General features: G+C 50.9%; 52 protein-coding genes (2 of these 52 cut by a window edge). 17 read left to right on the top strand and 35 right to left on the bottom strand.

The features are described 5' to 3' along the window. From pgsA to BM231_RS07630, 7 genes are all read right to left on the bottom strand, one after another. A protein-coding gene (pgsA, locus tag BM231_RS07660; protein WP_057463579.1) for a CDP-diacylglycerol--glycerol-3-phosphate 3-phosphatidyltransferase crosses the window boundary here: on the bottom strand, window positions 1-322 show its 5' portion. Its footprint begins 251 nt before the window's first position; the window shows 322 of its 573 coding nt (coding positions 1-322); the start codon lies at window positions 320-322; its stop codon lies beyond the left edge, outside the window. A 117-nt stretch (window positions 323-439) separates the two neighbouring features. Further along, window positions 440-721, bottom strand: coding sequence for an HlyU family transcriptional regulator (locus BM231_RS07655; protein ID WP_063290025.1), 282 nt, complete (start codon window positions 719-721; stop codon window positions 440-442). Between the two features lie 27 nt (window positions 722-748). Then, window positions 749-1,387, bottom strand: coding sequence for a thymidine kinase (locus BM231_RS07650; RefSeq protein ID WP_093518211.1), 639 nt, complete (start codon window positions 1,385-1,387; stop codon window positions 749-751). Window positions 1,388-1,504: 117 nt separating this feature from the next. Further along, window positions 1,505-2,194, bottom strand: coding sequence for an HAD family hydrolase (locus tag BM231_RS07645; RefSeq protein ID WP_093518209.1), 690 nt, complete (start codon window positions 2,192-2,194; stop codon window positions 1,505-1,507). A gap of 49 nt (window positions 2,195-2,243) precedes the next feature. Beyond that, entirely contained in the window at window positions 2,244-3,149 is a 906-nt protein-coding gene (locus BM231_RS07640; RefSeq protein ID WP_208860177.1) for an endonuclease/exonuclease/phosphatase family protein, read from the bottom strand. Between the two features lie 209 nt (window positions 3,150-3,358). Beyond that, window positions 3,359-5,392, bottom strand: coding sequence for an excinuclease ABC subunit UvrC (gene uvrC, locus BM231_RS07635; RefSeq protein ID WP_093518205.1), 2,034 nt, complete (start codon window positions 5,390-5,392; stop codon window positions 3,359-3,361). A gap of 101 nt (window positions 5,393-5,493) precedes the next feature. After that, window positions 5,494-6,480: a calcium/sodium antiporter gene (locus tag BM231_RS07630; protein WP_093518203.1), complete on the bottom strand. Its 987-nt coding sequence runs from the start codon at window positions 6,478-6,480 to the stop codon at window positions 5,494-5,496. A gap of 394 nt (window positions 6,481-6,874) precedes the next feature. Between BM231_RS07630 and BM231_RS07625 the strand changes: the two genes are divergently transcribed. Beyond that, the gene (locus tag BM231_RS07625; protein WP_063312554.1) at window positions 6,875-7,540 is read left to right on the top strand and encodes an outer membrane protein; all 666 of its coding nucleotides are present in this window, start codon (window positions 6,875-6,877) and stop codon (window positions 7,538-7,540) included. Window positions 7,541-7,596: 56 nt separating this feature from the next. Here BM231_RS07625 and BM231_RS07620 read toward each other — a convergent pair whose 3' ends face one another. The 6 genes from BM231_RS07620 to BM231_RS27465 all read right to left on the bottom strand — a co-directional run bounded on the left by BM231_RS07620 (window position 7,597) and on the right by BM231_RS27465 (window position 12,036). Next, window positions 7,597-8,229 (bottom strand): glutathione S-transferase family protein, encoded by a 633-nt coding sequence (locus tag BM231_RS07620; protein WP_093518201.1) that lies wholly within the window; start codon window positions 8,227-8,229, stop codon window positions 7,597-7,599. A 5-nt stretch (window positions 8,230-8,234) separates the two neighbouring features. After that, complete coding sequence (locus BM231_RS07615) at window positions 8,235-8,852, bottom strand: glutathione S-transferase family protein (protein ID WP_063301233.1); 618 nt, start codon at window positions 8,850-8,852, stop codon at window positions 8,235-8,237. A gap of 165 nt (window positions 8,853-9,017) precedes the next feature. Further along, the gene (hemG, locus tag BM231_RS07610) at window positions 9,018-9,425 is read right to left on the bottom strand and encodes a menaquinone-dependent protoporphyrinogen IX dehydrogenase (protein WP_208860176.1); all 408 of its coding nucleotides are present in this window, start codon (window positions 9,423-9,425) and stop codon (window positions 9,018-9,020) included. A 208-nt stretch (window positions 9,426-9,633) separates the two neighbouring features. Continuing rightward, the gene (locus BM231_RS27165; RefSeq protein WP_208860175.1) at window positions 9,634-10,158 is read right to left on the bottom strand and encodes a hypothetical protein; all 525 of its coding nucleotides are present in this window, start codon (window positions 10,156-10,158) and stop codon (window positions 9,634-9,636) included. Between the two features lie 178 nt (window positions 10,159-10,336). Then, the gene (locus BM231_RS07600) at window positions 10,337-11,191 is read right to left on the bottom strand and encodes a 23S rRNA (adenine(2030)-N(6))-methyltransferase RlmJ (protein ID WP_093518197.1); all 855 of its coding nucleotides are present in this window, start codon (window positions 11,189-11,191) and stop codon (window positions 10,337-10,339) included. Between the two features lie 197 nt (window positions 11,192-11,388). After that, on the bottom strand, window positions 11,389-12,036 hold the full coding sequence (locus tag BM231_RS27465) for a cold-shock protein (protein ID WP_093518195.1): 648 nt from the start codon (window positions 12,034-12,036) through the stop codon (window positions 11,389-11,391). A gap of 547 nt (window positions 12,037-12,583) precedes the next feature. Here BM231_RS27465 and BM231_RS07590 point away from each other — a divergent pair. Beyond that, window positions 12,584-13,249 carry an MBL fold metallo-hydrolase gene (locus BM231_RS07590; RefSeq protein WP_093518193.1) on the top strand — a complete coding sequence of 222 codons (666 nt, stop codon included), beginning with the start codon at window positions 12,584-12,586 and terminating at the stop codon, window positions 13,247-13,249. 45 nt (window positions 13,250-13,294) lie between these two features. On the opposite strand, the gene BM231_RS07585 is transcribed toward BM231_RS07590, so the two are convergent. Next, the gene (locus tag BM231_RS07585; RefSeq protein WP_093518191.1) at window positions 13,295-14,272 is read right to left on the bottom strand and encodes a DUF1402 family protein; all 978 of its coding nucleotides are present in this window, start codon (window positions 14,270-14,272) and stop codon (window positions 13,295-13,297) included. Between the two features lie 115 nt (window positions 14,273-14,387). Next, the gene (locus tag BM231_RS07580) at window positions 14,388-14,759 is read right to left on the bottom strand and encodes a septal ring lytic transglycosylase RlpA family protein (RefSeq protein ID WP_244272115.1); all 372 of its coding nucleotides are present in this window, start codon (window positions 14,757-14,759) and stop codon (window positions 14,388-14,390) included. A gap of 244 nt (window positions 14,760-15,003) precedes the next feature. On the opposite strand from BM231_RS07580, the gene BM231_RS07575 reads away from it, so the two are divergent. The 3 genes from BM231_RS07575 (at window position 15,004) to BM231_RS07565 (ending at window position 19,637) form a co-directional block, all read left to right on the top strand. Further along, the gene (locus BM231_RS07575) at window positions 15,004-15,960 is read left to right on the top strand and encodes an acetyltransferase domain-containing protein (RefSeq protein ID WP_093518189.1); all 957 of its coding nucleotides are present in this window, start codon (window positions 15,004-15,006) and stop codon (window positions 15,958-15,960) included. Window positions 15,961-16,599: 639 nt separating this feature from the next. After that, window positions 16,600-17,766: an OmpP1/FadL family transporter gene (locus BM231_RS07570; protein ID WP_093518187.1), complete on the top strand. Its 1,167-nt coding sequence runs from the start codon at window positions 16,600-16,602 to the stop codon at window positions 17,764-17,766. A 614-nt stretch (window positions 17,767-18,380) separates the two neighbouring features. Next, a complete protein-coding gene (locus BM231_RS07565; RefSeq protein ID WP_093518179.1) occupies window positions 18,381-19,637 on the top strand; it encodes an OmpP1/FadL family transporter in 1,257 nt (418 codons plus the stop codon). Between the two features lie 19 nt (window positions 19,638-19,656). Here the strand turns inward: BM231_RS07565 and BM231_RS07560 are convergent, their stop codons facing one another. Then, window positions 19,657-20,193: a hypothetical protein gene (locus tag BM231_RS07560; RefSeq protein WP_093518177.1), complete on the bottom strand. Its 537-nt coding sequence runs from the start codon at window positions 20,191-20,193 to the stop codon at window positions 19,657-19,659. A 5-nt stretch (window positions 20,194-20,198) separates the two neighbouring features. Next, complete coding sequence (locus BM231_RS07555) at window positions 20,199-20,684, bottom strand: hypothetical protein (protein ID WP_093518175.1); 486 nt, start codon at window positions 20,682-20,684, stop codon at window positions 20,199-20,201. Between the two features lie 218 nt (window positions 20,685-20,902). Here BM231_RS07555 and uvrB point away from each other — a divergent pair, with 218 nt between their 5' ends. From uvrB to BM231_RS07540, 3 genes are all read left to right on the top strand, one after another. Next, window positions 20,903-23,800, top strand: a complete 2,898-nt coding sequence (gene uvrB / locus BM231_RS07550) for an excinuclease ABC subunit UvrB (protein WP_208860174.1) — start codon at window positions 20,903-20,905, stop codon at window positions 23,798-23,800. 21 nt (window positions 23,801-23,821) lie between these two features. Continuing rightward, on the top strand, window positions 23,822-24,460 hold the full coding sequence (locus BM231_RS07545) for a Dps family protein (RefSeq protein WP_139226342.1): 639 nt from the start codon (window positions 23,822-23,824) through the stop codon (window positions 24,458-24,460). A 185-nt stretch (window positions 24,461-24,645) separates the two neighbouring features. Next, window positions 24,646-25,287 (top strand): HAD family hydrolase, encoded by a 642-nt coding sequence (locus BM231_RS07540; protein ID WP_093518171.1) that lies wholly within the window; start codon window positions 24,646-24,648, stop codon window positions 25,285-25,287. A 9-nt stretch (window positions 25,288-25,296) separates the two neighbouring features. On the opposite strand, the gene BM231_RS07535 is transcribed toward BM231_RS07540, so the two are convergent. Beyond that, entirely contained in the window at window positions 25,297-27,213 is a 1,917-nt protein-coding gene (locus tag BM231_RS07535; RefSeq protein ID WP_093518169.1) for a S9 family peptidase, read from the bottom strand. A gap of 289 nt (window positions 27,214-27,502) precedes the next feature. Here BM231_RS07535 and BM231_RS07530 point away from each other — a divergent pair, with 289 nt between their 5' ends. Further along, window positions 27,503-27,967, top strand: a complete 465-nt coding sequence (locus tag BM231_RS07530; protein WP_208860173.1) for a plastocyanin/azurin family copper-binding protein — start codon at window positions 27,503-27,505, stop codon at window positions 27,965-27,967. Window positions 27,968-28,052: 85 nt separating this feature from the next. On the opposite strand, the gene BM231_RS07525 is transcribed toward BM231_RS07530, so the two are convergent. The 4 genes from BM231_RS07525 to BM231_RS07510 all read right to left on the bottom strand — a co-directional run bounded on the left by BM231_RS07525 (window position 28,053) and on the right by BM231_RS07510 (window position 30,698). Beyond that, window positions 28,053-28,919 carry a DMT family transporter gene (locus BM231_RS07525; protein ID WP_425287812.1) on the bottom strand — a complete coding sequence of 289 codons (867 nt, stop codon included), beginning with the start codon at window positions 28,917-28,919 and terminating at the stop codon, window positions 28,053-28,055. A 230-nt stretch (window positions 28,920-29,149) separates the two neighbouring features. Further along, entirely contained in the window at window positions 29,150-29,278 is a 129-nt protein-coding gene (locus BM231_RS27460; protein ID WP_280142329.1) for a hypothetical protein, read from the bottom strand. A gap of 168 nt (window positions 29,279-29,446) precedes the next feature. Further along, window positions 29,447-29,857 (bottom strand): DUF3775 domain-containing protein, encoded by a 411-nt coding sequence (locus tag BM231_RS07515; protein ID WP_093518163.1) that lies wholly within the window; start codon window positions 29,855-29,857, stop codon window positions 29,447-29,449. A gap of 442 nt (window positions 29,858-30,299) precedes the next feature. Next, on the bottom strand, window positions 30,300-30,698 hold the full coding sequence (locus BM231_RS07510; RefSeq protein WP_093518161.1) for a GtrA family protein: 399 nt from the start codon (window positions 30,696-30,698) through the stop codon (window positions 30,300-30,302). A 274-nt stretch (window positions 30,699-30,972) separates the two neighbouring features. Here BM231_RS07510 and BM231_RS07500 point away from each other — a divergent pair, with 274 nt between their 5' ends. Next, window positions 30,973-32,172 (top strand): pyridoxal phosphate-dependent aminotransferase, encoded by a 1,200-nt coding sequence (locus tag BM231_RS07500; protein WP_093518156.1) that lies wholly within the window; start codon window positions 30,973-30,975, stop codon window positions 32,170-32,172. Between the two features lie 114 nt (window positions 32,173-32,286). On the opposite strand, the gene BM231_RS07495 is transcribed toward BM231_RS07500, so the two are convergent. Further along, window positions 32,287-33,000: a hypothetical protein gene (locus tag BM231_RS07495; RefSeq protein ID WP_093518154.1), complete on the bottom strand. Its 714-nt coding sequence runs from the start codon at window positions 32,998-33,000 to the stop codon at window positions 32,287-32,289. A 447-nt stretch (window positions 33,001-33,447) separates the two neighbouring features. Between BM231_RS07495 and BM231_RS07490 the strand changes: the two genes are divergently transcribed. Together BM231_RS07490 and BM231_RS07485 are read left to right on the top strand one after the other, a co-directional pair. Further along, entirely contained in the window at window positions 33,448-33,957 is a 510-nt protein-coding gene (locus BM231_RS07490) for a DUF992 domain-containing protein (protein WP_063298258.1), read from the top strand. 245 nt (window positions 33,958-34,202) lie between these two features. Then, entirely contained in the window at window positions 34,203-36,263 is a 2,061-nt protein-coding gene (locus BM231_RS07485) for an elongation factor G (RefSeq protein WP_093518152.1), read from the top strand. Window positions 36,264-36,386: 123 nt separating this feature from the next. Here BM231_RS07485 and BM231_RS07480 read toward each other — a convergent pair whose 3' ends face one another. Both BM231_RS07480 and BM231_RS07475 read right to left on the bottom strand, forming a co-directional pair. Continuing rightward, window positions 36,387-36,842 carry an HIT family protein gene (locus BM231_RS07480; protein ID WP_093518149.1) on the bottom strand — a complete coding sequence of 152 codons (456 nt, stop codon included), beginning with the start codon at window positions 36,840-36,842 and terminating at the stop codon, window positions 36,387-36,389. A 68-nt stretch (window positions 36,843-36,910) separates the two neighbouring features. Further along, window positions 36,911-37,801, bottom strand: a complete 891-nt coding sequence (locus BM231_RS07475) for an NAD(P)-dependent oxidoreductase (protein WP_093518147.1) — start codon at window positions 37,799-37,801, stop codon at window positions 36,911-36,913. 265 nt (window positions 37,802-38,066) lie between these two features. Between BM231_RS07475 and msrP the strand changes: the two genes are divergently transcribed. Next, window positions 38,067-39,041, top strand: coding sequence for a protein-methionine-sulfoxide reductase catalytic subunit MsrP (gene msrP / locus BM231_RS07470; RefSeq protein ID WP_093518145.1), 975 nt, complete (start codon window positions 38,067-38,069; stop codon window positions 39,039-39,041). Between the two features lie 244 nt (window positions 39,042-39,285). Here msrP and BM231_RS27055 read toward each other — a convergent pair whose 3' ends face one another. The 4 genes from BM231_RS27055 to BM231_RS07455 form a co-directional block, all read right to left on the bottom strand. Continuing rightward, window positions 39,286-39,429 carry a hypothetical protein gene (locus BM231_RS27055; protein WP_167550275.1) on the bottom strand — a complete coding sequence of 48 codons (144 nt, stop codon included), beginning with the start codon at window positions 39,427-39,429 and terminating at the stop codon, window positions 39,286-39,288. A gap of 946 nt (window positions 39,430-40,375) precedes the next feature. Continuing rightward, on the bottom strand, window positions 40,376-41,287 hold the full coding sequence (locus tag BM231_RS07465) for a LysR family transcriptional regulator (protein WP_057461129.1): 912 nt from the start codon (window positions 41,285-41,287) through the stop codon (window positions 40,376-40,378). Window positions 41,288-41,315: 28 nt separating this feature from the next. Continuing rightward, on the bottom strand, window positions 41,316-42,278 hold the full coding sequence (gene trxB, locus BM231_RS07460; protein ID WP_063301252.1) for a thioredoxin-disulfide reductase: 963 nt from the start codon (window positions 42,276-42,278) through the stop codon (window positions 41,316-41,318). A 63-nt stretch (window positions 42,279-42,341) separates the two neighbouring features. Beyond that, window positions 42,342-43,301 (bottom strand): mitochondrial fission ELM1 family protein, encoded by a 960-nt coding sequence (locus BM231_RS07455; protein WP_093518143.1) that lies wholly within the window; start codon window positions 43,299-43,301, stop codon window positions 42,342-42,344. A 161-nt stretch (window positions 43,302-43,462) separates the two neighbouring features. On the opposite strand from BM231_RS07455, the gene BM231_RS07450 reads away from it, so the two are divergent. Further along, window positions 43,463-43,945 (top strand): Lrp/AsnC family transcriptional regulator, encoded by a 483-nt coding sequence (locus BM231_RS07450; RefSeq protein ID WP_008547806.1) that lies wholly within the window; start codon window positions 43,463-43,465, stop codon window positions 43,943-43,945. 85 nt (window positions 43,946-44,030) lie between these two features. On the opposite strand, the gene BM231_RS07445 is transcribed toward BM231_RS07450, so the two are convergent. From BM231_RS07445 to BM231_RS07425, 5 genes are all read right to left on the bottom strand, one after another. After that, window positions 44,031-45,365 (bottom strand): glycoside hydrolase 64/thaumatin family protein, encoded by a 1,335-nt coding sequence (locus tag BM231_RS07445; protein WP_139226341.1) that lies wholly within the window; start codon window positions 45,363-45,365, stop codon window positions 44,031-44,033. A 142-nt stretch (window positions 45,366-45,507) separates the two neighbouring features. Beyond that, a complete protein-coding gene (locus BM231_RS07440) occupies window positions 45,508-46,848 on the bottom strand; it encodes a globin-coupled sensor protein (RefSeq protein ID WP_063312532.1) in 1,341 nt (446 codons plus the stop codon). A gap of 388 nt (window positions 46,849-47,236) precedes the next feature. Next, window positions 47,237-47,710: a transcription elongation factor GreA gene (gene greA / locus BM231_RS07435; protein WP_093518139.1), complete on the bottom strand. Its 474-nt coding sequence runs from the start codon at window positions 47,708-47,710 to the stop codon at window positions 47,237-47,239. 95 nt (window positions 47,711-47,805) lie between these two features. Further along, window positions 47,806-51,168 (bottom strand): carbamoyl-phosphate synthase large subunit, encoded by a 3,363-nt coding sequence (gene carB, locus BM231_RS07430; protein ID WP_093518137.1) that lies wholly within the window; start codon window positions 51,166-51,168, stop codon window positions 47,806-47,808. 179 nt (window positions 51,169-51,347) lie between these two features. Continuing rightward, entirely contained in the window at window positions 51,348-51,581 is a 234-nt protein-coding gene (locus BM231_RS07425; RefSeq protein WP_093518135.1) for a helix-turn-helix domain-containing protein, read from the bottom strand. Window positions 51,582-52,865: 1,284 nt separating this feature from the next. Between BM231_RS07425 and BM231_RS07420 the strand changes: the two genes are divergently transcribed. Further along, window positions 52,866-53,315, top strand: a complete 450-nt coding sequence (locus BM231_RS07420) for a MerR family transcriptional regulator (RefSeq protein ID WP_208860172.1) — start codon at window positions 52,866-52,868, stop codon at window positions 53,313-53,315. Between the two features lie 179 nt (window positions 53,316-53,494). Here BM231_RS07420 and carA read toward each other — a convergent pair whose 3' ends face one another. Then, window positions 53,495-54,685: a glutamine-hydrolyzing carbamoyl-phosphate synthase small subunit gene (carA, locus tag BM231_RS07415; RefSeq protein ID WP_063312530.1), complete on the bottom strand. Its 1,191-nt coding sequence runs from the start codon at window positions 54,683-54,685 to the stop codon at window positions 53,495-53,497. 250 nt (window positions 54,686-54,935) lie between these two features. Between carA and BM231_RS07410 the strand changes: the two genes are divergently transcribed. Together BM231_RS07410 and dnaG are read left to right on the top strand one after the other, a co-directional pair. After that, window positions 54,936-55,397: a GatB/YqeY domain-containing protein gene (locus BM231_RS07410; RefSeq protein ID WP_057461119.1), complete on the top strand. Its 462-nt coding sequence runs from the start codon at window positions 54,936-54,938 to the stop codon at window positions 55,395-55,397. Window positions 55,398-55,579: 182 nt separating this feature from the next. After that, window positions 55,580-57,108 carry the 5' portion of a DNA primase gene (dnaG, locus tag BM231_RS07405; protein WP_093518127.1) on the top strand. 442 nt of this gene lie beyond the right edge of the window, so 1,529 of the gene's 1,971 nt are visible here — the first part of the coding sequence; it begins with the start codon at window positions 55,580-55,582; its stop codon lies off the right edge, out of view.

Below are 57,108 nucleotides of genomic sequence, written 5' to 3'. Positions count from 1 at the left end.
TTTCCCGGCAAAGAATGATGATAGCGGCAAAGATAGACCAGTTTCCGATTGTTTGATCCCATGCCAATATAAGGAGGCAAACAGAAACGAGAAGTTTGTCGGCAATTGGGTCCAGCATACGGCCAAGAGCGGACTGTTGCTGCCAAATTCTGGCGAGGTAGCCGTCAAAGAAATCTGTGATTGCAGCTATGAAGAAGATACTTAATGCAATCCAACGGGCGGTGTGGGTTGGGAAGTAGAAACACACAGCCAGAGCTGGCACAGCAGCAATGCGGCCGTAAGTAAGAATATTTGGAAGCGAAAATATAAGCTTACGGGACATATGAACCTTCAAGTTTACGCGGCTAACAAGCGCTCATAGGCAGGGTGTGCACATCCAAGTGCGTCCTGTCAATTGTAGCACGCTTATTTGTGCAGGACTTCAGGGGAGTATACGGGATTATGTAAACATCCCGTCACCCATTTCCTTAATGATCTGCTTTGCCTTGCGTGAAGAGAACTCTTTTGCTTCATCCTCAGAGCCATGTGTGTCTGCGCGGATAAAGGTGTGCTCTTTGGTTTCTTCACCAAATTGCTTGGTGATGCGACCTGCAGTTTGCCACTGTCCTCCACGGCGAGAAGGTTCAGAGTAAATCAGGTAGCCTTCAAATTCTTCTGCCTTCGCAGCTGGCGTAGATTTTTCATCTTTGTTGCCGCCAAACAGATTTGAGAAAAAGCCCATGTTTGTTCTCCCAGACTAAACGTAGTTTTAGTGGTCTACAAGTTCGCACATCATGTCGGCGAGTGCATCCTTGTTTTCACCCGTTGGTTCCCCAAGTTTGCGCATGGACCAGTGTTTTCTGCAAAGCGAGATGTAGGATTCCTCACCGCCGATGACAACCTGATCACCTTCTTCGACAATGTTTCCGCTTTCGTCCACGCGGGCCACCATTGTTGCTTTGGATCCGCACCAGCAGATGGTTCTCACTTCGCGGAGGATATCTGCAATGGCGAGGAGTGCGGCACTGCCTGGAAACATCTTGCCCTGAAAGTCGGTTCTCAAACCGTAAGCCATTACAGGAATTCGAAGATGGTCCGCAACATGGGCCAGCTGCCAGACCTGTTCTTCTGTCAGGAATTGTGCTTCATCGATGAAGACCGCGTTGAACTGGTGCTCTTTGAGTTGTTCCTCAATACAAGCGAACAGATCAAGCTTTGTGTCGTAGATGAGGGCTTCTGATTTCAAACCTATACGCGATGAAATTTCTCCGACCTTGGTGCGATTGTCGAGGGCTGCTGTGAACAGCAAACTGCGCATGCCGCGCTCCTGATAGTTATAGGAGGCCTGCAGCAGCAGAGTGGATTTACCAGCATTCATTGCGGAGAAATTGAAATATAGTTTTGCCATTGGCCCTTCGCGGCGCGGCGCGCCTCATCGCGTTCAATCTGATTAGGTCTTCATACATGGATTCGTGAGAGAGGCCAGAACCCTGGGAGGTTACTCACAAGGTTCCACGGCAAACTTTTAGCGTGAGGCGTATCCAGCAACCAAACTTGGCAATTCACGCATGCAGGCTATGGAATGATCCGGCAGAACAGGGGATCGATTGGCATGCTGCAGAGGGTTAAACCAGACAGAAGTGGCGCCGATATTGTTTGCGCCTGCGATGTCGTGCTCCAAAGAGTCGCCGACATGGATGAGTTTGTCGGGGCTTATGCCAGCCATTGAAAGCATAGCATCAAAGAGGCGGGGATCCGGTTTTTTGTAGGGATACTCTTCTGCCATTACCACGAAGTCGAAGAGGTGGGCGATGCCAGCGCTTTTAGGGCAAGAGTTGCCATTGGTGATGAGTGCTGTCTTGTAGTTTCGCTTCAGTGTTGCGAGCGTTTCTTTGACATGAGGGTAAAAATAAGGGTCTCCGAAGCGGACTTTCTTGAAGATTTCCAGCGCCTGCTCGGACAAATCCTTAGCATTGCTCAGTGGATTAAGTGCTTGTTCAAATGAAGCTCTTCGAGTTTCCAGTAAGCGAATGTTGTTGGGGCCTGCGTCTTCAATGAGGGATTTATGTATCTTTTTGAGGCGTTTGGGGGTGATGGGTTTGTCGGAGTAATGGCTTAAAAAACTTGCGGTGGTGATGAGGGCTTCGTCCAGAATTCGTTGAAAATCAAAGAGGGTTTGGTCTGCATCGAAGGATATGAGTAATTCTCGTGGCATTCCAAATTTCCCTCCGGACTAATCCTTAGAAAGTTATTATATGCTTACTTTAGGGTAATATGTGAAGTGTTGCGAAGATTGGAAAATGGTCTGAGCCGACGTCTTCGTCAATTAAGAGGTCTTTGATTATTATTTCTTCGGAAGAGGTGATGTGATCGACTTTTGATCCCAACACTTTTCCAAGAAATGGATTGATAAAATATCGAGTTGTCTGCGGAATGAGGCTGGTAAATGTTGTTTTCAGCTTCAAATCTGAGAGTAATTTCTGGAAGGTATCTGACCAGACAGGTGTGTTCCAGTCCCCTAAAACCATAATGGGTGAATCTGTCTGCTTTTCCCGGATGTAATTTGACACGTAATTCATGTAGGTCGTCCGTCCGTCGAGGCGACGCTGACTACGTGGGCTTGCCGGGTGGATCGCATAGAGCTGGATCAGGGTGCCGTTGATGTCGAGATCTGCGCTCAAGAACTCGCGCGGAATGTACCCGTTTTGCCCGAGGCCAGGTATATGAACCCGTTTTGAGTTTTTAAGCGGAAATTTGCTGAAGACCGTGAGATCCGTGTCACGCTTCGCTGGCGGTAGGATAGCGTATTGATAATTCTCAGTCAGGAACGTTTTCAGACGAGGAGTTGCGCTTGCGGTTTCCTGAAACACGATCAGGTCTGGTTGTCGTTTTTCGATGAGCTCCTGTAGGGCCTCCTTTTCAAACTGCATATGCAGGAGGTTGAGACTCATGACGTTGAACGACTTGCTCTTGGGGTGGTTCTCCAGAATTGCGACAGGCTGGGTGACGAGTCGGATGCTGGTGACCATCCAGAAACTAGAGATGATTAAGCCTAAGAGGCATAGTAAATGGAGCCAGTGTAGCTTTCTAGCCATTACGAGCCAGAGTAGGAGACTGACGAAACCCAATGCGATAAGTTGCGGGATGAAGAAAGCTACCGCTTCGCTCAACAGATTTCCTGGAGCGAATAATGAGGCAAGGAGCAGGAAGGTGACAGCGAGTGTTCCTGCGCGCACCAGATGAAGCAAGATCGGGGTATTTCGCTTTTTCTTTGATAATACCCTGTCTGAATGCACTGCTCTCACCTTTGGTTGTTAAGTTTTGATGAGAATAGCGCAGAGTCGTTTTCTATTTGTGAAAACAATGCGTTATCCCGTGATTATTCGTGGAAGTGGTTGTAGATCAGTTTTGCAATGCTTTCGGAGATGCCCGAGACAGCGCGTAAGTCATCGATACCTGCTTTTGAAACTGCTTTTGCAGTGCCAAAGTGACGAAGCAGAACGCGCTTTCTTGTTGGACCAATACCCGCGATTTCATCTAGCGGATTTGCCACGATCGCTTTTTTGCGGCGGGCCCTGTGGGAGCCGATCGCGAAGCGGTGGGCCTCATCTCGCATGCGTTGCACAAAGTAGAGGACAGGATCCCGTTCAGGTAGCATGAAACTTTGTTTGCCTGTGACAAAGAACTTCTCGCGCCCTGCATCGCGGTCGGGGCCTTTTGCGATACCGACCAATGGGATGTCCGTGATACCCATCTCTTCGAGTGTTTCGCGGACAGCGCTGAGTTGGCCTTTACCACCATCGATCAGAACCAAATCAGGCCATGCAGGGATGTCAGTGTTGGATGGCGCGACATCCTGCTCATCTTCACCAGCTTTTTGCTCAGTTTTTGATTGTGCGGTGAACCGGGCGGCTTGTTCGTAACCTTCTGGGTTCTCTTTTATCAAGCGAGCAAAACGGCGTGAGAGTACTTCTCGCATCATGCCGTAGTCGTCGCCCGGGATCAGGTCTTCTGACTTGATGTTGAACTTTCTGTACTGGCCTTTCGCAAAACCATCAGAGCCTGCAACGATCATTCCACCAACTGCGTTGGTGCCTGAGATGTGGGAGTTGTCGAAAACATCGATGCGACGTGGTGTGCGGTCCAGGTCAAAGGCTTCAGCGACGCCCTTCAAGAGTTTCAGCTGGCTGGATGTCTCGGCAAGTCTCCGGCCAAGAGCGCCCTTGGCATTCGTGAGTGCGTGCTCCACCAACTCGCGTTTTTCGCCGCGCTTTGGAATTGCAACTTCGACCTTGCGATTGGCCCTTGCTGAGAGGGCTTCTGCCAGTAGTTCTTGCTCTTCCAGTTCATGAGAGAGCAGCACCATACGTGGCGGCGGTTTATCCTCGTAGAACTGGGAGAGGAAGCTCTCCAGAATTTCTGAGGGTTCGTAGCTTTTATCCGCTTTTGGAAAGTATGCGCGGTTGCCCCAGTTTTGTCCCGTGCGGAAGAAGAAGACCTGCACGCATGTCTGACCGCCTTCCTGATAAGTGGCGAAGACATCTGCTTCATCAATGCTCTGAGGGTTGATGCCCTGGTGACTCTGAACATGTGAGAGTGCGGCGATGCGGTCGCGGTAGACGGCTGCTTGTTCAAAATCGAGGTTCTCTGAGGCTTTTTCCATAGCCACTGCCAGATCTTGCTTGATGAGCTGGCTTTTGCCCGAGAGGAAAGACTTTGCCTCTGCGACAAGTCCTTTGTAGTCCTCGATGGAGATCTCACCGGTGCACGGTGCAGCGCAGCGCTTGATTTGGTAGAGCAGACAAGGGCGTGAGCGGTTGGAGTAGTAGCTGTCGGAGCAGTTGCGAATGAGAAACGCCTTTTGCATGGCATTGATGGTGTCATTGACAGCACCAGCGGATGCAAACGGTCCGAAGTAGTCGCCTTTGCGGGCACGGGCACCGCGGTGTTTGATTAGGGCAGGGGCTTCATGATCTGCACTGATCAGGATGTACGGAAAAGACTTGTCATCACGCAGGAGCACGTTGAAGCGTGGGCGTAAACGCTTGATCAGGTTTGCTTCCAGTAGCAGGGCTTCTGGTTCTGTGCGTGTTTCAACGAACTCCATAGCAGCGGTTGCCATGATCATTCGCATGATGCGGTTGGATTGGCCCTGAAGCCGCGTATAGCTGGTGACACGCTTCTTGAGTGAGCGGGCCTTGCCGACATAGAGGACTTCTCCGTCCTCATCAAACATGCGGTAGACGCCGGGCCCAAGGGGCAAGCGTTTTACGAAGTCTGCAATGACTTCAACACCCTTTACGCCAGGTTTGCGCGGGGCGGCGTTGCTTTCAAACTGGATGTCTGGATTGCTTTGGGGCACATCGACATTGTCTTCTGCTTGAGCAGGCATGTCAGATGTGTCTTTGGCCATGATCCAATTACTCTCGGTGTATGCTGAAATAAAATATGGAAACGCACCTTATCCGATTCAACGGCAGGTGCGGTCTCTCAGAAGTGTTTTAGTTGTGTGTCCTAGATGAAATCCAGAGCAAATACGCCGTAGATGTAAGCGACATAGGCAACGCTAAGGAATATGCCCCATGCTTTGCCAAGGCATAGACGCTTGGCGGCAAAGATATAAAGGAGTACGGCACAGGCTAGCATGACCCAGATATCGTAGACGAGGATCTGTTCTGGGATCGGGATTGGAATGATTGTGACCGTGATGCCCATGATCGCCAGCAGATTAAATACATTTGAGCCAATGACGTTGCCGAGAGCCACTGCTGAATGCTGACGGAGGGCTGCCATGACGGTTGTCGCAAGCTCTGGCAGCGAGGTGCCAAGTGCAACGACGGTCAGACCGATAACAGCATCGGACACGCCCCAGGATGATGCCACATCAGTTGCCCCGGAGATCGTCAGCTGGGCTCCAAGCGGCAGGCCGATCAGGCCCAGAACGAGAAAGAGTGCTGCAATTGCCTTGTTTTCTGGAACGGAATCGACGTCGAGATCATCTTCTTCATCTCCATCAGAAGCCGTTACACAGCAAGAGCCGTTCTCTTTTTTATGCTTCTTGGTTGCGCGTACTGAATCCCCCAGAAAGATCAGAAGCAAAACAAGAAGGCCGATACCTGCATAATGGGTTAGCGTGCCCATGAAGCAGAGTGCTGAAAAAATGACGGAGACCACAAGCATGAACAGAGCGTTTCTGTGAGCTCCATTTTCATCGCATGGCGTTGTTGCGATCAGAGCAGGTACACCAAGAACCAGTAGCACGTTTGCGATGTTGGAGCCGACAACATTACCGATTGCAACGCCGCTGACTCCGTCGAGGGCAGCTTTCAGAGAGATAAAGAGTTCTGGTGCAGAGGTACCAAAGGCGACAATGGTCAAACCGATGATGAGAGTTGGAATTCCCAGAGCCTGAGCAATTGACACAGCGCCGCGTACAAGCAAGTCACCGGCAAAAATCAATAGTGCGAGACCTCCGAGGAGGGCAGCATATGAGAAAAGCATAGGCTGAAATTCCAATTATGTAAGGTTATTTGCTACACCAAAGGGGGCATACAGGAGTCTGACCGGGTATATAGACAGGTTTGCAGCGTTCTTGAAGTGTCTCAGATCACTTTTGACAGCAGATCTCTGCAAAAATTTCAGTTGGTAGAATTGATCACAGCCTGTGTGTAGTAAAAAGGCCACTCAAATAGTGTATATTACCTAGCGTAAACAATAGGTTGTCAAATGCGCCATATTCTTTCTGTAGTTTGCCTTGAATTAACCAGAATTCGTGTCAGATCCAGCCACAAAGTCAAATCATACCTTTCTCCATCCCGGGGCGGTCTCATTTGATCGCCTTCCCCCAGCGGATGCGTTTCATGCGCTCCGTTTATAATTTGTTGGAGAATGATACATGCTGCGTATTGCGTCTTGTACCGCTATTGCTTTCGGTCTGATGGCCGGCACTTCCCTTGCTGCTGACCTCCCTCAGCCAGTACAGCCAGTTCAGCCAGAAATTTCTTATGAAACACCAGCGACCTTTTCTGCGTATGACTGGTCTGGTGCTTACATCGGTGCCAACGCTGGTTGGGGATTCCTCGGCGCTGATGGCAAAAGCGGTGCATCCGGTGCATTGGATGACGACCAGAATGGTGTAACTGCGGGCGTTCATGCCGGTTACAACTTCATGGTTGCTCCAAGTGTTGTCCTGGGTGCTGAAGCTGACATTCAGTACAATGACCTTGAAGAGAAAAGCGCTGGCGTAGAGCTGCAGTCCGACTGGAACGCAACTGTTCGCGCTCGTGCAGGTTACGCTCTCGACCGTACGCTTGTATACGGTACAGGTGGTGCTGCATTCAAAGACCTGACTGCAAAATCCTCTTCAGGCAAGGATGAGAAAACCGCTATTGGTTACGTTGTAGGTGCTGGTGTTGAACACGCTGTAACCGACACTCTGACTGCTCGCCTTGAATACCTGTATCAGGACTTCGGCGATCAGAAGTTTGACTTCGGTGGCGACACTGAGAAAACTAAGATTGATGAAAATCTGGTACGCGCAGGCGTTTCCATGAAGTTCTAATTGAACTGATTTTCTGCTTTAAAGGCGCATGCTTCCGGCATGCGCCTTTTTTGCTTTCAGCTTCTTTCAAGCATTTCTGGTGCCTGTGTTTCGTTGTAGGCCGGAACCTGCGCAACGAAAGCTTCATGCCAACGAACCAGTTGCGGGTTGTTCTGCCGCCAATCCCCATTCGCTCGTAAATCGAGATAACCTAATGAACAAGCAAGAGCGATCTGGGCACAGTCCGGAATGCCATTGGTTTCGGCTGGAGTTGGCAAAGGATGGTCATTGAAGGCTTTCAAAGTGCGATCAACTTTTCCTTGTTGCCGGTCGATCCAGGTCCGGTTCCAGTGTTCCTCTGGATGGTTCCTTGTTTCAATCTGAGCCTGAATGGCGGCATCAGTGATGCCATCCGCCATTGCTTGTTTTGTCAGGGCTGAGATGCGGGTGTCGTCTGTCGGGATGATTTTGCCTCCGCCAGCCAGAGTGTCGAGCAGCTCCAGTGCGACGCGGCTATCATAGACGATGTCGCCGTTTTCCAGCAAAAGTGTCGGGACTTTTGCAAGTGGATTCTGCTCGTACAAAGAGCCCTCGGATGCTCTTGTGTCAGCCCAATCGACTTTCACCAGTTCCTGAAGTCCCAGAACAGCAGCAGCGATACGCGCTTTTCGTCCATAAGGGGAGGTTGGTGATGTGCGGAGGATGACCATTTTGCCTAAACTCCCGGCTCAGCTTTGGTTTTGTCAAATGACGGTACGCTTGAAGCGAAGTCATCCAGCCATGCAACGAGTGTTGGATATGATTTTCGCCATTCACCAGCGAAACGAAGATCAAGATACCCAAGAGCACATGCGAGTGCGATCTGAGCTGCATCAGGTGAGTTGTGTTGGACTTTTGGCAATGGGTTGTTTTCGAAGGCTGTCAGCGCACGATCAACCTTGGCCTGTTGGTAATCCACCCAGTCCTGATGCTTCTTCTCTTCAGGACGCATACGGCTTTCATAAACGATCTGGATTGCTGCATCGCAGATACCATCTGCAAGAGCTTGTTTGGTCAGAATTTCAAATCGTTCAGCACCTGCTGGAAACAGCTTTTCGCCACCAGCTGTATAGTCCAGATATTCAGTGATGACGCGGCTGTCGTAGAGTACGTTGCCGTCTTCAAGGACAAGACATGGGATTTTACCGAGTGGGTTTTGCTGGCGGAGCGTGTCATTGGGATCGAGTGTCTGTGCGACTTCAACATTCACTTTGTCTGCGAAGCCTAGCACGTACAGTGCGAGCTTGATTTTGCGACCAAATGGAGAAGCGCTGGAGGAACGGAGAGTTTGCATGGCAGCCACCTGTAAAACACTAGATCATGTTGCAACGCGCATCCTTATCCGAAACCCGGAGGTGCATTCGGTGATACGCTCTAGGAGAATTGAGTGGTCTGCACGATATCCGTGTTTCTTCCAATAATGCAAGGGACTTCGATTTGATTGTGTCAGAGCTTGCGGTTACTGGGTGAGCTCCTTCGCAAAATGCTCGACAGCAATCCAATCTGTAAATTCGACGGTGAGTTTGGGGTCTGTCGGGCCATTGGTCATCTTCATGATGAGTTGGATCATTACCCGATCCCACGGCTTGTAGTCAGGATAGTTGAGAGCACCTGCAAAGACAGCAGCCTTCTTTGGCTCAAACTTCGATTTCTCCAAGTATTTCCTGAGGTATGCGTTGGTTTGCGGGGTGCTCTTCTCCGGCTTTCGGGCTGTCAGGTTGACTGAAAAGAAAGCTGTATGTGCCTGATTCAGTTCGGCCAAATTGCGGCTGACAAACTGGCGAACCGGACGTAAATGGAAGCCATAGCGGATAGGGGCTCCAATGAGAATTCGGTTGTTCTTCAAATCAGTTGGGAGCTGTTCCACCCCTGTTACAAGAGGGAGGAAGACGATCTTTTCTCCATTCTTTTCAAGAAACTCTGAGATCTTGCCAATTATTTTTTAGTTTGGCCATCATGACTGGCGTAGGCGAGATAGTATTTCATCAGTTGTGAACCCGTAGGACTGTGCTGAGATCGAATATAAATCTCATGTGCACACAGTCCTAGGAGGCATGATGTAGCAAGGCGTTGCGTTAGCGGGGTATGATTTCCTGCTCTGGCCTAACTGTCCGGCATTCGCCATCGTAGACCCTGAACTTGTCGAGGCCGTCAAGGCAAGCTTTGACGCCCCATGAAAGGCCAAGGAAGCCATCATACTGCACCAGTGCATAATAGATGCGGTGGCGGGTGTCGTCGCTTAGTGTTGCTACGCCATTGCAATAGCGGCGACCCACTGGGCTTGGCCGCCTGATCGTGAAATCCGACTCGCGAATTTCTTCGATCAGTTTGATCTCTAATCCGTCATAATAACTTGGAACAGCACGTGCGATTTGTCGTGCGACGGCTCTTTGTGCCGAACCGGAGTCACAAGCTGGCAGATAATCGCCGGACCATCCGAAATAGACTTTCTCATTTGGATCAATGAAATCCTCTTCGTCTATCTGCGGGATGGTTGTGTCATAGCTCCCCGGAGGAACCAGATCAGCAGCAAACGTCGTTCCGGTGGCAACACTTAGTACAGTTGTAGTCAACAGAGTTAGGATTGATCTCGCGCGCATTAACACTCTCCACGGAAAGGCTGGCTGGTCTGAAGCAGCGGATAGCTGCCTGCAGGAAGCGTTTATGCACCAGCCTCTTTGTGAGGCGCGACGAGATACTAAAAGCGCATGAGCTTTGGCCCTGCGCTTCTAGCAATCAGTGATTTGCTGTTTTGGGTCAATCAAAGGTTCTGAGGGGTTACTCAGGAATAACCTGCTCCACGTTCCATGACGGGTTGATGCCTTGCGTCAGAGTTTTGCAGAGCCATGGCAGGGCGGCGTTCATGTCTTTTGTGAGTGTCCAAGGAGGATTGATGACCAACATCCCGCTGGCCTTCATTGGCGCGTCCTTGCTGACTTTACCAGCCGACAATTCGATTTTCATAGTGTTGCGGATGCCAGCTTCGTCAAGTGTAGCAATGAGTTGGCGAACTGCACTGAAGTTTTTGACTGGATACCAAATAGCAAATGTTCCAGTTGGCCATCTCTTCCAACCACGGATAACACCATCTGCAACGCGTGCGAATTCATCTTCCACTTCGAACGCCGGATCGATCAAGACGACACCGCGTCTTTCTTTTGGGGGGAGGAAGCTACCCAATGCGAGCCAGGCATCCAGTGCAATGACCTTGACCTTTTTGTCCCCGCCGTAATTGTTTTTCAGCTCTTCAAAATCTTCTGGATGAAGTTCTGTGAGCGTCAGGCGGTCCTGCTTTCTGGCTAGCATGCAAGCAATTTCAGGGGAGCCAGGGTAAAATTGTACACCACCGCCCGGGTTGAGATTCTCGACTGTTTCCAGCCAGGGCGCGAGAACTTCCTTCACTGGATCTGGCGCATTGCCAAGGTTTTCCAGCACTTTGCCGACGCCTTGCTGCCACTCTCCGGTTTTCTGGGCTTCTTCAGAGGTCAGATCATACAGGCCAATTCCCGCATGCGTGTCCAGTACTCTGTAGGCTCCATCTTTTTTCTGGAGGTACTTCAAGATGTTGGCGAGGACGATATGTTTGAGTACATCGCCAATGTTGCCTGCGTGGTAAATGTGCCGATAGTTCATGGTGGGCGCCTGTTGGCCTTTATCGTGCGCTGCTGCCAGGGTGGAGTTCTCTAGAGGCGCTCTTGTTAATAGGTTTGTTGTCGGCCTTATAGTCTGATGGTGGGCAGGGACACAAGGCGCAAAGCACTCTACTGAGCCCAAAACTAAAGGCAGCAAAGTGCTGCCTTTAGTAAATCAACAGTGCAGGTCCTAGGCGGTTAGTCCTGGCCTATGCTGTCAAAGTCGTCGCGCATCTCTGGCTGAGATTCAGCTGTGTCAGATGAAGCTGTGCCGTCTTCCAGTCGCAGTTCAACTGCCTTTGGACCTTTGCCCCGGCGATCAGGTTCTGTCTCAAAGGAAATCCGCTGCCCGCTATCAAGCGTCGTCAGACCGGAGCGCTCAACAGCTGAGATATGGACGAATACATCGCTTTCGCCATCATCTGGTGTGATGAAGCCGAAGCCCTTATCCAGCTTGAAGAACTTGACAGTGCCAGATTGGCGAGGTCCCCGTTCAACTGGTGGGTAGCTGCGACGTCCGCCGCCTCCACCGTTTGGTCCGTCCCGGAAGCCACCGCCTCCGCCGCTACCACCACGGTTGCCATACCCGCCGCCACGGTCATTGTCGCCATGCCCGCTCGCGCGATAGTCGTTATTCCGGTCTCCGCCGTATCCTCCCGGACTGCGGTTACCGTAGGGACCTCTGCGTTCATTTTCCACCACAGGAGGCGCGTAGGCGCCGCGCTCGGAATCTCCTGGAAAATATGCTGGTGCCCCAAACTCCGGGCCGAAATTCTGCGAATCCCCAAATTCGCGCTTGCCGCCTCGCTTGCTGCGTGGACGACGACCCGAATTCCCATTATGCATTACAATATCGCCTTTCCTGCGGATTTAAACCTGCCAGTATCCGCATGTACTCGCTTTCTCAAAGCCAATTGCCCGTCCGAAAACACACAAAAAATAAATCAAATGTCTTATTGGGGCTTTGGTTAAGAGCTCCTACCTGCCTTGCATCGCAAATACTCCCTAATTGCTTGGCCGGTTAATAATAGTGGCCAGTTCAACATAGGCAGTCTTTACGTATGCGCGGCATATCATAGGGTTCAGTTTGGTAATAGGGCAAGCTTTTCCTAGGGAAGGTGGAGGTAAAACCCTATGAAATTGGGGGTGTAGCCAGAAATGGGAGGATAAAATCACATTATTTACATCTAAAATATCGAATAATTTTGCGAAGATAAATGATATTTGCATGTTTGACTATCGCTGCAATCATAAATGGTATTTGCAGAGGCTTGGTTTTGGGGTTGTATTTGAAAGTCGTAATATTAGCAGGTTTCTGAAAGGGCTGAGAGTAGCCCAGCATATCTGATTACTGTATGGTGCGAAGAATTCGGAATTTGGAGATGAAGCACTTATGAGTGATGCCAGCAATAAAGCAGATCTGACGGGAATTCAGATAACTGTTGTACCGGTCACTGCCTTCCAGCAGAACTGTAGCATCGTCTGGAACAAGAATACGCGTAAAGCTGTTGTTGTTGATCCTGGTGGGGATGTGGATCACATTCTTGCTGCACTTAAAGAGCTGGATGTGACGGTAGAGCATATTCTCATCACTCATGGGCATATCGACCATATTGGCGGTGCTGCTGAATTGGCAGAAACGTTGAATGTTAAAGTGATTGGCCCTCATGAAGATGATCGCCCACTGATTGATCGTGTTGAAGATCAGGCCAAACAGTTTGGTTTGGATGCCGTCAAGAAAGTGGAGCCAGATCAATGGCTTGTTGAGGGTGATGTGGTTACTGCTGCGGGTGCTGAGTTTCAGGTTCTACACTGCCCAGGTCATGCTCCTGGGCATGTGGTGTTTTACAACAAGGACCTGAAACTGGCGATTTCGGGCGATGTGCTGTTTGCAGGATCGATTGGGCGAACTGATCTGCCGGGTGGTGATCATGATACGCTCATCGCCTCAATCAAGGAAAAGCTTTTGCCGCTGGGTGATGACATTACTTTCCTGCCTGGGCATGGGCCAGCTTCTTCGCTTGGCCACGAAAGGCTGAACAACCCATATCTAAAATAACCAATGGTTATCTGAGAGCGTGAAGGGGAGTTTGTGCTCCCCTTTTTAACGAAGGATTGCCTGGAGTTCGTCGATGCGCTCGTTGATGAGCCAGCCGTAGTAATTTTCTCGGGGCAAATGAGCGGGTGTTATTCTGCGTTTGTTTCGGTAAGAAATGGCACGTTCCCAAGGGTTTCCGAGATTATATAGGGTAGACGTGAGGCCTGGGTTTTCGGAGATATCGACGTTAGCGACTTTTTTGTAGGCGTTTATGGCGTCTCTAAGTACTGCAGCGGTGTAGTGAATTGATTTGTTTGGATCCATCACCGTTTTGTAAAGGCCAGACGCATCTTTGGAGCTGAGTTTTGGCAGACCGCTGATGCTGCTGACCATGTCATTCATCTTTAATGCGGTGAGCGGCGTTATCTGGCCCAATCCAAAGCTTTGCCCTGCGAACATTGGTCTGAAAAAGGCTCTGTGAAAGGGCTCTCGTGGGTAGCGGACTGCGCCGATTGTCTTGCCCATGAAACTTGTGTTCCAGACGAGTTCGTAGCATCTCCAGCGACTGTTGCTGGTTTCCTCTCTGCGGCATGTGTTGAACTGCGGGCGCTTTACAAAACTCCAAACTTTCTCTCCATCATGTTGGAAAGAAATAGGAATTCTCGCGTATTGCAGGGCCTTCATGTAATAGCCCTGAGCGCTGTCGAGGCTATCGTAATTGTAGGTATGCTCTCCGACGATCGCTCCCAGGATATGGACCGGGTCTATGTTGTAAAGGCTGGCGACCTTCTTGATGTTCTTGATCAGGCGGCCTTCTCGTTTAAGCACTTTGAGAATGCGTTGAAACTTTTTTTCATAGGTTCGTTTGAAGGCTTTGGTACGCGTTGCAGATGCGCTGGGGATGGTCGGCTGGCTTTGAAGGCGATTGCCAGAGGGAACCACAAGCGGAACATTTGCCTGTGCTGAGCTTAGCAAGAAGTCAGGTGAAGATAATATTATGGCTGTTGCTAGAATAAATGCACTTGCTTTTCGGTGTAATGTCATAGCAATCGAACTCTGCACTATTAATTGCTGTTGGTTTTGATTGCTTTATGTCTAGATGAATTGTCCTAAAAATCTATTCAGAAGCTAGTTTTTGCTTACACTCATAAGTGTGGTGCTATTTTTTACAATTATGTCCATTCAGGTATTTCTTAAATTCATTCGCAACTGAAATGCGCACGTGTGTTACGCCGCTTTGAATAAAGCCCAGTTCCGAGGCTGCTGCTTTGGAAAGATCAATCAAGCGGTTTTGAGCATATGGGCCGCGATCATTTATCCGTACTGTCAGAGATTTGCCGTTTGACAGGTTGGTTACAAGAACTCTTGTGCCCATTGGCAGCGTTAGGTGAGCTGCCGTGAGCTTGGCCGGATCCATCATTTCCCCGCTCGCCGTTTGGGACGTGAGGGCATACCAGGAGGCTTCTCCGCATTGAGATGTTCTTTTAATTTCCACCTGATGAGGGCGCAGGATGAAGGCGACAGACACAATCAAAATGGCGATGATGAACAGGAGGAGATCGTAAATGCGACCATTGCGATGAGCCAAGCTTTTGTTGTTACAAGACATTCTGAGGCCTATTGGCAATTTAGCTACGCCAATTATACAGGGTTTCCCTTGTTTTAGGGACCAGAGAGATTTTCTGTGTTGGTGAGTTGGTTTATGTAGATTGAAAAAAATGATCACGTTTGTAGCGGTGCGTACCGCGCGAACATATTCCGGATAGGGGAATAAAGTGCAGCAAAAGCCATTGACTGGAAGACTTATCCTCGCGGATGTCGCCCGCGGCCTCGCGCTCCTGACAATGGCAATCTATCATTTCTCCTGGGATCTTTCTTGGTTTGGTGTTGTCGACTGGGATGTTTCCGGTTCGCCGGGGTGGCGGTTGTTTGCGCAGTTGATCGCGGGCAGTTTTCTGTTTCTGGTTGGGTTCAGTCTGGTGCTGGCGCATAAAAGCGGTATCCGGTGGGAAAGTTTCTGGCGCCGGGAGATAAAGGTGGCAGTTGCTGCACTTGCGGTTTCTGTTGCGACTTACTTTATCTTTCAGGATCAATGGGTTCGTTTTGGAATTTTGCATTCCATTGTTGTGTCCAGTCTTCTTGCCCTGCCGTTTTTGCGCGTTCATTACGTGTTTGCGTTGTTATGTGGGGCAGGGGTGATCCTTCTCTACCACTGGCTCGGGGATTATGTGCTGCCATATCGCCAGTTTTTCTGGCTTGGGCTCAACTCTCTGCCCGAAGTTTCCGTTGATTATGTGCCACTTATTCCTTGGTTTGGACCTGTGCTACTGGGCATCGGGTGCGGGGATATCCTGCATCGCTATGACCTTTTGCGGCTTTTGCGCGGTTCTGCGTCGCCAAGCGTTATTTCGCGTTGTTTTGCGTGGTTCGGTCGACATTCCCTTGCGACTTACCTTCTGCACCAACCGATCCTGTTCGGGGTTGTTTGGGCTGGCGTGACTGCTGGGGTGCTTAGTACCAATGCGGGGGATGTTCAGGTCAGAAGCTTTCAGCAATCTTGCGTGATGGCTTGTAGTCAGACCGTGGATGCTGGCGTGTGTGAGCAGGCGTGTCGTTGTACCTCCTCTGAAATGATGAACCGGGGTGTTTGGGAGGATCTGTTGACCAGACCGAATGATGCGGATGTGCGTGAAATTGCACAGCAGGTCTTTCAGGTGTGTCTGCGGCGCTAGGTTCGATGTTCCCTTTGCGGTAAGATTTGTCCCCTAGCCTCCAGGTGGATATGCCCGTGCGTAGCTGATTGGACTGATCTGTTTGTGAATCAGTCAGGCAAAGCTCTCTGTAATTTCGGAGTGTTGAGCAGTAACTATTCTGTTGCGCACCTGCTCCTCTGAAAAAATATACATTTTCTGGTAGCTGAAATCTCAGGGAGGCATTCCTGAGGTCTTCTGTTCCTAAAAGATACCTCCTTTTACATTGTTACCTAAACGTAAGCTTTGGAATTGAATGAGTTTTTCAAGATCCAGGTTGAGATATCGTTTCTATGAGTAAGTCATAGTTTGCTCAATTGTGCAGCTAACATAAAGTTAGATTCAGAAGAAAAACACTCAAAACTACAGATAGATGGTATTGACCACGATAAATGTACGGATAATATATCACTCGGTAAATATACGCAGTTATTATGAAGTGATGTTGAGATTTTCGTACTTGTGGGGGAAGTATAGTCGCAATCTATGCTCAAATAATGTTTTAAACATAGCATCACCTCTAAGAGGTGGGCTCTTCTTTCACGACATATCTTCGCATCCCTTCAGGAGTGAGCTCGGTTTTGGGGAATTACCAGAAGCTCACGAGTATGGGGGAAGAGAATGCGGGTTTTGAAGAACGCAGGCCGTGGCCTTGCAGCAGGCTGCTTCGTGCTGGCCGGATCAAGTATCGCCTTAGCGGGGGCATGGGATACGCTTGGCATCGGCTCGTCTGAGCTGCTTTTTGCGCCTGAAGATTTTGTGGTTGAAGGTTCCGTGACTTATGTTGATCGTAACGTTGACTATGTGAGCACGAATGCAACTGCTCCAGATGGTCCGGTTAAGACGCGTGCGACTCCAAATATCTGGAATTATCAAGGTGCAATGAAGTTTGCCATTACCGATAGTGCTGACTGTTTAGCGCGCTTTAATAACCCACTTTCGATTGAGGAGGATATGGATCCTAATTGGAGGGGGCGCTTTTCTGGTTATGAAACGCAGGCGAAGGCGTTTGCTTTTGATGCTACATGTTCTTACAAGTTTCAGGTCGGTGAGGGACGGTTCATTCGTGCGATCGCAGGGGCAAAGGCTCAGCATCTGAGTTACTATTCTAAGGGCGCCCATTCGTCCGGCGCACCTGCTGAAGTGGATCTGACTGCTGATGGATTGGATTATGGCTGGCGTGTTGGTGTTGCTTACGAGATTCCCGCTTATGCGATGCGAGCCAGCTTGATCTACGATTCACAGATTGAATCGAAGCTTGATGGAGATACCTCCGTTGGTGGGAGCAAGGTCTATGATAGCGTCGCATCTCTGACACTGCCACAATCTGTCGAGTTAAATGTGCAGTCAGGTATAGCTCCAGGGTGGTTGGTTAGCGCCGGAGTGAAGTGGGTTGATTGGTCGGTTATTGATGTACTCTCTGTAGACAGTGCTCATCCTGCTACAGGTACGTCTGTTGGAGAAACAGTGCATCGTAAACTCAATTTTAAGGACGGTTGGACTGTGAAAGCTGGCATTGGACATGCTTTGACCGAGCAGTTGAGTGTTGGTAGTTCCTTGCAATGGGACCGTGGGGTCGGAGGCAGTTATTCTGATACCTATACGCTTGGTCTGGGCGGGTCGTATGCGGCCAACAAACATGTGAAGTTCACTCTGGGAACCGCTGCAATCTACAAGACGAGTGGGACTGGAGATGCGAACAACACAGCTTCTGGTACTGTTAGTGAATACGATTATGACAGTTCTTGGGCCTTTGCGGTGAATACTAAGGTACGTTTAGCATTTTGATATCTGCTTATATTTGAACTTTCAGAAAGCCGGAGGCATTGTCTCCGGTTTTTTTGTTTTGGAGGCTCGTGCCGCGATTTGAGGGGAAACCCTCACTGTGGGTGATTTGTGCAAGGCGCGGCTCAATTTGTGCTGTTTGTGCAACAGTTTTGTGGAGAAATGAGCATGTTGGATTGTTGGAAAACCTATCCCAAAACTCTTAAGTAACTTACGTATAGGTAAGTTTGACTATCGTCTAATGCTTGGTCGCTCTTTACGATTAACTGATCTTTGTTTGAGATTAGTAAATATAACATCCTAATTTACCTTAGGTTATATTAAAGTCTAGAAAAGCTTACCCAAACGAAATGGTGTAGTATTTATACTATGGGAGGGGTGATTATTTCTCTCAATGCGCTATGCATGCAGTCAGAACTATATCAGTTTGCTCTGCAAATTGGTGGGAATGCACTGGCGCGAGACACGTTGATGCTCGTTAAGTGCGGATAGCATGTGTGTCGCATTGGGGCGAAACGCGTTGCAATTTCCGTATCTTAAGCAAGTGCTCCCAACTGAATGAACCTAAAATCGGTGTTTTAAACACTGTGTACGGGGAAACATAAGGGGGAGAGGGCATGCGTGTTCTCAAGACATTGGCTCAGACAACTGTTCTGGGCTGCGCGGTATCCATGATTCCTGCTGCTGCATTCGCTGGCGGCTGGTCGACTGAAGGTATCGCAGACTACGATCTACTGTTTGCAAAAGAGCGCTTCGCGTTTGAGGCTCAGTCAACAGTAGCGCTTCGCAATGTTGACTTTAAAAATGCAAATACAACAGTGAATGGTTCGCCAATTGTGGGTATTGCTGCAAATCCAGGTGATGATAGCGCTGATGATATTGCGCCAAATGTCTGGTTTAACTCTGGTTCTGTAAAGTTTGGGCTTACCGATAACCTTGATCTTTTCGCACGCATCAATCAGCCATATGTGATTAGCGAGCAGCCGGGCTTTGATTGGAGTGGTCAATACGCTATCGGTGAAACTAATGCCGATGCTCTCGGTATTGATGCGATGTTGAGCTACAAGCACGAAGTTTCTGAGGGTAAGTTTGTTCGCGTTTTCGGCGGTGTTCGTTCTGTGACTGTTGATTATGAACAGCTATCTAACACTCTGATCGTCCCACCTTTAACGCCTCCGCCATTTGGTGCAGCAGGTGTTGCTGTGAACGTTGAAACTGAACGTGAGTATGGTTTCCGTTTGGGTGCGGCATTTGAGGTGCCAGAGATTGCTCTTCGCGCATTAGTGTCCTATGAGTCCGAGATTGATTTGGACCTCAATGGCGATTTTGTTGTTGCTCTTCCGGCTGCTGCCGGTGGGCCGGTCAATGCTGAGGCAGCTGCTAGCGCAACGCTCCCGCAATCCATTGAAGCAAAAATTCAGACTGGTGTAGCTCCAGGTTGGCTTGTCTCTCTCGGTGTTAAGTGGACTGATTGGAGCGTGTTGAACGAACTGGCAGTTAATCTGGATAGTGCAGATCCAAGAGCTCCTTCCAATCTAGTCCGTTCTTTGAATTATAAAGATGGTTGGATTGTTGAGGCCGGTGTTGGTCACCAGCTTACCGAAAAACTAAGTGTGGGTGGTAACCTGACTTGGGACAAAGGTATTGGCGGTCCTTACTCTGACTACTATGCAGTAGGTCTTGGTGGTTCTTACGATTTGACAGAGAACCTCAAGTTCACTCTTGGTGGTAAGGCAATTTACAAAACTGCTGGTGAAGGCTCTTACGACATCACCAGAACAACAGCTGGTACGCCTTCAGAAGTTAATGCTGAATACGAGTACGACTCCTCCTGGAACTTCGCGGTTTCTTCCAAGATCCGCGTAGCGTTCTAAGCTTTTGTATTTTTGAGAATTATGGGGCCGGGGATGGTGATCTCTGGCCCTTTTTTATTTTTGGGGTTGAGGCGATGAGGTGGCATTCGTAGCGGTTGTTGTGGCTGAAGCGGATTTCGACGGATGGTTGTTTGAACTTATTGTTGATCCGGAAGATCACTGCTTGTGCGCCGAGACTTGAAAGATGGTCGGGCAGTTTGTTGCTGAAGAACTTGTAGTGAGCTTTGATTGGGTGTGCCGTCATTTTGATGACCTCACCGGCGACAGCGATTTCAGCAAAGGCATAGGTTGAGCTGGTGTCGATTTCATAGTCGACGAACACCGCCGTTCCACGAAACTCATCATAGATTTCCTGACAATGGTCGGTCATGGTTGAGGAGGCAGAGCCGGTGCTCACTGCTGTTCCAAAATGTGCAATGGGCAACATGAGTTCTTCTGTGACCAGTCGTGCGTTTGCGTGTCCGATTGAGCTCAAATGGACTGTGGCAGCAATGCACAGCACTGTCGCTTTTGCACAAAATGGTCTGTTTTGACGGGCAACTGCTCGGCGAGGCATTTGCCTTACTGTCTCAGCTTAAAGGCTTCAGTGCTCAAAAAGCATTTGTCTGTTGGTTGGTCTCCAGCTGCAATGATGTGCACCACTTCATCGTCGAAGTCGTCTTCCATTGTAAAGATGACCCTTAGAAACCCTTTGCTTTTCAAGATATCTGGCATCTTGTCTGAGGTGAAGGAATAGGTTTCCGGTATGCCGAGAGGGGTGAGCCTGACTTCAGTGCTTTCCACCAGTGCCACAGCTCTGTTTTGGGTTGGGCTGATCTGATATTCGACGAAAACTTCCTTACCCATGCCGAACTCGTACTTTTTCTCGCAGGCTTCTGTCACAGCTGGGTCTGATGAGCCGTCTTCCTTTAGGCCAATGATGAAATTGAGCGGGACGAGGACTTCGCCGCTGACGTTTTTGGAAGGCGCGGCCTGGGGTGCTGTGGTGAGGAAGAGGGACGTGGCAATGAGGGCGATTGTACCAAGTCCGAAATGTAGCTTTGTCATTCTTATTATTCCTGCTCGGTATGAGAGATGAGCGTCAAGCTGGTGTGAGAGCGATTTTGCGGTTGGTTTCATTGAATGGAACACGCTCTGGCTGTTGTGGTGCAGTCTGCGGCAACCTCAGGCATCACTCAATTCAATGCAGTCAGTCTGGTTAAGAGAGGGCAACGGGTTCTTTCAAATCTTTGCTGAGAAATTAAGAGGATGATTACACGAGAGTGATGGAACGAACTAAGAACATACTTTCTTTTCCAAATGACTCACGGCATAGTGCACCCATGACTAAGCGCCCTACAAAATCTTCCAATTCTTCTTCATTGCCTGAAGCTGAGGGATCCACCTCTGGCTTTGGTGAAGCTCCGCAGCCTGCTCTTTCTGGCAGTCCGTTGTCAGGTTCTGTTTCAGACTGGGCAGATCAGATTGCTGATGAAGATCTTTCCGGGCTGAAAGCTCGCAAAGAAGCGGAGCAGCCGAACGAAGAAAAGGCTGCTCCGAAGAAGAAAGCTGCAGCGAAGCCAGCGGCCAAAAAGCCTGCTGCCAAGGCGAAAAAAGCACCTGCCAAGTCTGCGCGGGGCACGTCTATGGGTGCCACGAGTGATCCGCGTGAGCGGGCCAAGGGTGGTCTGAACCCGGTAGCCGGGCTGGATATCTCGCTGGAAGATGCTGAGAAGCTTCTTGATAGTCACGTCAAAGAGACGAAGAAAAAGAAGAAGAAGGCTAAGGAAGATACGATCACCGGGGCGACAGCGACTGTACAGGCGCTGGCACGGCTGATTGAGCAGGGCCGTTCTGATGAATCTGGAGAGGATGCCTGGGTTCCGCACCGACCGGAGCGTCCGTCAAAGTCCGAGGGTGGGGTTCCTATTGTTCTGGAATCCGAATTTGAGCCCAAAGGGGACCAGCCGACAGCGATTGCGGACCTGAAAGAAGGTCTTGCGGATGGCGATAATACGCAGGTTCTGCTGGGTGTTACGGGTTCTGGTAAGACCTTCACCATGGCGCAGTTGATTGCGCAGACACAGCGCCCGGCGCTGATCCTTGCGCCCAACAAGACGTTGGCGGCACAGCTGTACGGGGAGTTCAAAAGCTTCTTCCCGAACAATGCGGTCGAGTATTTTGTTTCCTACTATGATTACTACCAGCCCGAAGCCTATGTGGCGCGGACGGATACCTTCATAGAGAAGGAAAGCTCAATCAACGAGCAGATTGACCGGATGCGTCACTCCGCAACCCGTTCGCTGTTGGAGCGCGATGATGTGATCATCGTGGCGTCGGTCTCCTGTATCTACGGTATTGGATCGGTTGAGACTTATACAGCCATGACCTTTAAGCTGGAGGTTGGCGAGAAGATTGAGCAGCGGCAGTTGCTGGCGGACTTGGTAGCGCTGCACTACAAGCGTAATGATGCGGCTTTCCAACGAGGAACGTTCCGCGTGCGTGGGGATACGATTGAAGTGTTCCCAGCGCACTATGAGGATCGGGCCTGGCGCATTTCCCTCTGGGGTGATGAGATTGAAAACATCACCGAGTTTGACCCGCTGACGGGCAAAAAGTCCGGTGAGCTTCAGTTGGTGAAGATCTACGCGAACTCGCACTATGTGACGCCGAAGCCGACGCTGAACCAAGCCATCAAGTCCATCAAGACAGAGCTGAAGCAGCGTTTGCAAGAGCTGAATGATCATGGGCGTTTGCTGGAAGCGCAGCGGCTGGATCAGCGGTGTACGTTTGATCTGGAGATGATGGAGGCAACGGGTGCCTGTGCGGGCATTGAGAACTATTCCCGCTATCTGACGGGGCGTGCACCGGGTGAGCCGCCGCCAACGCTGTTTGAATACCTGCCTGACAATGCGCTTGTGTTTATTGATGAGAGCCATGTAACCGTGCCGCAGATTGGCGCGATGTACCGAGGTGACTTTAGACGTAAAGCAACGCTGGCGGAGTATGGCTTCCGTCTGCCGTCCTGCATGGATAACCGGCCTTTGCGGTTTGAAGAGTGGGACGCGATGCGGCCTCAGACGGTTGCTGTGTCAGCCACACCGGGCAACTGGGAGATGGATGAGAGCGGCGGTGTGTTTGCCGAGCAGGTTATCCGTCCGACCGGTCTTACTGATCCAGATATCGAGATTCGACCAGCGAAGACGCAGGTGGACGATCTGTTGGGTGAGGTGCGTGAGAAGGCGGCCAAGGGCTTCCGTACGCTGGTGACAACGCTGACCAAGCGTATGGCAGAGGATCTGACCGAGTATCTGCACGAGAATGGTGTGCGGGTACGGTACATGCACTCTGATATTGATACGCTGGAGCGGATTGAGATCATTCGTGATTTGCGCCTTGGCGCGTTTGACGTGTTGATCGGGATTAACCTGTTGCGTGAGGGGCTTGATATTCCCGAATGCGCGTTGGTGGCTATTCTGGATGCGGATAAGGAGGGCTTCTTGCGCTCTGAGACGTCGCTGGTGCAGACCATTGGCCGTGCCGCGCGTAACGTGGATGGCAAGGTTATTCTTTATGCAGACCGCATGACCGGCTCCATGGAGCGGGCGATTGCGGAGACCAACCGTCGCCGGGACAAGCAGGAAGCCTATAACGAAGAGCATGGCATTACACCGGAAAGCGTGAAGCGTTCCATCGGCGACATCATGGAAAGCGTTTACGAGCAGGATCATGTTTCTGTCGATGCCGGCTTTGCCGAGGAAGGGGCCACGATTGGTCACAACCTCAAAGGTCATATTGAGGATCTTGAGAAGAAGATGCGCGAAGCAGCAGCTGATCTTGATTTTGAAATTGCGGCGCGTTTACGTGATGAAATCAAACGTCTGCAGGAGACAGAGCTCGCGGTTGCTGATGATCCGATGGCACGGCAAACGTCTGTTGAACAGCAGACTGGCGGCTTTGGTGGGAAGAAGAAGTACGGTGCTTCTGGCAACCTGCCCAAGGCGGAGGCTGATAAGGCCGATTCTGGCAGCAAAGTGCATAAGCCACGATTGGGTGAGATGGGGCCGGGAACGGACCTGCCGACGCCTGCTGGAGCCACAGGCGAGAAGAAGCCACGCCGGACGTCTTCAGGGCGCAGTTCAGGCGGGCGCCCAGGCACGCGGACTTATCGCAAGAAGAACTAGGGCAGGCTTAATTGATGCTCGTTGAACCTTGGTTCGGCGAGCATTCGTTTTGTATCGCCAGTGTTGCTCCAATCTACGCAAGATTTTAGCGTTAGAGCTAAACGTTACCTAAAGGCCATCGCATACCTTACACTCGCCTTTCAAAAAGGCCGATGTAATTGTGAGGAAATAAACATGGCCCCAACATCAATTGGACTTTCAAAACAGGCACGAGAACAGACTGCGAAGCATCTGAACAATCTGCTCGCTGATGAGTTTGTATTATTGATGAAAACGTGGAGCTGTCACTGGAATCTCAAAGGCCCCAACTTCATTAGCCTGCATGAGCTGTTGGATGAGCAGTATCATGCGCTTGTTGATTTTGTTGATGATATTGCTGAGCGTGTCCGGGCGCTTGATTGCGTAGCTTTGAGATCTCTGCATGATTGCCATGAGCATACACGGCTTAAAGAAATGCCTTCCGAAGGTGCTCTTCCAGACGAAATGGGTATGATTGCTGGTTTGTTGGATGATCATGAAACCATTATTCGGGAGCTGCGAACCAGTCATGACAATGTTGAAGAATACGAGCATGATGTGGGAAGTGTTAGTTTAATGGAAGACCTCATCATCAAACACGAAAAAATGGCTTGGTTCCTTAGAGCTCACCTTGAAAAATAGTGCGCCAGGTTTTTTGGGAAACGCGTAATGGTGACGCCTACAGATTGACTGGTTATGAGCCGTGTTCTTTCGCACTGGCCTGATTTGGATAAATCGTATAATCCTCTGCAACGGTCTGAGTGTGTGCTGATAGCAGTCGCATTTGATCCGCTATAGTGGAATTTGTAGTAGGTGATTGGCGTTTCATGATAAAACACATTGTTTGGGACTGGAATGGTACCCTGCTGGATGACTTTGAAATCACGGCGCAATTTGGCATTGATTGTTTTGCCAAGGCTGGGCTGAGTGGCGTGACCTTTGATGATGTTCGTGAGCACCATACGCGTCCATTCGCAGACTACCTCAAATCACTGTTAGGGCGTGATGCCACTGAAAGTGAGCTTGCCAGCTTTTACAGTGATTTCAGTAAGGTCTATGAGCCAGCGATGTATGATTTGCCACTGGCGCCTGATGCATTTCACGCTCTTGAGACCATAAGCGGAGCTGGAAAGAGCCAGTCGATTTTGTCCATGGCTCCCCATGAAGAATTGGTCTCGCTTGTGCGCCACAATGGCATTTATGAGCGCTTTACCCGTGTTGACGGCGCGCGGGATTTGAAGAAGCATTTTAAGATCGACGCACTCAAAGTGCATTTTGACGAGCTGGGTGTAGAACCTGCCAATGTTTGCGTGATTGGTGACAGCATTGATGATTTTGATGCCGCTAACGGTCTGGGAGCTTCGGCAGTTCTGGTCTCAACCGGCATGTACTCCCACAACCGCCTCGTCGCCACAGGCGCTCCAGTCGCCACCAGTCTTACCGGTGCTGTCGCTGAGGCGCTGAAGTAGCTGCTGTACTTACAGGCCGTCGATTAAATCGCGGCCTGCGAGGAGTTGGAGGGACGAACCTTCCAGATCAGTTCCAACGGGCTCGCTGTGACCACCCAGATGTTTGGCGAGAAACAGCTCTACCATGGCATGATAAGCACGGCGGTTGTGCATCTTCTGAATGCCGTGACCTTCGTCCGGGAAAAGGCCGTAGGTGACTGGGATGCCTTGGTCTTGCATGGCGGAGACAATTTGCTCTGACTCTGACGGCTTGACGCGTACGTCTTTGCCACCCTGAACGATCAACAACGGTTTTTCGATTTTCCCGACATGTGTGAGAGGTGAGCGTTCCTTTAGGAAAGCGCGGCCTTCTTCAGTTGTGTAGTCGCCAAGCCTTACTTTGTGGACGGATCTCCAAGGCTTCCAATATTCAGGAACTGTGTCGAGAAAGCTGATCAAGTTGGAGATCCCGACCAGATCAATCCCACATGCGAATTTCTTCGGGGTTTGTGTCACACCGGTGAGCGCTGCGAAGCCGCCATAGCTGCCACCCATAATAGCGACGCGGTCCGGGTCGGCGATGCCGTCCTCAATGGCCCAGTCCACAGCATCCAGCAGATCAGTTTGCATTTTGCCGCCCCATTCTTTGTTTGAGGCATTTACGAATTCCTTGCCAAAGCCGGTGGAACCTCTGAAGTTGACGGACAATACCGCATAGCCGCGGTTGGCTAGCCATTGGTGTGTTGGGCTCAGGCCCCAAAAATCTCTCCACCATGGCCCACCATGCACGAGTAGCACCATAGGGCAGGGCTTTTCTGCATTAGTTGGCTGTGACAGATAGCAGACCAGATTGAGGCCATCCCTTGCTTTTATCTCTATGGGAGACATGCTGGTCAATGGTCGCTTTGCGAGCTCCGGTTGGCAGGAAAACAGGAAGGTGCTTTTTTCAGCTGATCTGTCGTAGCAGTAGAACTCTAAAGGCACGCTGTCCTGCACATGCGTAAGAATGAGCTTCTCAGCATCTTCTGAGAGGCTGTTGACCTCTATATCCCCCGAGAACTGCTTCTTGAATGATGCGAGAACTGACTCAAATTGTGGATCTATGGCAGTCCAATTGCTGCGAGCAAATGTTGCTGTGGCTGCTATGGGATGATGGGTGTGCGGGTGGAGTAACAGGTCGCTGATGTCTGCCTGTGGGTCCTCTGCAAGCACCGTGGAGGATCGTGTCTGGAAATCTTCCGCCACGGCGGCGGCCTTGTCTCGTTCACGACTATCGATCCAGAACAGGATTTGCCCATCCTCGCTGAATTCAATGGGTTTGGTGGTCAAACTGTCTTCAAAGGGGATGAGAGTGTAACGTTGCCACTCTTTGCTGTCAGGTCGATGAAGAAGTTCAATCTCGCCGTTGTCGGTGTAGCGGCGGGCAAGGCGGACGTTGAAATCGCTGTCAGTCATGAAACCTGAGAACTGGTCATTCTGTTCAATGAGTTCGCTGTGTCCGGTTTCGAGGGAGACTTTGTACAGGTCGAAGTACTTTGCTGACCTTTCATTGTGAGCAATCAGAACTTCGCCCGGGTGTTTTCTCGATATTTCCTGCAGATAGGCTCTTACACCGTATGTTGGAGTTAGATATCTGGGATCTGTGCCATCAATAGGGACGCTCAGGATACAGAAGGTTTCATCACCAACTTTGTCTTGCGAAATCAAAATGTGGCGGCTGTCGTAAGTCCAGTGGATTGTGAAACCGATATGGCGATCTTCAAAGTTTGTGAGGGGGCGGGCAGATTGTGGGTCTTCAGTGCTAGCAAGCCAAAGGTTGTACACGCCGTTGATTGGTGCCAGGAAGGCGATCCAGTGACTGCAGGGACTGATTGCGACCAGCGCTCGTTCAACGGGATCGAAGAATGTCTTGCGAGGGATGAGGCGAGTTCGTTCCTTAAGCTGCATGGTCAGAAGCCTTAAATTTATTGCAGAAAAAGCAGGTCAGGCCTTGGAATAAGCGGCCCGGAAAATCGATGGATGAGAACTAAGCGAAAGTATCGCAGGTGCTTCCGACCTTGTCCAACTTCTGAGTGATGCGCAAATCAGAGCTAGATGCTGATCGCTGAAGGCTGCTTAAGGAAAGAGCAAAAGTCATTGATAGTTTTTGCTGAATAAGCTGCGTTAGATCAATGCGGACTGCTAGTTATGGACGCATTGTTGATAATAATTCCGAATTGCAGGTGGACGTTTCTCGATGAAAAGAATTCTCTCAACCCTTCTTGTGAGTGTATTGATGGCGGGTGGTGCTCTTGCTGGGGAGGGCAAGACGTATTCCGTTAATCAGGTGACTGATGCCAGTGCGAACACGCCTTCTCATATGTTCCGCTTTGAGCCAGATCTGCTTGAGGTGCCGCTGGGCGCTACTGTGAAGTTTGATAATTTTGATGGGAATCATACGGTTATTTCGATCAAAAAGATGACGCCGGATGGTGGTCCGAAGTTCAAGTTCAGCAAGATGTCTCCTGATCGGAATGTTACCTTTGATACGCCGGGAATTTATGGTGTGACCTGTGGTATTCATGGCCGTTTTGGTATGGCGATGATCATCAAGGTTGGTGAGGACAGTGCTGAAGATCTAGAGGGGGCACGTTCTGTGGTGCCAGGTGGTCGAATGGGGACCAAGATCTCCCAGATATTGGATCGGCTCGAAGGTAAGTGAGCGTGTAGTGCTTGCGCGGAAGCTAGATAGAATAAAGGCAGCCAGTTGGCTGCCTTTTGTGTTTCGTGCTGATGCTTTTAAGGCTCTATTCTGCCTGCGCCATGTTTCGTCGGGATTTGAGGTAGTGAGGGCCGACTTCAACCAGCAGGATACCGCTGAAGATGAGGGCGCAGCCGACCAGTCCGATCGGTGCGATGCGTTCGCCCAGAATGACGGCAGCAGCCAGAGCGGCGAAGAGGGCTTCTGAAGACAGCATGATGGCCGCATCGGACGGCGTGGTCCATTGCTGGCCAAATGCCTGGAAGGTGAAAGCTACGCCTCCGGACAAAGCCCCTGCGAAGAAGATCTCGAACCATGCATCCTGAAGTGCCTGGACAGAGTAGGTCTCGAAGAAGAGTGAGGCTACCACACACACCACGCCGAGGAAGGCGAACTGGATGACTGCAACGGTGATTGGGCGACCAGAGGAGGTCGCAAGACGTCCAACGAAGATCACTTGAAGCGCCCAGAAAACTGCGCACAAGAGCATGAGCAAGTCGCCGCCATTTAATGCTGTCAGACCACCGCCGAGCAGGTAAATGCCAAGGAGGGTGAACAGGCTTGCAGGCCACACGAGGAAGTTTGGCTTTCCTCTGAAGAACACGGTGACAAGGATTGGCGTCAGCACAACATAGATCGCGGTTAGAAAACCGGCATTGGTGACGGATGTTATCACGATGCCATACTGTTGCAGAACAGTACCCAGTGTGAAGGCAACACAAACCATTAAAAGCGCTGGAAGGTGAGCCTTGCCAAGTTTCTTGGTGCTGTGCACGCGGCGCTCACGCAGCGCAAATGGCAAGATCACCAAAGTGGCGAGGAGAAATCGCAGGCCAGAAAACTGCAGCGGTCCAAGACTTTCCATTGCAGTTGATTGCGCGACAAAGGCCATGCCCCAAATGAGGCCGGCCATGAGAAGAAGTATGTTTGCAGATGCCCTAGTCATCCCGCAGCTGTACTGCAAGCGAATAGGTGCTGCAAGCGGTCTGTCAGCGCTTCCGTTGAAATTCTCTCAAGGCGATTTTGAGCTTCTTGATGATGTCAGATACGTAGCGTTCATTTGCATTCACGCATGGTACGCTGGCTTCTTGTCTTTGAAGCGTGGTCTTATCATTCGGTTGGAACAACCAAATGGACTAGTCTCTAAAAGACAAACAGGACCATGACCATTATGCCAACGAAGGCTGCTATGACTGTGGCCGCAACAGGCCATGGTGATTGGGCATGACCGACGTGCTCTTTACGATGGTAGTCAACTGGCGAGGTTCTCATTGTGCTCCCCTGCGGCCCTGGTCAGTTGTCGTCCTGAGTAGGGGCCAATAGACGCGGATTACATCGAATACAGAAAGTATATATTACTGGATTTTGGTGTGTTCGAGATACCACAGGTTGAGCTTAAGCAGATCACTCAATTGCAAAACTGCTATTGCCCATATTTTCTCATAGATTCAGAGCTTCGAGACCAGCCTCAAGATAATCAGGCAAGAGGGGGAGGCCTAAAAGGTAAGCTGAGACCGGAGATGTGGATCGCTCACGGGCTTCAGAGAAGGCAATATCCAGGTCGTTCTGATCATAATCACCGCGCCCGATCCATGCGATGGCGACCAGTTCAGTCGCTTCGTCGATGTTCAGGTCGTCGATGATCTCTCTCAGTTCAGACTCAGAAAAGTCGTCATGCTCTTCTTCTGCAAGTCCGTCATGGTGGTGAACGTTTTCCAGCTTTTCCGTGTCGAAGGAGAGATCGCCTTCGTGCCCGTCCTCGTAAGTGTCTGGCAGGCTTTCGGAAACAGCGCGCGCTTTTTGTACGATCAAGCGAACAGTATCTGCAGATAGTGCTAGTTCTACGGCCATCGTTCGTCCCCGCTTATTGCTGTAACAGAACGTTACTCCTGTTCGGAATTATTCTGCAAGTGGAACTTATGGAACACCTGCCTGCAGTCCATTCGGGCTGTGCAGCAGTATGGCGCTGGTGAGAGTAATAGGCGATTTAAGCAGCGGAAAAGAAAAGGGATTTGGTTAAATGAGCGTTATTGAGCAGCTAAAACTTATCCTATGTAGTTCTACTGAGCGGAATACTGGATATCGTTATGGTTAAAAAAAACAGTATATACCGTTAGGGTAGGGGTTGTTTGTGCGCTGCACCTACGAGTAGCATTTGATGTAAGGGCGAGAAAACAATCAAATCTCCCAGAATTTCTAGGTGCTGGCGGACCTGAGTGCTTTGTGCTGGCAGGGGTGTTTTTTACCCTGTCGGCACATCCAAATGCAGCGCCTCTTTCCTGAAAATCCAAGCTTAGTTTTTGAATGCGTAGATTTTTGAAAGCACGAAGTTGAAGGTCATAGACACCAGTGTGGCGAGGATGACAGCCAGATAGGTGGAGAAGCCTTCGATCAGGGTGATCAGCGCACCATAGGTGCTGTAGTTGATGACCGCTCCCACACTGTTGACCAAAACGAATCTCACATACTCCCCAAACGGACTTCCTGCCGAGCGGAAGGTGAAGATGCGATTCCAGAACCAGTTGTTGGTCATGGCAATCCAGATGGAGAGGATTCGCGCAATAAGCGGGTCAAGGCCAACCACCTGCCAGAAAAAGGCGAGGGCGACCAGATCGACCACAAGACCAGAGCAGCCAACCATCCCAAAGCGAATGAACTGATTTTCGAGTAGTTTTCGCAGCAGGCTTTTCACGGAATTCGGGCTCTCATTTCTGATGGGACCAGCTAAATCTTCAGGTCTTTGGCTTCAGAGGCTGCTTAGCTTTGTTCCTCTGGAAATACAAGAGACGCAGCGTCACAGAACTCCTGATTATATCTGGGGAGTAATATTTGAAAAAATCTGCAGTCTTTGGCGAAATTTGAGCGGAAAAACTGGCGTGTTTGCGCTTGCCAAGCTTTGGTCCGCGCCTTAGGGTCTGCCCGCACTTATTTTGCGAAGAACGTACCCGCTTCTATTGGAGGGCATTATGGGCTTTATCGCTGACTCGCTGTCTCGTGTGAAACCATCTGCAACGATTGCAGTGACCACGAAGGCACGCGAACTGAAAGCCGCAGGCCGCGACGTTATCGGCCTTGGTGCTGGTGAACCAGATTTTGATACGCCAGACAACATTAAAGCTGCTGCAGTTGCAGCTATTAATGAAGGCAAAACAAAATACACAGCGGTTGATGGCACTCCTGAGCTGAAACAGGCAATCAGCGCCAAGTTCCTGCGTGACAATGGCCTGAAGTATGAGCCAAACCAGATTACTGTCGGAACCGGCGGTAAGCAGGTGCTCTACAATGCATTGATCGCAACCATCAATCCTGGCGATGAAGTGCTCATCCCAACGCCGTACTGGGTGTCTTACCCAGATATGGTGCTGCTGGCTGGTGGTGAGCCTGTTGTTGTTGAAGCGGATCAGAAGACCTTCAAGATCACACCTGAAGCGCTGGAAGCGGCGATTACGCCTAAAACCAAATGGTTGATCTTCAACTCACCATCCAACCCGTCTGGTGCTGGTTATACCCGTGATGAGCTGAAAGCTCTGACCAACGTGCTGTTGAAGCATCCGCATGTCTGGGTCATGTCTGACGACATGTACGAGCACCTTGTCTATGATGACTTTGAGTTCACCACACCTGCTCAGGTTGAGCCTCAGCTTTATGACCGCACTCTGACCGTGAACGGCGTTTCCAAAGCGTATTCCATGACGGGCTGGCGTATTGGTTATGCGGGTGGTCCTGCTGACCTGATTAAGGCGATGGCGAAGGTTCAGTCCCAGTCCACTTCCAACCCATGCTCCATCTCTCAGGCTGCTGCGGTTGAAGCGCTGAATGGGACACAAGACTTCATCCCGATCAACAACAAGGTCTTCCAGGATCGTCGTGATCTGGTTGTTTCTATGTTGAACCAGTCTTCCGGTCTTGAGTGCCCGGTTCCAGAGGGTGCGTTCTACGTGTTCCCATCCTGTGCTGGCACCATTGGCAAGACTGCGCCATCCGGCAAGGTGATCGAGACTGATCTGGACTTTGCAGGTGAGCTTCTGGAGACTGAAGGTGTTGCTGTTGTGCCGGGCTCTGCGTTCGGTTTGGGTCCAAACTTCCGCGTTTCCTACGCGACTTCTACTGAAGCTCTGACTGAGGCTTGTACTCGTATTCAGCGCTTCTGCGGAAACCTGAAGTAAGCTTATCTGGAAAAAGAGCGCCGAAGACCTCTTTGGTGCTCAGCTTTCAATACAAAAAAGGCGCTGCATCACGCTGCGCCTTTTTTGTTTTAGGTGTTTCGCGAGACTGGATGTTTAGTCCGGGAGGAGAGCATCCAGAATGTAACTGTTGTTGACGAATGTGCCGCGGCTTTCCTCAACCAATGTCTGTGCATCGGCGAAGGAGAAACGGACGCCCGCCATGATAGAAGCGTTTTCGAGCTTCTCAGAGCGCAGGTCTGCGAACATTGTCATGCCGTTGGCGGTTTCTGTACCTGGCTTGAACTCCATACCCATTGCGTAGATATGGCTGTCGCGCAGATAGCGGTAACCCGCGTAAAAGCGTGCGTTTTCGCTGGCGTAGTAAGATGCGGTTGCACCACCCATGACTGAGCCCGTATCGTCGATCATCTGAACGCCGATAAGGCCATCAACAGACAAGTTCTCAAAGTGAACCTGTGCTTCTGCACCTACGTAGCCGAGGGAACCGGCTCCACCGTTGATTTGCGCTGCAGAGCCAACAACACCGAAGTAGTTGTAGTCCTGCGTGCGGAAGCCCATGCGGCCTGTGCCAGCATAAAAGCCATAGTCTCTTGTTCCGCCTGCGGTCGCATCAAATTGTGATGCAAAGCCTGGACCCTGCCCGAAAGCAGCTGTTCCTGACAACAGGCCCAGCATCTTGCCTTCGAGTGCTCCGAAAGCAGTGGTAATGCGGGCATTGATGGGATTTGCCTGCGCGATCGCTGGAAGAGTTGCAATGGCTATTGCACCGGTTACGCCAAACAAAAGTGTCTTCAAATTTGAGCGCATTGCTGATTCTCCGTACTCAATTTCTGAGTGGAGAGTCTCGTGTTTTATTTAAAACATTGTTCTAAAGTGTCCCAAAATGGGTCAAATCATTAGGCTTAACATCTATGGTTAATAATCGGTTTACAGCTTTATGAAACCTTCCAGGAATGTAGGGTTTATCGATTATTTTGCTGTAAGTCCTTCTGCATGCAGGACTTCTCGCAATTTGCTTTAAGCGACTTAAGAGAAGCTTAGGGTTAACACGGTGATGTGACGGGCAGCGCAGGTGGGCCTGCAATACGTTTATGGTGAAAATCCTAATCACAAATTCTAACGCATATCACTAGGTAAAAATAACGCCGGAACTAAGCGGGGTGTTCACTCTGATCGCAGCAAGGCTTTGACAGTCTGCATGCTTTGGTTTCCCATTGTGAAAAGGTCGTAGAGCCTGAGCACTGGAGAATAATAATGAGAAAATGCCTTGCTTTTGCTGCTGTCGCCGCTCTTGGTTTCAGCACTTCCGCCTATTCTGCAGACACACCTGCAGCTCCTGCTGAAGAGCCAAAGAAAGATCGCCCAGGTGTTGAAGTTGGATCCTTGACTTGTGATCTGGTTGCTGGGACCAACTTCATTGTTGGCTCTTCTCACGAACTTTCCTGTGTCTTTAAATCGCCAAGTGGCAAGCGCATCGAAGGATATACCGGTACGATCAATAGCTATGGCATCGATATCGGTCCCGTCACATCTGGAACGTTGGTGTGGGGTGTTGTTGCTCCGAAGGCTAACCTGAAGCCTGGTTCTCTTGCCGGTAGTTATGGCGGTGTGTCTGCTGGTGTCACACTGGGTGCCGGTGTGCAGGCGAATGTCCTGCTGGGTGGCTTGAACCGCTCCATCGCTTTGCAGCCTTTGAGCTTGCAGGGGCAGACCGGAGCGAACATCACAGCGGGTGTTACAGGGTTGCGGTTGACCAAGCAGTGATCCCTTAAATCTTAGGGAGATTGAGAATCCTAACCCTTTGATCTTTATAAATAGCGCCGGTTCATATTGTGCGGCGGACTGTCACGCTTCAGTCCGCCTTTGTTTTGGCGCTTGCATATCACTGTGTTTCCGAGTGACGATACTTATCCAGAGTCTTATAATACTCTGGAAGGCGCGTGTGATTTTGCGCCGCCGTGGCGCAAGCGCCCGTGCCTGCTTCCCAACCCAAACAGGGAGTATGGATCATGGGAGACAAGCATGTCGGAGTTGCCGGAGGCAGGGTTCGCAGCCCTCGTTCGGTTGCCATAATTGGACCTTTCGCAAGTGGCAAGACCACACTGCTGGAAGCTCTTCTCGCACGAACGGGGGCTATTGGGCGACAGGGAAGTGTTGACGCGAAAAGCTCACTGGGTGACAGCAGTGACGAAGCGCGTGATCACAGCATGAGCGTTGAGGCGAACATTGCCACCTGCACCTACAAGGGCGATCACTTCACATTTATCGACTGCCCTGGATCCGTAGAATTTCTTCACGAAGGCAACAGTGTCTTAAACGGCGTAGATATTGCCGTTGTGGTTGCTGAGCCAGATGAAAAGAAGACAGCAGCTCTTCAACTCATTCTCAAATCACTTGAACAGCGGAGCATCCCGCATGTTCTCTTCCTGAATAAAATAGACAAGGCAACAGGCAGTGTGCGCGCGATGCTTCAGGCATTGCAGCCAGCTTCGAGCCTTCCAATGGTGCTGCGCCAGATCCCAATCTGGGAGGATGGCACTGCGACAGGCTTTATTGATCTGGCGCTGGAGCGGGCCTTTGTCTACCAGGAAGGTAAGCCAAGCAATACCATCGAGATTCCAGATGATGAGCGTGCCCGTGAGGTGGACGCGCGCTATGCCATGATGGAAATGTTGGCAGATCACGATGACGTTCTCATGGAGCAGCTTTTAGAAGACGAAGCGCCTGAGAGTGAGGTCATTTTTGATGATCTTGTGCAGGAAATGCAGCGCGGCGAAATCTGCCCTGTGTTCATTGGCAGTGCGATCAAGGGCAATGGCATTCGTCGCTTGCTGAAGGCTTTGCGCCATGACGCTCCAGGTATCGTTGAGACGCGCAAGCGTCTTGGGCTCAAGGAAGATGACGCCGTTCTTCAGGTGCTGAAAACCTATCACACTTCACATGGCGGAAAGCTCTCTGTTGCCCGTCTGTTTGGTGGGTCTGTGAAGGAAGGTGCGCTTCTTTACGACAGACATGGGGAAGAGTATCGGCCATCTGGGCTGTTCCAAATGCAGGGTTTGCAGCCAAAGAAGATTACGGAGGCTGTTGCTGGTGATCTGGTGGCTCTTGGCAAGCTGGATAATATTGAGACCGGCATGACACTTGGTGTTGGTGCCAAGCCTTCGCAAAGTCTGTTTATCGTTGATACTCCAGACGCTGTTCTTTCCAAAGGGATCAAGGCGACAGAACGGAAGGATGAAGTCAGGCTCTCTACGGCGCTTTCCAAGTTGGTTGATGAGGATCCATCCCTGAGCATTACCCAGGTCCAGAGCACGGGTGAGACCGTATTGGAGGGGCAGGGGGAAATGCATCTGCGGGTTGCTCTTGAGAAGCTGACAGGGCGCTATGGACTTTCGGTGAAGAGCTTTGAACCTCGCATACCATACAAGGAAACCATTCGCGGTACGACTGAGCTGCGCGGACGCCATAAGAAGCAAAGTGGTGGCCACGGTCAGTTTGGCGATGTGGTGCTGGCTATCCAGCCTATGCCACGCGGTGAAGGACACAGCTTCAACGACACGATTACCGGTGGTGTGGTGCCGAAACAGTACATTCCATCTGTCGGTGATGGTGTGAAGGAAGCTCTTGAGAAAGGGCCTCTAGGCTTCCCGGTCGTGGATGTGGCTGTGACGCTGAAGGATGGCTCCTATCACTCCGTCGACAGTTCCGATCAGGCTTTCCGCATGGCAGGTATTCTGGCCATGAAAGATGGTTTGAAGGAATGTAAGCCAGTTCTTCTTGAGCCCGTTGATAAGGTTGTTGTGGCCTGTCCATCAGATACCACAGCCCGTATCAATGCGATTGTTTCCGGTCGCCGTGGACAGATCCTTGGATTTGATGCCCGCGATAACTGGGATGGCTGGGATGAAGTGGAAGCGATGATCCCTGAGAGTGAACTCAGCGACCTTATTGTAGAGCTTCGCTCTGCAACAGCTGGTGTGGCAACGTTTTCTCGTAACTTTGACCATTTGGCCGAGCTTTCCGGTAAGGCTGCGGACAAAGTAATTGAGGGTGCAACAACACCAGCCTGATACTCCAGAGCTTGCGCGCGTATTCTTGCCCGAAAACCGGAACCACTTTTCGGGAATACGCTCTAAAGTGAGACAGAAAAAGAACCCGGGGCCGTGCTCCGGGTTTTTCTTTGGTGGTAATGCTTAGGCGGTCTCAGCTTTGCTGGTCAATGCGTTTAGCTCTTTTATGAAACTTGCCATTTGCACCTGCCCACCCTTTGGGGCTTCAGGCCACTCGGTCACTTTGATGCCCCAGTATTCTCTAGACGTGCCTTTGTAGCGTGGCATGAGCCAGACATGGAGGTGTGAAACGGCATCTCCAAATACCCAAGTGTAGACATGCTCGATTTGAGAATGAGCATAGAGAATGCCAGTTACACGCCCAATGAGAGACCCAAGCTGCGCCGCTTGTTGTGGGTTGAGTTCTGACCAGTTTTGCACATGAACGCGTGGCTCAATGATCAGGGCGCCAATCAGGTTGGTGCTGTCCTCAGTGCGATCTGGCGCGTGGGCCACCACGAAATCGTCATAGCCGTCAATGCTCATCGCCAAGTCGGGTGAGAGGGTTTTGTGCTTAGTACAGACAAAGCAATCAGTCATGGGACACTCAAAACAAAATAACGTGGATCAAAAGAATGGTGCACCATAGCCTCTTGTGATCAATCCTGTCATCTGCGTTTGATTGGTGGCAGGGAGGCTGTTTGGGCCATGAGGCGGGCGAGGATGGACCAGTCTTCGTCTGCATATCCGGCTGCGATTGCGGTACGGAGTTGGTTGGCGATGACTTCTGCTGTGGGGAGAGGTACTCTGAGGTCCCGAGCTGTTTGCTGCGCTAGATTGACGTCCTTCAAGCCCAAGGCGGTCTTGAAGCCGGGAGTGGGGTTTTCCTCGCGGGCGATGAGAGGGGCGTATGCTTGATAGATGGGCGCGCTGAACAGTGTCTCTGTTATCAGCGTGAGGAAGGTCTCCGGATCTATGCCAGCCTTTCTTGTAAGAGTGAAGCTTTCGGCCAGGGCTTCTACTGCCGCCGCTATCATGAAATTCATGCCCAGTTTGGTGACCGCAGCTTGGCGCGGTGTTGGGCCCATCCAGAACTGCCGCGTGGATATGGCTTCCAGCACAGAGCGGACTTCGTTCATTGTATTGCGCTCGCCAGCAGCAACGGTGACCAGTTGCCCTTCTGCGGCTTTGTCTGGCCGGCCAAGTACTGGCACACACAGGAACCGGACATTGGCACGCTCATGGGCAGCAACGAGACGATCTACCATTGGTGGGCTGATGGTGCTGTGGGAGATGGAGATGCTGTTTTCTTTGAGTGGGAGCGCCAGAGTGTCTCCGGAAAGATAGACGGCTTCAACAGCCGCATCGTCTGACAGCATTGAGCAAACGATATCGCAGTCCGTGAAGTTTTGCAGGGATGTGGCTTGCTGTGCTCCCTCCGCGACAAGGCTGGCGGCTTTTTCCGGAGAGCGGTTATAGACCTTCAGCGCATGGTCTTTGTTAATGCGCTGGGCCATTCCAAGGCCCATAGCGCCAAGGCCGATAAATCCTAGTGTCATCGTGTCGCTCCTTTGCCCTGTCTGACATGCACTGTGCGTTTCAGGATAAGTTGGAGGCGTGTTTGAAAGCGTGTCATCAACCCGCTGAATTTGAAGAAATCTAGACTGGTTGGGTGCTTTGGTCTGGGAAGTCAGAGAGTCTGCCTTTTTTGATCACGAACAGGATCACGGGGGGTTTACTTGAAGTTTAAGGGGTTTCGCCGCTAATTCATAGGCGAATATTGGTAGACATTACCGTAACCCTTACCTGCTTGGAGATGGCAGCATGAACATTATTCATAGGCCTGAATGGATTATTCCGGAAAGAGAAGCGACACCTGAAGATGTGTTCTTCAACCGGCGCAGGTTTATGAAGGGTTTGGGCGCTGTTGGCCTTGGTCTGGCTGCTGGTGGAACCGGCTTGGTGAGCAATGTGTTTGCCCAGGATGGTAAGGATCCAACACTTGATCTCTATCCAGCCAAGCGGAATGCTGATTTCACTCTTAAACGCGCAATTACGCCTGAGAGTGTGACATCCGTTTACAATAACTTCTACGAGTTTGGTTCGCATAAGCGCATTTCCGGGGCTGCTCAGGCGTTGAAGATCCGTCCATGGGCCATCACCATTGATGGCATGGTTGATAACCCGCAGACCATCGATTTTGATGATCTGGTGCGCAAGATGCCTTTGCAGGAGCGTCTTTACCGTCACCGCTGTGTTGAAGCGTGGGCTATGGCTGTGCCGTGGACTGGTTTCCCGCTATCCGAGCTGGTGAAGTATGCTGGCCCGCAGAACGGTGCCAAGTACATCCGCTTTGAGACCTTTGAAGATTCCGACGTGGCCAGTGGTCAGCGTCAGTTCTGGTATCCGTGGCCATACGTTGAAGGCGTGACTATGGATGAGGCCATGAACGATCTGGCATTTGTTGCAACAGGCATCTATGGCAAGCCGTTGCTGAAGCAGTATGGTGCACCGATCCGTTTGGTGATGCCATGGAAGTACGGCTTCAAGTCCATCAAATCCATTGTGAAGATCACCTTTACTGATCAGCGTCCGGTGAGCTTCTGGGAGAAGATTGGCCCAAGCGAATACGGTTTTTGGGCCAATGTGAATCCAGAAGTGCCGCATGCACGCTGGTCGCAGGCTTCTGAGCGTTTGCTGGGTTCGGATGAGCGTGTGCCAACACAGCTTTACAATGGCTATGCGGAGCAGGTAGCGCACCTTTATAAGGATCTGGAAGGACAGAACCTCTATCGATAAACGCTTGCTGATAAGCTTTTAAATGGCCTGGGTGGTTAGTTGCGAATGAGCAGCAAAGCCACCGGGGCTTTTTTTGTGCGCGTTGAGCTTTGGTGCTGGATTTGGCGAATTAGCCTATTCACTCAATGAGTTTTTAGAGCTGTAGGATTAGGCAGGATTGAACTGGAAGGATAACCTGCCTGTTGTTGTGGATAACTGAAAAATGGCCTGTCCTCGTCAAAAGAGGAATCAAAACGGGCCGCTGTTATTCTGCCGGAATGTGCAGAGTGATTTGACTGCCGAGCCGTTCCGCCCTGTCAGCTTCGCTTATGGCGTGGGAGATTTCGCCATAGATTGCGAAAAGTGCGCAGGCAATCAGAGTGTAAAATGCTTTTCTCAGGTCATTCACATCCATTACCTCGGATATTTGCCAATAGGTATGATTCGATAAGTAAAGGATGCAAGCTGATTTGTAATTTCGCTTATTAAGGGTGGTAAAATTTCACTGTTTGAAGATTTACCTAGGAAAAATATAGTTAATTTGAGTGGTAGTTGCAGAAACTACTAGTTTATGTGAGTTGGGAATACCTTGAATCTGATGGGTTTTCCCGGGGTGGTGCTGCGCAATAGCCTGATGAATCCGCATGTCTCTGCGTGCATCTGGGATAGTTGATTTTTTAGTGTGCCTAAGAAGTAAGCGACCCTAGGTCTGTTTTTAAGCAGTGCGATTTTACGCAGTTCAACTGCACTTGCTGGCTGCTGCTATCACTTTGCAAAAGATCTTCCAAAACAGCTCTTTAACGCGTCTGATGAACATCCGCCTTTGTATGCTGCAGGGTATTGCAGGAAGTTTGCTAGCTAAAAGGCTTAGGGAGACCCTTGGTCATCTTCGGCATTTGCGAGCATTTGGCAAAAAAAAACCGGACCATGCGGTCCGGTTTCGAAGTGATGAATGATAAAGCACCTAATGGGTGCAATCACCTTCCAGAGGGGAACAGTTGATCGGATGTTGATGTCACTGGGAGGAGAGGTGTGACAACAACTGATCAACAGCAGGTGTATATATGCAGTGCAGCGCCGAAACAGCAATCCTTAATTTTTGCATTGCAGCTATGCATTTTCAGGGGAGCTCAAAGGGGTCGGAACTTCATTGCAGAATCTGACAACTATCAGATAGCTAACTCTGCGTAAGATATTGTCATTTCGGGATGGAAGGGCGTAAAAAAGGCCTCTCAGGCGGTCTGAGAGGCTTCATAAGCGATCCGGGATATTTTTTATTTTGCAGTGCAAAACTTAAGGTTGAAACTCCTGAGCAGGCTAACCAAGCCAAATCAGGTCTTTTCCGGAGTGCAGGCTTAGTGTGTCCAGCGTTCTGCATAGGAGACGAGGAAGTCTCTGAATGCGGTGACACGAGCGGTGTTTTTCAACTCGGATGGATACACGAAGTAGGTATCAAAGCTTGGCAGCTCTTCCTGTGTGACGGACATAACGCGTTTGATGCCTGCACCGGGTTCAACCATGTAATCCGGCAGGATGGCGATGCCGACGCCGGTCTGTACGGCTTTCTTGATGCCAGACAGGTTGTTCACGCGCAGGGAAACATCGCGGCGCTCGCCGTTTGGCAATCCGGCAGTTGCAAGCCAGTTCATCGCGCGCAGGTAGGAGGCCATGTTGTCACCGATGGTGATCAGACGGTGATGGTCCAGATCATCAATGGTGCTCGGGCTGCCAAAGCGCTCAATGTAAGTTGGTGAGGCATAAACGTGGAAGTGCACTGTAAAGAGCTTGCGTTGAATGAGATCTGGCTGTGTTGGCTGGCGCAGACGGATGGCGACATCTGCCTCGCGCATGCCCAGATCCAGCTCGTCATCCATACAGATGAGCTCCAAACGCATGTCCGGGTAAAGATCCACGAACTCGTTGACACGGGCGGTGAGCCAAGTGGAGCCGAGGCCCACTGTGGTGGTGACGCGGAGCGTACCGCTTGGCTTTTCCTTGGTGTCTGTCAGGCGGGACTGAACGGTTTCCAGTTTCAGCAGAACTTCGCGGGCGGTTCTGTAAAGAAGCTCGCCTTGTTCAGTTGGAATCAGTCCACGCGCATGACGGTGGAAGAGGGGGACACCAAGCTCTGCCTCAAGTGCACTGACCTGACGGCTGACAGCCGACTGGCTCATGTTGAGAGCTTCGCCTGCGTGGGTAAAGCTTCCTGCCTGTGCTGCTGCATGGAAAATTCGCAGCTTGTCCCAATCCAAAGAACGGCCTGGCATTTGCTTTCCCCCCAATCTTCCCAGTGTCTTATTCTGCTGCTTCGGTTTCAGATTCCAGAGCTGCCAGGTAGCGTTCTGCTTCCAGTGCAGCCATGCAGCCCATTCCTGCAGCGGTCACAGCCTGACGGTACTGCTCATCAGTCACGTCGCCTGCTGCGTACACACCCGGAATGGATGTCTGAGTTGAATCAGCTTCAGTCCAAATGTAACCGGATTCCTTCATCTTTACCTGATCTTTGACAAGGTCAACCGCTGGAGCGTGTCCGATGGCGATGAATACGCCGTGTGTGGACATTTCTGAGGTTTCGCCGGTCTTACGGTTCTTCAGGCGGATGCCAGTCACAACAGCTGGGTTTTCGGTGCCGAGGATTTCATCCACTTCACTGTCCCAGACCACGTTGATCTTCTCGTTTTTGAAGAGACGTTCCTGAAGGATTTTTTCAGAACGCAGGGCATCACGGCGGTGAACCAGCGTAACTTTATCTGCAAGGTTTGCGAGGTAGAGTGCTTCTTCAACAGCGGTGTTGCCGCCACCAACCACAACAACTTCCTTGCCACGGTAGAAGAAGCCATCACAGGTTGCACATGCGGACACGCCGCCAGCCTGATACTTTTCCTCAGAAGGCAGGCCGAGCCATTTTGCCTGTGCACCGGTTGCGATGACGAGCGCGTCTGCGGTGTAGAGGGTACCGCTGTCGCCTTTCAGCTCAAACGGGCGCTTGGAGAGGTCAGCTTCCAAGATGGTGTCGTAATCAATCTTGGTACCGACGTTTTCGGCTTGCTTGCGCATTTCTTCCACGAGCCATGGACCCTGAATTGGATCTGCAAAGCCTGGGTAGTTTTCAACGTCGGTGGTGATGGTCAGCTGACCGCCAGTCTGCACACCTGTGACCAGAAGCGGTTCCAGCATGGCGCGCGCGCCGTAGATTGCGGCGGTGTAGCCAGCAGGGCCGGAGCCTACGATCAGGAGTTTGGTGTGCTTAACAGTCATTTCCTCAGAACCTCAAATTTCGTGCGCGCTTGGATAGTACCAGTGCCGTGTTAGGGAGGGGTTCTATCCGCTCGTTTGCTTTTGTTCAATCGCTTTGGATATGGCATCTGCAATATCCGGTGTAGCGTCTATCGGTTCATAAGTAGGTGCTAATATGTCTCCGGGGAAGGGATGAAGTACTCCCAAAGCCTCCATTCTTGATAAAAACCTATCAAACTTTCTGTGACTACCTGTTGGGCGGAAGCCGTAGATAGGCTTTCCGGTGGCTGCAGCTTCTCCCACCATATTGGTGGAATCTGTTGTAACCACTGTGATTTCTGCGTTGGCCAGGTACTGGGCGATGGGGTTTTCACCCTCTCCATTCCAGAAGAGATGACCTTCTGATCTGCCCAGATCATGCAACTGCGTTGCCAGCTCTCTGGGAGTGCGGCGGGAGCAGGTGATCATGAGCGAATGGGTTTGCGACAGGTTCTTAAGTGCGGCGAGAAGCGTGTTGATATTGTCGGGCGTAAAGGTGTGATGCTGGGAATTACCGCCAATCAGGACAGCTGCTTTTGGCTTTGGCAGCGCTGCGATTGCCTCAAGCGGGTTGTCGCGTGCGTCCTGTAACTTTTGCGCTGAGAAACGGTGAGGTGACGTAAGTGTTGTTACTATGTTTTTCCCAGAAATTCCGTCATGTTCCGGCGCCCAGACAAAATCAGCAAATTTGCTGTTGATCTTTGGGTCCTTGAGGAAAACAGTAAAGGTCTGGCCCTTGGAAAGCCGCTTTAGTGCGCGTAAGTAGGGCACCGCTCTGCGCCCGGATGCAATCGCGACCGCGGGATATGGGGGTGCAAGCGGGCTTTCTGGTTTATGTGGTGCGTCTTTGGGATCGATTGGTCCCCAAGGCATTGCGTAGGTAAAAAGCTTGCGGGGGGCAACTAATCGAATTTCGTAGGGAAGTCCCAACGCGTCGGCTACACCGATGCATTGTGCTACGTCTCCGATCTTGCCATCTGTTAAAACCCACAGGTTTTGCGACATTTTGTTCCCCCAGCTTTCGGGAAGTGTCTGCAAAATGCTATTTGTTGATATAGTCTGTCGCAAATAAGCAATAAACTAGCATTTCGCCTAACTTCGTGTTTTAGGCAGTGTTGTAAAACAGGTTAACTGTTAATCCAATAGGACAAGCAAAGGAGACGAGCTTGAAAGCGCGTCTGGATTCGATCGACTGGCAAATTTTGAAGGAGCTGCAGGGAGACGGCCGCATTACCAATGTGGAGCTGGCTCGTCGTGTAGGAATTTCTGCGCCCCCATGTTTGCGCAGGGTTCGAGCCCTGGAAGAAGCAGGACTCATTCGCGGCTACCGCACGCTACTTGATGAGAAACAACTGGGATATGAAGTCACCGCCTTTGTCATGGTTGGATTGCATAACCAAACAGAGAATGACCTCGTCGCATTTGAAGCGCAAGTCAAGGAATGGCCGTTGGTTCGGGAGAGCTACATGGTGTCAGGTGAAGTTGACTTCATCATGCGCTGCACGGCTAAAGATCTGGAAACCTTCCAGAACTTCATTATTCGCGATGTGACCTCCACAAAGAATGTGGATCATGTTCGCACTGCACTGACCATCCGCCGTATCAAGGATGAGCCAAACGTGCCGATTGATAAGCCTGAGTATTTCTAGGCTTTCGATCTGGGAGAATTTGCAAACGGCCTTCGCGTAGGAAGGCCGTTTTTTTTATGCGTGGCTTTGCATGCTGGCAACTGGGTTATGTCCACTTGCCAACGGTTATGGTGACTGTGCCAGACTTCACATTGTCGGTCGTTTTTGAAGGCACTTCTGGGCCGTCATAGGGGCCAACCGGGTTTTCATCCATGCTGAAGCCATAGGCTGCCTGATTGAGCATGAGGGACGGTTTGCCGGAAAGACGTGTGTCGTTTCCATCACTGTCGCTGTAGTGCAGAAACTTTGAATAGTAGTGGCATGTCTTCCCTGCCTGATACCACTTGCTCCAATCGTTCCATTTTGAGGTGCTAAAGGCTGTCTGCGCGCTTTCTGTCGCTTCGGCGGTCAATACGCCGTCCAATGCTACACCGCGGCACAGCGCTTCCCAGATGCAATCCTGAAGCAAGCCTGCATCGCCTGCAGCCCCTGCTGGAGTTAAGTCGACACCAAAGGACTGCTGGAAGACGTACTGACTGCTCTGCAGGCCGCTTTCCGGTTTGTAGAAGTGGAACGTGCCAGCTGGGCCTGTCAGCGTATATCCTTGGGTTTGCTTGGTTGAACCAGAGCGAGCCTGAGTGGTGCAGCTTCCTTCATACAAACGAGGAGCCGCTTTTGAACCGAGATTGATGCTCAAGACGTTTCCCGGTGAGAAGAAACGGTCAAGGGTTTCATCCCAATAGGTTGCCAAGGGATCATCCGTCGTTTTCTGGTAGTTGCCGGATTTTGAAGCGAGCCAGTCGTTGGGATCACAGATGGCAAAGAACTGATTGTCGACAATGGGTGGCTGGAACCCGCCTTTTGTGAGCGGCGTAGAGTATAGCAGAGGAAGGAAGTGAGCAGCTGCCGGATCTGTCTTTGCTTCGTTCTTCATGAACTTTGTGAAAGCCTCGGCAATCTGAGACCGTGTTACATCTTTGCGCATGCCATATTGTGGGCCATCCGGACCTTCGACATCGAAGCGAAGGTTGAGGCCAAAGCCGCTCACAGCGGAGAGATTTAGTTGAGCATCCAGACCAAACTCAAAGACGTCGAACGGGCCGGGTGCCTCTACGCCGGGCGTATTGGCATAAGGGTACTGGGTGTACTGGATTGGGTTGTTGTTCGTGATTGTGAGGTCCTGCGGCTTGTCTTTGGAAACAACAAACAGGAAGCGGTCATCACCGTTGGTTTTGTCCTCTAATACTACATCGCTCACATCAGAGAGCTTTTGAAACGGAACGCTGGTTGGCGCTTTTGTCGTGCTTGGTCTTGTGAAATTGCTTCCTTCCAAGACCTTGAAGTGTTCCTGTGATCCTCCGTTGATCCAGCCTGCGACCCAGACATGTGCCGTGGAGCCGGGCAGACCGCTTTCATCGACCAGTTTGAACTTGATGGACATTGCGTTCCCTTTTTTGTTTTTCTTCTTGGTGTTTCGGGACGTGTGCCAGCTGGTTTTGTGAGCGGCGATTCTGGATTGCAGATGCAAAAACGGCCCTCTTGAAGAAGGCCGTTCTGGAATGCTTGAGCTGTCGCCGCGACAATCAAAGGCAGCGGATGCTTGAGAAGAAATGAGAGATTTCTTCTGAAATTGCTTCGCTCTGCTGGCTGAGCTCTGTCGCGGCGGATGTTGCCGTGGCAACAGCACGCTTGGATTCGTCAGCAGTTGCAAGGATGTTGCTTAGCTCGCTTGTCACGCCCTTCGCATTTTGAGAGGCGGACTGAATGCTCGAAGAGATTTCGTTGGTTGCGATGGCCTGTTGATCCACTGCATCAGCAATTGCAGTTGCTGTTGAACTGACCTCCTCAATCTTTTGGGAGATAGCTGAAATCTCTTCCACGCAGCGCTTGGTTTCACTCTGAATAGCGCTGATCTTGGAGGCGATCTCGTCAGTTGCCTGACCTGTCTGGCTTGCAAGGTCTTTCACTTCGCTTGCCACAACGGCAAAGCCGCGGCCTGCATCACCTGCACGGGCTGCCTCAATGGTTGCGTTGAGGGCCAGAAGGTTGGTCTGTTCCGCAATTGCGCTGATGAGCTCTGTCACTGCGCCAATCTCGTTGGTTGCTGTCTGCAAGCCGAGGACGGTGTCGTTGGTGCGTTCTGCATCTTTGGAAACAGTCTGTGCTGTTTCTGCAGAGCGGGTCACTTGCGAACCGATTTCGGCGACGTTGGCAGACATTTCTTCAACTGCCGCCGCACCGGAGTGGACATCTGAGGCTGTGTAGTCAGCAGACTGGCTCGCAGCTTCTGCAGCCATTTTGCTTTGCTCGGATGTTTCGCGGAGAGTGAGTGCAGAGTTTTCGACGCGATTGCCGGCTTCTGCCGTCTGCTCTATCCGCTTGGTGATTGTCCGCTCAAAAGCGTTGATGGCATCTTCAAGCTGATGTGTGCGCTCATCACGCTCTTCTGTGTAGTGACGATGGTAGGCGGAGACTGCCTGGCCCATGTCGAACATAACTGCTTTTTGAAGAGCAATCAGGCTGCGTGACAAGCGCCCTGGCGAAAAGCGCATCTTGCTGGCGAGCACTTTGGTCAGCTCTTCCAGAATAAACGTATAACCACCGATATACCAATCCGGCTCAAGGTCAGTGTACACGTGGGCGCGGCCAATCTTGTCAACGCGCTCCATGTAGGTGGAGTCAAAACCGCCGGTGAACAGGATCTTCCAGTGGCTTGCTTGAGCTGATTTCAAGCCATCAACTTTGCCGGATACCTTTTTCTTCAGTTCCGGATCACGCTGAACGTGGTTGTAAAAGTCACTCAAAATCTGTGTTAGGTGGCCCTCAACACTGGGCCAGAGATCTGAAAGTGTTTGTATGGTCTGACTATCAATTTTGAAAAAACCGAGCTGGCTTTTCAGACCTGAAAATGAATTGGTGGTCATGGCAGCAAATTTCCCGTCAATTTGTCGAGATCATTTGCATTTACAAGGGTTAACAGTAAGTAGATTTATCCATGCAAAATGCCGAATATATACTTATAATTGTGTTGGTAAGCGCAGATTGTGATGTGATATGAGCTTTTTAGGCAGGGATACGTGCTAGATTGTCGCAGGGTTTTGCTGCTTTTTCAGATTTTTAAAGTAAATCCGTTAACTTATCGAAGAACCGATTGTTTGTTCTGTAATTAGTGGATAACTCGTGTGGGTTGCATAAAAAATGCCGCTCAGAGCGGCACTTTCATTTCTTGAAATCATATGGTTCTGAAATTCGGCAAAGATTATCTCAGTTCATGAGAAGTCTTGAAACGCTGAATTCAGCTCTACAATTTGCTTAACCGAATTCGACTTCGACGATCTCGTAACCGCGTGCACCGCCTGGTGCAGTCACTTCGACGCTATCGCCGACAGACTTGCCGATCAGTGCGCGTGCAATTGGAGAGGAGATAGAAATACGTCCACGTTTTACGTCAGCTTCAACATCACCAACGATCATGTATTTCTTTTCTTCCTCGGTATCTTCGTCAATGAGAGATACGGTTGCGCCGAATTTGACAGTATCGCCGCTGAGTTTGGTCAGATCGATGACTTCTGCAAGTCCCAGAAGGGCTTCCAGTTCGTTGATCCGGCCTTCGTTCAGGCTCTGCTGTTCCTTCGCTGCGTGGTATTCCGCATTCTCTGAAAGATCACCGTGAGCACGTGCTTCGGAAATGGCTGCGATAATGCGCGGGCGTTCTCCGGTCGTGCGATGCTTAAGCTCTTCTGTGAGCATCACATAACCTTCCGGCGTCATAGGTACCTTTTCCATGGCTCGTACACCTTTCTTACGTTGTGGTGGTGTGGCCCATCACACTAAAAAACTGACCGGGCTGAGAAGCCTCAACCCGGACCTGTTAAACTATCTTAGCAGAAGTAAGATTGTAGGGACCTTACTTCAAGCGTTTTCGCTCGGAAAGCTTCGATGCCTTGAGCTGCTGCTACGGCCCCTGCCACTGTTGTGTAGTAAGGAACCTTATTCATCAGCGCAGCTTGACGAAGCGACCGACTGTCGGAGAGTGCTTGTGCGCCTTCGGTTGTATTGAAGACGAGCTGAACTTCTCCGTTCTTGATAGCATCAACGATATGAGGACGCCCTTCAAGCACCTTATTGACCTTTGCGCACGGGATGCCTTGGTTTTCCAAGTATCTTTGCGTGCCTTCGGTGGATATAATGGAAAACCCTGATGCTACAAGTTTTTTAGCTGCTTCAAGAATTTTCGGCTTATCTGCATCCTTCAATGAGATGAAGACTGTTCCACCTTCCGGAATAACGGTGCCTCCGCCGAGCTGTGACTTGGCGAATGCGAAGGAGAAGTCGGTGTCCAGACCCATGACTTCACCAGTAGAGCGCATCTCAGGGCCGAGAACCGTATCAACACCCGGGAAGCGAGCAAACGGGAAGACTGCTTCTTTCACTGCGACATGATCAAGCTTTTTCGGCTTGAGATCGAAGTTTGACAGCTTCTCGCCTGCCATGACGCGGGCTGCGATTTTTGCAATCGGTACGCCAATGGTTTTTGCAACGAACGGCACTGTTCTTGATGCACGTGGGTTCACTTCTAGGACGTAGATCTCTCCGTCCTTGATTGCGAACTGCACGTTCATGAGGCCAACAACGTTGAGCTCCAGAGCGAGTTTCCGGCCTTGCTCTTCCAGTCTGGCAAGTGTTTCATCATCCAGCGTGTAGGCTGGCAAAGAACATGCGCTGTCGCCGGAATGGATGCCGGCTTCTTCGATGTGTTCCATAATGCCACAGATGAAGACGTCTTCACCATCACACAGAGCGTCCACATCCACTTCTATCGCGCCGTCGAGATAGCGGTCGAACAGAAGCGGGTTGGTGCCGAGCAGGGTGTTGATCTGGCCGGTTTTATCGTTCGGGTATTTGGCGCGCACATCATGTGGAACCAGCTCTGGCAGTGTGCCGAGCAGGTAGTTGTTGAGTGCTTCCTCGTCGCGAATGATCTGCATTGCACGGCCGCCCAGTACGTAGGATGGGCGGACAACGAGCGGCAGGCCAAGCTGGTTGGCAATGAGGCGGCCCTGTTCAACAGAATAGGCGATGCCGTTTTCTGGCTGTTTCAGGTCAATTCTGTGCAGCAGACGCTGGAACCGGTCACGATCTTCAGCAAGGTCGATCATGTCTGGAGATGTGCCGAGGATTGGGATGCCAGCTTCTACGAGTGCCTGTGCCAGTTTCAAAGGTGTCTGACCGCCGAACTGAACGATAACACCCTTCAGTGTGCCCTTGGAGTTTTCAAGGCGGAGGATTTCCAGCACGTCTTCTGAGGTGAGAGATTCGAAGTAGAGGCGATCTGAGGTGTCGTAGTCTGTTGAGACTGTTTCCGGGTTACAGTTGATCATGATGGCCTCGAAGCCAGCATCTTTCAACGCAAACGCGGCATGACAGCAACAATAATCGAACTCGATGCCCTGACCGATGCGGTTTGGACCACCACCCAGAATGACAACCTTTTGCTTCTCGCTCGGGTTTGCTTCGCAAGACGGCAGACCCGGCGTTGGTGTCTCGTAGGTGGAGTACATGTAAGGCGTTGGGGACGCGAACTCTGCGGCGCAGGTATCAATGCGCTTGTAAACTGGCTTCACGTCGAGCTCAGCTCGTAGAGCAGCAACTTTGTCAGCAGTCGTTTGGCTGAGAACCGCAAGACGGCTGTCTGAGAAGCCCATGGCTTTGACCATGCGCATGGCGGTTGCGTTGTCTGGCAGACCGTGCTCGGTGATCTTTGCTTCCATGTCCACGATTTCCTGCATCTGCTCCAGGAACCACGGATCAATCTTACAGATGTCGTGGATTTCTTTTGCAGAAGTGCCCAGACGCATAGCCTGCGCTACGTTGAGCAGGCGATCTGGTGTTGGGACAGCCAGGGCTTTGCGGATCGCGGTGTAGTCTTCGCCTTGGCCAAGACCTTCGACTTCGATTGGGTCGAGGCCTGTCAGGCCTGTTTCAAGACCACGCAGAGCTTTCTGGAGGCTTTCCTTGAAGGTCCGTCCAATGGCCATCACTTCGCCAACTGACTTCATAGCTGTTGTCAGGGTTGGCTCGGAGCCCGGGAACTTTTCAAACGCAAAACGTGGGATCTTGGTGACGACGTAGTCGATTGTTGGCTCAAACGATGCTGGTGTTGCACCACCGGTGATGTCGTTTTCCAACTCATCAAGGGTGTAGCCAACAGCGAGCTTTGCCGCGATCTTCGCAATCGGGAAGCCTGTTGCTTTAGATGCCAGTGCGGAAGAGCGGGACACACGTGGGTTCATCTCGATCACAACGAGACGGCCATCTGCCGGGTTGACCGCGAACTGAACGTTTGATCCGCCTGTTTCAACGCCGATCTCACGCAGAACCGCAATCGAGGCGTTCCGCATGATCTGGTATTCTTTGTCGGTGAGGGTCAGGGCAGGGGCAACCGTAATGGAGTCGCCCGTGTGGACGCCCATCGGGTCGATGTTTTCAATGGAGCAGATGATGATGCAGTTGTCCGCTGTATCGCGAACCACTTCCATCTCGTATTCTTTCCAGCCGAGCAAGCTTTCGTCGATGAGCACCTGACCGTTTGGAGACGCATCGATACCGGAGCGAACAATCTGTTCGTACTCTTCACGGTTATACGCTACGCCGCCGCCTGTTCCGCCAAGGGTAAAGGCTGGGCGAATGATGGCTGGCAGACCGATGCTGTCGATCTGGCGCATGGCTTCAGCATAGCCTGAACCGCGATCATACCCAGTGATGTTGCCTTCATCATCAAGGATTGGCGGAGAGGATGCGATTGCGGCGCGTGGATTTTCCAGCCCGATCTTGTCCATGGCCGCGCGGAATTTCTCACGGTCTTCAGCCTTGTCGATAACGTCGGCTTTCGCACCGATCATCTCGACACCGTGTTTTTTCAGCACGCCTTTGCGGTCCAGTTCCAGCGCACAGTTGAGTGCGGTCTGTCCGCCCATGGTTGGCAGGAGCGCGTCCGGCTTTTCCTTGGCGATGATCTTTTCAACGGCGTCCGTAGTGATTGGCTCGATGTAGGTCGCGTCAGCCAGATCCGGATCTGTCATGATGGTCGCCGGATTTGAGTTCACCAAGATAATTCGGTAGCCCTCATCTCGCAGTGCCTTACAAGCCTGAGTTCCAGAATAATCGAACTCACAGGCTTGACCAATCACGATGGGGCCAGCCCCGATGATCATGATAGATTGGATGTCATTGCGTTTAGGCATGGTGACTCACATATGCTCGCGTTTAAGCACCAGTGCACCCGATTGGTGCTCTGGTGGTGCCCTCTTTAGGAGTATGTCGGCTGAGCGCGCGTTATAAGAAATATTCGCGTAATGATAAACCCCGACGAACGCCTATTTCCGAAATAATCCGGTTTTTTTTCTCAAGACTTAAGGGGAGTTTATTCAGCTAAAGTCGAGTTCTCTGTGGTTTTCTCACCATCAAAGTCAGCAATACCAGTGCTTAAGGCATAGCAGGCCAGCCGGACAGACTTCGGAATTTCTACCGGTTTACCGTCACGATTGCCGTTTTCGTAATACTGAATCATTCGTTTTTTTAAGCCGAGGCGTTCCGCTGCCTCTTTTTGCTTATAGCCCATCGACTTGCGCCAAGCCCGAAACTGAGATGGTTTCATGATACTAACCTAATGATTCCCAGACTGAAAATTCATTGTACAGACTGATGCATAATAATCTGCATTCGTACTATTGCATATAACAGAATGTAAAAAGCGCAAAAATTGCGTCATTTATCTTGATGAGGCGCAATTAGTGCGCTTATAATTGTGGCGTTTCAGGAAAACTCCCGTAAGCCTGTGTGATTTCTTTGCATAGAACTGAGGTGGCTTTCCATTCACGCGGCTCATCAAGGAGATAATCATGTTAAACGAACTCATCCTGTATCGGGCTAATCTGAAGGGCAAAAAGATGGATGTTCATCGTCATGCGACTTTCAGATTTCAAATCAGACGGATCGTCAATGGCCTGTTGAAGGGCTAAGCGCAAGTACGTGTTTGATGGTAAATTGAGTTTACCTGCTGAATGCGGTGTCTTTCTTCTGGCTTGCACATGCTGAAGATGTTTCAATTAATGAAATTGGGTGGCCAAAATTGTGCGATGCGCACAATCTGGCACTTTTGATCTAGTGAATCTTTGGGGCATCTTGCCTTTTAATGTGACAGATTCCACATTATCCCCTCTGTACGCGACGGCAGTTCAAAGTTTTGCAGCGCGAAAAATGAACATCCTGTTTAAAAAATGTGCAGAGTGATCATTTGGTCAGCCAATTTTCGTTTTACTGAGAAAGAATAAAGTCAGAGCAGATCTAAAGAAGGAGAGTAGTTAGAAGTTATATTGCTCACTCTCGCTATCTCTTCGTCATGTTCACATATTATAGACAATATGTAATTGACGCTTCTATAGTATATTAGCTCAGATAACGCAGGAACATCTTTGGAGATTTGGCGGAAAATGTAGAATAAATCAGCGGAGCTGCAAAAGTAGGTGCCGCTATTTTTTTATAATACTTATCTAGTATAACTACTTATGATGTTAATTCTCGGATGTCCTAGTGTATACGTTGCATTTACGAAGTAAAAAATACGATGTCGGGCTATATTTTATCAGTTTCCTTGTGTAGATTATCAATTGTCCAATATGAATTATCATAGATTTCATTGAGGACTTTGAAAGTGGGGGTACTCATTCCTCACTGGGGATGCATTGAAGATTGTTCAAATGAACATCGAAAAGCTTCCGCAGTGTGAGTGGGTATCAAATGCTACTGCATAAGCTAGTACAGAAGTGGGGGAGTACAAAAGTTATTAGGGGAATTCATGGAGGCACCGGGTGGGGAGCTGAAATGATGAGCTTTTGTAACTCTTCTAAGGTTTAACATACAAACCACCGGGCAAATGGAAATGAACAGTATTCCTAGTAAGCTAGATGTCGCTGCGGATATCGCTGGACCTATTCGTGAGGACGATGGGGACGGTCAACTGCTCGCAATCTCTGAAATGTCAGAGTTGTTTAGCGTCACTCTGCGTACACTTCGATTCTATGAGGAGAAGGGACTTCTTAACCCAGTACGTCGTGGAGCACGCCGCTTCTACAGAGGTCGCGATGTGAGCCGTATGCGGGTCATTTTGCAGGCCAAGAAGATCGGTCTGACGCTGGCAGAAGTTCGTCGTATTATCAAGCTCGTTGAGGGTTCCAGCCCTCGTCCTGAGCAACTTAAAGAACTTCAGGAAATTTGTGGTGCGCAAGAGCAGCTGCTTCATGAGCAGGAGCAAGCGCTTCAGGAACAGATTGCAGAAGTTCGCGGTGTGTCTCATGCACTGAGCAGCATGCTGGAAACAGAAGCGGCTTAATTGCTTCTGTAAGAGTTACGGAACCCGGCTCCCTTGGTGCCGGGTTTTTTGTTGTCCTGACGTTGCTGAAGCGGTGTCTCCGGTCATGTTCTGCTCGTAGTCAGGCAAAAGAAAAGCGGGGTACTAGACCCCGCTTTTATTCATTCTGCTGTGCCGTTTTGCTTAGAGTACGTCGCGTTCTAAGCGGCTGCAGGTGTCTTGTGGTTCTCAATCAACTCAATGAAGCGAGAGAACAGGTAGTGGCTGTCTTGTGGGCCTGGAGACGCTTCCGGATGGTGCTGTACTGAGAAGACAGGTGCATCTTTTACACGCAGACCGCAGTTGGTACCATCAAACAGGGAAACGTGTGTTTCTTCCACGTTGTCCGGCAGGCTGCCAGCACTCACAGCAAAGCCGTGGTTCATGCTGGTGATTTCAACCTTGTTGGTGGTGTAATCGTGAACCGGGTGGTTTGCACCGTGATGGCCTTGATGCATCTTCGTGGTGGTGCCACCAAGTGCAAGCGCGAGCATCTGGTGACCCAGACAGATTCCGAAGACTGGCAGACCTGACTTCACGAGGCTGCGGATGGTTGGAACCGCATATTCACCAGTTGCAGCTGGATCGCCGGGGCCGTTGGACAGGAATACTCCATCCGGCTTAAGAGCGAGGACGTCTTCAGCAGAGGTGGTTGCAGGCACAACAGTCACGCGGCATCCAGCATCTGCCAGAAGGCGGAGGATGTTACGCTTCACGCCAAAGTCCAGAGCAACCACATGATGGCTTGGTTTGGTCTGGGCGCCAAACCCGTCATCCCAGTCCCAGGTGGTTTCGTTCCAGTCGTAGGTTTTCTGAGTGCTTACGCCTTTTGCAAGGTCCATGCCTTCCAGATCCGGGAGGCTGGCTGCTTCTGCTTTCAGGGCTTCCACATCAAACTCACCATCAGCGTTATGAGCGATAACGGCGTTCTGCATGCCTTTTTCGCGAATGAGAGCTGTTAATGCGCGGGTGTCTACGCCGGTCAGTCCAACAATGCCTCGTGCCTTGAGCCATGCGTCGAAGTGGTTGCCAGAGCGATAGTTGGAAGGAGTGGTGATGTCGGTGCGCAGAATCGCGCCACGTACGCCAGAAGTGCCTTCCATATCTACAGTCTCAACATCATCTTCATTCGAGCCCACGTTACCAACATGAGGAAATGTGAAGGTGATGATCTGTCCTGCATAGGAAGGGTCTGTGAGAATCTCTTCATACCCGGTCATTGCCGTATTGAAGCAGACTTCGCCGGACGCTTTTCCAAGAGCTCCAACGCCTCGGCCTTCAATGACTGTACCATCTGCGAGAACGAGGAGGGCGGTAGGTTTAGGTGCTGACCACGCGTCTTGAGCTTTCATCACTTGCTTTCTTGATACGGTTGATGACAGTATGCGTCCATCTGAAACGCACCGAAGGGACTTGACTTTGGCGCGTCACAGTCGCATCAAGGCCGGGACCATAGGAGAAGGGGTTCCTCTGGTCAATATCACTCGTGTAGAAATAATAGCGCTCGAGTTACAGGAAATCAGCCCAAATCGGACGGATGAGACGTATTATCCGGGATTTGGAGAGCCTCTTTTAAAGTTTCCGCGTCAGGGTTCCTTTAGTATGTTGCGAGACAAAATAGCGAATGCGCTGAAAGCCGCGCAAGAAGACACTAACAAAAGACGTGCCGCCACGTTGCGCCTGATCACCGCTGCCATTATGGACCGGGATATGGCTGCTCGTGAGCAAGGCCGTGATGGCTTAAGCGACGAAGAGCTGATGGACCTCCTGCACACCATGCTTGTCCAGCGTGAACAGGAAGCGGCGCATTGTGAGGCGAGCGGTAAAGTAGAGCTTGCTGTGCAGGAGCGTGAAGAAGCGGAAATGATCCGTGAATTCTTGCCGTCTCAGCTCAGCGAGTACGAAATGAAGCTTGTTTGTCAAACAGTTGTCGAGTGCGTTGAAGCGCGCGGACTGCGTGATATGGGCCGCTGTATGGCTGAGTTGAAAGAACGTTATCCGGGCCAGATGGACTTTGCGAAAGCCAGTTGCATGGTGAAGCAGATGCTGCGTGCTCCGCAGTAAGCCAGCGTTTTTGGAGCACTTACAGGCCGCCGCGTCGTCGTGATGCGGCTTTTCTTTTTTCCTGAAGCGATTAATTGAGTTCAGCCAGCGCAAATGGGGGTTTTGCTGGCTTCTTGGGGCCTTCGCGGCTATATAATACCCAGCTCAGCTGCTTTCAGGCCACTACGACAAATTGGACCACTATGCGTTTCGATCAGCTCTTTCTTGATGACATTCGCAACCGCGTCTCGCTTACAGATGTGGTAGGGCGGCGTGTAACCTGGGATCGGCGTAAATCGCAGCCCGGAAAGGGTGATTACTGGGCGTGTTGTCCCTTCCATTCAGAGAAGTCTCCCAGCTTTCACGTTGATGAACGTCGCAACCGCTACAAGTGCTTTGGCTGTGGTGAAAGTGGAGATCATTTCAAGTTTCTGATGGAGACTGAGGGCCTCAGTTTCCCCGAAGCTGTGGAAGAACTAGCCGGTGTAGCCGGAATCGCCATGCCTGCACCCGATCCTCAGGCGGCAAAGCGAGCTGCAAAGCGCAATTCTCTGACCGATGTCTGTGAGATGGCGGCACGCTTTTTCCGGCATGTGTTCCAGTCTGCTGACGGACGCGCTGCGCAAGAGTATGTGCAGCGGCGCGGTTTGAGTGCCGAGACGCTGAATGAGTTTCAGTTCGGCTTTGCACCTCCGGGACGTGATAATCTGAAGAAGGCTTTGATGGCGAAAGACGTCACTGAAGCTGAGCTGATTGAAGTGGGTTTGCTCATTAAACCCGAGGACGGGCGTCCGTCTTATGACCGGTTCCGCAATCGTCTGATGATCCCGATCCATGATGATCGTGGCAGGGCGGTTGCTTTTGGGGGCCGGACCATGGATCCGGATGGCCAACCGAAATATCTGAACTCACCGGAGACACCCGTCTTTCACAAAGGAACGATGCTGTTTAACGCGCATCGTGCACGGCAGCCTGCTTATGAGAGCGGGCAGGCGATTGTGGTGGAAGGGTATATGGATGCCATTGCCCTCTGGCAGGTTGGCATCAAAGCGACGGTCGCGAGTTTGGGCACTGCGTTTACCGAAGACCAGATTATGCGGCTTTGGAAGTTTGCTGATGAGCCTGTGGTCTGCTTTGACGGTGACGTTGCCGGTATTTCTGCAGCGCATCGAGCCGTGGATCGCATTCTTCCGGTTCTCACCAGCGGCAAGTCCTTCCAGTTTGCGTTTTTGCCTGATGGGCAGGATCCGGATGATGTGATTAATGCTGGCGGCACTGCTGCTATGTATGGAGAGATTGAGAAGGCTTTGCCGCTTTCTGAAGTGGTTTGGCGCCGTGAAAGCGAGCAAGCCCGGATTGATACGCCTGAGCGCAAGGCTGCGCTGGAAAAGGCCGTTGAAGATCTGGTTGGCACCATCAAGGATGAGCGCGTCCAGAAGCGTTACCGGATGGACTTGCGCCTTAAACTCTCCAATTTGTTTTACGAGGAGAGCCGCCGAAACCGTGGCAAAGGCGGCGGTGGTCGTGATGAGGGTTGGCGCGGCAATAAGAAACAAGGTGCTGAGGATGAGTGGGCCTCTCGTGCCCGCGTTGAAGCGCCTGATACACCTTCTTATGGGGTGGAGCGCAGCTTCTGCACCATGTGCCTGATGTATCCGGAGCTGTTTGACCGCCACTTTGAACGGATTTCGCAGCTGACGTATTCCAACGAGCTGCACTCCATGTTTATGAC

The sequence above is a fragment of the Pseudovibrio ascidiaceicola genome (assembly GCF_900114245.1).
Taxonomy (GTDB): domain Bacteria; phylum Pseudomonadota; class Alphaproteobacteria; order Rhizobiales; family Stappiaceae; genus Pseudovibrio; species Pseudovibrio ascidiaceicola.
This window is presented reverse-complemented; position numbering and strand designations above follow the sequence as displayed.

What these genes read in the sequence shown, in the direction of transcription:
- BM231_RS07655 (WP_063290025.1), bottom strand. Translation starts at nt 721, where the DNA reads ATGGGCTTTTTCTCAAATCTGTTTGGCGGCAACAAAGATGAAAAATCT.
- BM231_RS07650 (WP_093518211.1), bottom strand. Translation starts at nt 1,387, where the DNA reads ATGGCAAAACTATATTTCAATTTCTCCGCAATGAATGCTGGTAAATCC.
- BM231_RS07645 (WP_093518209.1), bottom strand. Translation starts at nt 2,194, where the DNA reads ATGCCACGAGAATTACTCATATCCTTCGATGCAGACCAAACCCTCTTT.
- uvrC (WP_093518205.1), bottom strand. Translation starts at nt 5,392, where the DNA reads ATGGCCAAAGACACATCTGACATGCCTGCTCAAGCAGAAGACAATGTC.
- BM231_RS07630 (WP_093518203.1), bottom strand. Translation starts at nt 6,480, where the DNA reads ATGCTTTTCTCATATGCTGCCCTCCTCGGAGGTCTCGCACTATTGATT.
- BM231_RS07625 (WP_063312554.1), top strand. Translation starts at nt 6,875, where the DNA reads ATGCTGCGTATTGCGTCTTGTACCGCTATTGCTTTCGGTCTGATGGCC.
- BM231_RS07620 (WP_093518201.1), bottom strand. Translation starts at nt 8,229, where the DNA reads ATGGTCATCCTCCGCACATCACCAACCTCCCCTTATGGACGAAAAGCG.
- BM231_RS07615 (WP_063301233.1), bottom strand. Translation starts at nt 8,852, where the DNA reads ATGCAAACTCTCCGTTCCTCCAGCGCTTCTCCATTTGGTCGCAAAATC.
- BM231_RS27165 (WP_208860175.1), bottom strand. Translation starts at nt 10,158, where the DNA reads ATGCGCGCGAGATCAATCCTAACTCTGTTGACTACAACTGTACTAAGT.
- BM231_RS07600 (WP_093518197.1), bottom strand. Translation starts at nt 11,191, where the DNA reads ATGAACTATCGGCACATTTACCACGCAGGCAACATTGGCGATGTACTC.
- BM231_RS27465 (WP_093518195.1), bottom strand. Translation starts at nt 12,036, where the DNA reads ATGCATAATGGGAATTCGGGTCGTCGTCCACGCAGCAAGCGAGGCGGC.
- BM231_RS07590 (WP_093518193.1), top strand. Translation starts at nt 12,584, where the DNA reads ATGAGTGATGCCAGCAATAAAGCAGATCTGACGGGAATTCAGATAACT.
- BM231_RS07585 (WP_093518191.1), bottom strand. Translation starts at nt 14,272, where the DNA reads ATGACATTACACCGAAAAGCAAGTGCATTTATTCTAGCAACAGCCATA.
- BM231_RS07570 (WP_093518187.1), top strand. Translation starts at nt 16,600, where the DNA reads ATGCGGGTTTTGAAGAACGCAGGCCGTGGCCTTGCAGCAGGCTGCTTC.
- BM231_RS07565 (WP_093518179.1), top strand. Translation starts at nt 18,381, where the DNA reads ATGCGTGTTCTCAAGACATTGGCTCAGACAACTGTTCTGGGCTGCGCG.
- BM231_RS07560 (WP_093518177.1), bottom strand. Translation starts at nt 20,193, where the DNA reads ATGCCTCGCCGAGCAGTTGCCCGTCAAAACAGACCATTTTGTGCAAAA.
- BM231_RS07555 (WP_093518175.1), bottom strand. Translation starts at nt 20,684, where the DNA reads ATGACAAAGCTACATTTCGGACTTGGTACAATCGCCCTCATTGCCACG.
- uvrB (WP_208860174.1), top strand. Translation starts at nt 20,903, where the DNA reads ATGGAACGAACTAAGAACATACTTTCTTTTCCAAATGACTCACGGCAT.
- BM231_RS07540 (WP_093518171.1), top strand. Translation starts at nt 24,646, where the DNA reads ATGATAAAACACATTGTTTGGGACTGGAATGGTACCCTGCTGGATGAC.
- BM231_RS07535 (WP_093518169.1), bottom strand. Translation starts at nt 27,213, where the DNA reads ATGCAGCTTAAGGAACGAACTCGCCTCATCCCTCGCAAGACATTCTTC.
- BM231_RS07530 (WP_208860173.1), top strand. Translation starts at nt 27,503, where the DNA reads ATGAAAAGAATTCTCTCAACCCTTCTTGTGAGTGTATTGATGGCGGGT.
- BM231_RS07525 (WP_425287812.1), bottom strand. Translation starts at nt 28,919, where the DNA reads ATGGCCGGCCTCATTTGGGGCATGGCCTTTGTCGCGCAATCAACTGCA.
- BM231_RS27460 (WP_280142329.1), bottom strand. Translation starts at nt 29,278, where the DNA reads ATGAGAACCTCGCCAGTTGACTACCATCGTAAAGAGCACGTCGGTCAT.
- BM231_RS07515 (WP_093518163.1), bottom strand. Translation starts at nt 29,857, where the DNA reads ATGGCCGTAGAACTAGCACTATCTGCAGATACTGTTCGCTTGATCGTA.
- BM231_RS07500 (WP_093518156.1), top strand. Translation starts at nt 30,973, where the DNA reads ATGGGCTTTATCGCTGACTCGCTGTCTCGTGTGAAACCATCTGCAACG.
- BM231_RS07495 (WP_093518154.1), bottom strand. Translation starts at nt 33,000, where the DNA reads ATGCGCTCAAATTTGAAGACACTTTTGTTTGGCGTAACCGGTGCAATA.
- BM231_RS07490 (WP_063298258.1), top strand. Translation starts at nt 33,448, where the DNA reads ATGAGAAAATGCCTTGCTTTTGCTGCTGTCGCCGCTCTTGGTTTCAGC.
- BM231_RS07485 (WP_093518152.1), top strand. Translation starts at nt 34,203, where the DNA reads ATGGGAGACAAGCATGTCGGAGTTGCCGGAGGCAGGGTTCGCAGCCCT.
- BM231_RS07480 (WP_093518149.1), bottom strand. Translation starts at nt 36,842, where the DNA reads ATGACTGATTGCTTTGTCTGTACTAAGCACAAAACCCTCTCACCCGAC.
- BM231_RS07475 (WP_093518147.1), bottom strand. Translation starts at nt 37,801, where the DNA reads ATGACACTAGGATTTATCGGCCTTGGCGCTATGGGCCTTGGAATGGCC.
- msrP (WP_093518145.1), top strand. Translation starts at nt 38,067, where the DNA reads ATGAACATTATTCATAGGCCTGAATGGATTATTCCGGAAAGAGAAGCG.
- BM231_RS07465 (WP_057461129.1), bottom strand. Translation starts at nt 41,287, where the DNA reads ATGCCAGGCCGTTCTTTGGATTGGGACAAGCTGCGAATTTTCCATGCA.
- trxB (WP_063301252.1), bottom strand. Translation starts at nt 42,278, where the DNA reads ATGACTGTTAAGCACACCAAACTCCTGATCGTAGGCTCCGGCCCTGCT.
- BM231_RS07455 (WP_093518143.1), bottom strand. Translation starts at nt 43,301, where the DNA reads ATGTCGCAAAACCTGTGGGTTTTAACAGATGGCAAGATCGGAGACGTA.
- BM231_RS07445 (WP_139226341.1), bottom strand. Translation starts at nt 45,365, where the DNA reads ATGTCCATCAAGTTCAAACTGGTCGATGAAAGCGGTCTGCCCGGCTCC.
- BM231_RS07440 (WP_063312532.1), bottom strand. Translation starts at nt 46,848, where the DNA reads ATGACCACCAATTCATTTTCAGGTCTGAAAAGCCAGCTCGGTTTTTTC.
- greA (WP_093518139.1), bottom strand. Translation starts at nt 47,710, where the DNA reads ATGGAAAAGGTACCTATGACGCCGGAAGGTTATGTGATGCTCACAGAA.
- carB (WP_093518137.1), bottom strand. Translation starts at nt 51,168, where the DNA reads ATGCCTAAACGCAATGACATCCAATCTATCATGATCATCGGGGCTGGC.
- BM231_RS07425 (WP_093518135.1), bottom strand. Translation starts at nt 51,581, where the DNA reads ATGAAACCATCTCAGTTTCGGGCTTGGCGCAAGTCGATGGGCTATAAG.
- BM231_RS07420 (WP_208860172.1), top strand. Translation starts at nt 52,866, where the DNA reads ATGAACAGTATTCCTAGTAAGCTAGATGTCGCTGCGGATATCGCTGGA.
- carA (WP_063312530.1), bottom strand. Translation starts at nt 54,685, where the DNA reads ATGAAAGCTCAAGACGCGTGGTCAGCACCTAAACCTACCGCCCTCCTC.
- BM231_RS07410 (WP_057461119.1), top strand. Translation starts at nt 54,936, where the DNA reads ATGTTGCGAGACAAAATAGCGAATGCGCTGAAAGCCGCGCAAGAAGAC.